Origin of the sequence: Streptomyces sp. APSN-46.1, assembly GCF_022815725.1 — a bacterium.
GTDB lineage: Bacteria > Actinomycetota > Actinomycetes > Streptomycetales > Streptomycetaceae > Streptomyces.
Genome location: NZ_JALGRF010000005.1, coordinates 125,623 through 183,293 on the forward strand (window position 1 = coordinate 125,623; position 57,671 = coordinate 183,293).

Genomic DNA, 57,671 nt, shown 5'->3' on the forward strand with positions numbered 1-57,671 from the left:
GGGGCTCGGGGCACCGGGGCTCGGGGCACCGGGGCTCGGGGCACCGGGGCTCGGGGCACCGGGGCTCGGGGCACCGGGGCTCGGGGCACCGGAACAAGGGAGCTGCCGGCCCACCGAACAAGGGGCTGCCGGGCCACGGGAACACCGGGCAGCCGGGCTACCGGTGCCCCGGGCACCGGGCAGGGGGCCACGGGGGCAGGGCAGGGGGCCACGGGGGCAGGGGGCCATCGGCCCGCTGGGATACCGGGCAGCCGGGGCGCGCGGCCGCCGGATCCCCGTCCGCCCCGCGGCGCGGCTAGCGGATCGGGAGGACGGCCGACACCTTGAAGCCACCCTCATCCGTCGGCCCCGACACGAACACCCCGCCCAGCCCCAGCACCCGCTCACGCATCCCGACCAGCCCGTTCCCCCCACTCGGCAGCCCCGGCTCGGCGGCCTTCCCGTCACACGGCCCGTTCTCCACCTGCATCGCCACCTCCCCCTCCCGATGCGCCAGCCGTACGACGACCCGCGCACCCGGCGCGTGCTTGTGGCAGTTGGTCAACGCCTCCTGCACCACCCGGTACGCCGTCTGCTCCACCTCCGCCGGACAACCCGCCCCGGCACCCCGCACATCCAGCTCGACCACCATCCCGGCGGCCCGCGACTGCCCGACCAACACCTCCAGCTCGCCCAGCGAAGGCCCGTCCTCGAAACCCCCCGCCAAAGCCACCGGCACCACCACCGCCGGGCCAGCGCCAGCGCCACCGGCGGCGGCCGGCTTCGGGGACTCCGCCCGCAGCACCCCCAACATCTCCCGCAACTCCGTCAGCGCCTGCCGCCCCATGTCCCCCACCAGCGCCGCATTCCGCACCGCCTTCACCGGATCCTTCGCGGCCACCGCCTGCAACGCCGCCGCGTGCACCACCATCAGCGACACCCGGTGCGCCACCACGTCGTGCATCTCCCGCGCGATCCGCGTCCGCTCCTCCGTACGCGCCCACTCGGCCCGCTCCTCCGCCCGGTCCGCCAGCAGCGACAACTCCCGCTCCAGCGAATCCGCGCGCTCCTGCAGACTCTCCATCAACCGCCGCCGCGCCCCGATGTACAGGCCGAACAGCACCGGTGGCACGGTCAGCGCCACCGCCACGAACACGGACAGCGATATCACCAGCGTCGGCTCGTCCACCGCGTCCCCACGGGTCCGCAGGTACATCACCACGAACGTCGCGGCCATCGACATCGACGCGAGCGTGGCGGTGATCCGCCGGGGCACCTCGGAGGAGGCCAGCGTGTACAGCGCGACCACCGACAGCAGGAACCCCATCTCGGCCGGCGTCACGGCGACCCCGACCAGCACCACCGCGATCGGCCAGCGCCGCCGCAGCACGAGCGCGGCCCCCACCGCGATCCCGAACAGCACCCCGACCACGGCCGGAATACCCGCCTCACGCGCGAACGGCAGTCCCTCCCACGCACACTCCAGGGCGGACACCGCCGCCAGCCCCACGTCCCCCACGGCATCCCGCCGCCGCCCCCACCACATCGGCGGCCCAGCGCGGCCTTGCTCTTCCCCCGTACTGGTCATGCCGACCAGCGTACGCAGCGCCCCCAGCACACCGTCGAGCGGAATTCCTGCAAACCAGCGGTAATCGCACGTACGACTGAATCGCCCACGGACCAAGACCTGAATCCCACATTCCGGACGACATTGGGGACATGACCGAAATCCGACGTCGCCCCGGCGACGGCACCGGCGGCCTCCGCAGCGGGGCCGCGACCTTCGAATCCCTCCGCGAGCAGGCCGTGGCCCTGCGCCGGGAGGACCTCAGCCTCCGCCAGATCCGCGACCGCCTCGGCGTCCACAACAACGACATCCTGGGCCGCCTGGTGAAGGGCGAGCCCCCACCCGAGTGGACGAAGCGCCCGAACGCGAAGGACGACCTCCGCGCCCGCGCCCGCGAGCTCCGCCTCCAGGGCCTGACGTACGACGCGATCCAGGTCGAGCTGGGCTGCTCCAAGAGCTCGATCTCCCTCTGGGTCCGCGACCTCCCGAAGCCGGAGCGGACTCATCGGCCGCCCGGCACGGACATGGTGCGAGCACAGCAGGGCCGCGCGGAGGCCTACGCACGCCGAAAGTCCGAGTACGAGGCGACACGGCGGGCGGCACAGGACGAGATCGGAGAACTCACCGACCGAGAACTCTTCCTCCTCGGCGTCGGTCTCTACTGGGCCGAGGGCGGGAAGACCAAGCCCCACCAGCCGCACCCTCAGATCAGTTTCGTGAACAGCGACGCAGGCATGATTCGCACCTTCCTCGCATGGCTGCGCCTCATGGGCGTGACGGATGACCGCCTCAGGTTCACCCTCCAGATCCACGAAACCGCTGACGTCGCGAAGGCCGAGCAGTACTGGATCGACACGGTGGGGCTCGACGCGTCCCACTTCGGGAAGACCACCCTCAAGCGACACAACCCCCGTACGAACCGGAGGAACGTGGGCGACACGTATCGAGGTTGCCTTGCGGTGCGTGTCCTGAAGGGCTCCGATTTGTACCGTCGCATTGAAGGCGCCTGGTGCGGCATAGTAGGTGCCATCGACTAGATCACCGGACAGAGATGTCCGGTTTAGTCGGATATCATCCCCCGTAGTGTAATTGGCAGCACAATAGCTTTTGGTGCTATTAGGTCCGGGTTCGAGTCCTGGCGGGGGAGCTTTCGCGAGTTCGGGTCCTGACCCCACGGGTCGGGACCCGGGCTCGTTTCCGGGGGCTGGGCCCCCGGTATCCTTCACGGGTCCACCACCCAAAGCCGAAGGGCACACCCGTGAGCGCCAACCGCCCGGCAGCCGTCGTCGTACTCGCAGCGGGTGAAGGCACCCGCATGAAGTCGGCCACCCCCAAGGTCCTGCACGAGATCTGCGGGCGGTCGCTCGTCGGACATGTCGTCGCCGCCTCGCGCGAGCTGGACCCCGCGCACCTCGTGGTCGTCGTCGGCCACGCCCGCGAGCAGGTCACCGCGCACCTCGCCGCCATCGACGCGGGCGTCCGCACCGCCGTCCAGTACGAGCAGAACGGCACCGGCCACGCCGTCCGCATGGCCCTCGAAGAGCTCGGCGGCCGGCCGACCGGCACCGTGGTCGTCGTCTGCGGCGACACCCCGCTGCTGACCGGCGAGACCCTCGCGCAGCTCACGCGGACGCACGAGGCCGACGGCAACGCCGTCACCGTGCTGACCGCCGAGGTGCCGGACTCCACCGGCTACGGCCGCATCGTCCGCGACGAGCAGACCGGCGCCGTCACCGCCATCGTCGAGCACAAGGACGCCACCGACGCCCAGCGCGCGATCCGCGAGATCAACTCCGGTGTCTTCGCCTTCGACGGCGCCCTGCTCGCCGACGCCCTCGGCAAGGTCCGTACGGACAACAGCCAGGGCGAGGAGTACCTCACGGACGTGCTCGGCATCCTGCGCGAGGCGGGTCACCGCGTCGGCGCGGCCGTCGGCGCGGACCACCGGCAGATCCTCGGAATCAACAACCGCGTGCAGCTCGCGGAGGCCCGTGCGCTGCTGAACGCGCGTCTGCTGGAGCGGGCCATGCTCGCGGGCGTGACGGTGGTGGACCCGGCCGGCACGTTCGTGGACGTGACGGTGACGTTCGGGCAGGACGCGATCGTCCACCCGGGTACGCAGCTGCTGGGCGCGACGCACATCGCCGAGGGGGCCGAGGTCGGCCCGAACACCCGGCTCAAGGACACCCGGGTCGGCGCGCGGGCGCGGGTGGACAACACGGTGGCGGACGGTGCCGTGATCGGCGAGTCGGCGAGCGTGGGTCCGTTCGCGTACCTGCGTCCGGGCACGGACCTCGGCAAGAAGTCGAAGGCCGGGGCGTACGTCGAGATGAAGAACGCGGTGGTGGGCGAGGGTACGAAGGTCCCGCACCTGTCGTACGTCGGTGACGCGACGATCGGTGAGTACACCAACATCGGCGCGGCGAGCGTGTTCGTGAACTACGACGGCGAGACCAAGCACCACACCACGGTGGGCTCTCACTGCCGGACGGGTTCGGACAACATGTTTGTGGCGCCTGTCACGATCGGGGACGGCGCCTACACGGCCGCCGGGTCCGTGATCACGAAGGATGTGCCGCCCGGTGCGCTGGCCGTGGCCCGTGGCCAGCAGCGCAATATCGAGGGTTGGGTGGCTCGTAAGCGTCCGGGAAGCGCGGCGGCGACGGCGGCTCAGTCGGCGGTCGAGGAGGACTCCGGCTCCCGTTCCGGTGGCGCCGAGGTGAACTGACCGGAAACAGGTGCGTCGGGGACGGCGTACCGTGATAGTGCACGCAATTCGGCTGGCTCACCGTGTGCGGGACGGACGCACATGGGGGCGAGCAGCTTTTCACACGTCTGAGGAGACAGTGCTGTGACCGGGATCAAGACGACCGGCGAGAAGAAGCTGATGCTCTTCTCCGGCCGCGCCCACCCCGAGCTGGCCGAGGAGGTCGCACACCAGTTGGGAGTCGGCCTCGTGCCGACCAAGGCTTTCGACTTCGCGAACGGTGAGATCTACGTCCGTTTCCAGGAGTCGGCTCGTGGCGCGGACTGCTTCCTGATCCAGAGCCACACGGCTCCGATCAATAAGTGGATCATGGAGCAGCTGATCATGATCGACGCGCTGAAGCGCGCGTCGGCACGCTCCATCACCGTGATCATCCCGTCCTACGGCTATGCCCGTCAGGACAAGAAGCACAAGGGTCGCGAGCCGATCTCGGCCCGTCTGGTGGCGGATCTGCTGAAGACGGCGGGTGCGGACCGCATTCTGACGGTGGACCTGCACACGGACCAGATCCAGGGCTTCTTCGACGGCCCGGTGGACCACCTTTCGGCTCTGCCGGTCCTCGCGGACTACGTGGGCGCGAAGGTGGACCGCAGCAAGCTGACGATCGTGTCTCCGGACGCCGGTCGTGTGCGCGTCGCGGACCGCTGGTGCGACCGTCTGGACGCGCCGCTGGCGATCGTGCACAAGCGCCGTGACAAGGACGTCGCCAACCAGGTGACCGTCCACGAGGTCGTCGGTGAGGTCAAGGGCCGCGTCTGCGTCCTGGTCGACGACATGATCGACACGGGTGGCACGATCTGCGCCGCGGCCGACGCGCTGTTCGCGCACGGCGCGGAGGACGTCATCGTGACGGCCACGCACGGCATCCTGTCCGGCCCGGCGGCCGACCGTCTGAAGAACTCCAAGGTCAGCGAGTTCATCTTCACGAACACGCTGCCGGACCCGTCGGACCTGGAGCTCGACAAGATCACGGTGCTGTCGATCGCGCCGATGGTGGCGCGTGCGGTGCGTGAGGTCTTCGAGGACGGTTCGGTCACGAGCCTGTTCGAAGAGCAGCAGTAACGAGGTCCAGCAGTAACGAGGACCACAGAAGATCCTTTTGAAGTGCGGCCTCCCCGCCGGGTAGACTTTCGAAGTTGCTCGGCGAGGGAGGCCGCACTTTCATGTGCGGACGCTCCGTTATCGACGCGCTCTTCGTAGCAGGCCGTTCCGGCCGGGTGACTTTCGTCCATTTCCGTCACCCCACGAGGAGTGAGCATGTCCGAGGTCAAGCTTTCCGCCCAGCTCCGCAACACCTTCGGTAAGGGCTCCGCCCGCCAGGCCCGTCGCGACGCCCTGGTTCCCGGTGTCATCTACGGTCACGGCCAGGACCCGAAGCACGTCAACGTCGAGGGCCACGGCCTGCAGCTGGCGCTCCGTACCCCCAACGTCCTGATCTCCCTGGACATCGCGGGCGACGGCACCGAGCTGGTCATCCCGAAGGCCGTGCAGAAGCACCCCCTGAAGCGTTCGATCTCCCACGTCGACTACCTGATCGTCAAGAAGGGCGAGAAGGTCACCGTCGACGTCGCCATCGTCACCGAGGGCGAGCTGGCCCCGGGCGGCAACATGCTGGAGACCCTCCAGAACACCATCTCCGTCGAGGCCGAGGCCACCCACATCCCGACCGAGGTCACCGTCTCCATCGCGGGCCTGGAGGCCGGCGCCACCATCCACGCCAAGGACCTGGTCCTCCCGGCGGGCACCACCCTGGCCGTCGACGGCGACATCGCCGTCCTCCAGGTCGTCGCCCCGCAGGCCGAGGAGCCGGCCGGCGAGGCCGAGGCCGAGGGCACCGAGGCCTGAGCCTCGCCCTTTCCCCTCAGCAGTTGCTGATCGACCGCCGTCCGGCTCCACTGGAGCGGGACGGCGGTCGTCCTCGTTAAGGAGCTTTTGATGTCGGACGACGCGGCGCCGTGGCTGATCGTCGGTCTCGGGAACCCGGGTGCGGAGTACGCAGGCAACCGCCACAACATCGGGTTCATGGTGGTCGATCTGCTGGCGGACCGGATGCGCGGGAAGTTCAAGGCGCACAAGGCGCGGGCGCAGGTGGTCGAGGGCCGGATGGGTCCGCCGGGTCCGGAGAACCGTCGGGTAGTGCTGGCCAAGCCGATGTCGTTCATGAATCTGTCGGGTGGTCCGGTGACGGCGTTGCGCGACTTCTACAAGGTGCCGCTGGAGCGGATCGTCGCGATCCATGACGAGCTGGACATCGATTACCCGACGCTGCGGCTGAAGTTGGGCGGCGGGGACAACGGGCACAACGGTCTGAAGTCGATGACGAAGTCGATGGGTGCGGACTATCACCGGGTGCGGTGCGGTATCGGTCGCCCGCCGGGCCGTATGCAGGTCGCGGATTTCGTGTTGAAGGACTTCTCGTCGACGGAGCGCAAGGAGCTGGACTGGTTCGTGGACCGGGCCGCCGATGCGGTGGAGTGCCTGGTCGCGGAGGGTCTGGAGCGGGCGCAGTCGGCTTACAACGGGTAGGGCCGGCGGGGGTGCACGCAATCGTTACTTCGGACATTCCGTCTGACAGGCAGTCAAGCCCGTACGAATACTGACGAGTACCTCTTGACCCGTGTGGGTGGCGTCAGCAAGCTGAGCGGCGCCACCCCCACGGCTCACTTCCCCCTCACCTGTGCCAGAGGTACTTATGCACCATTCCCGTAAGCGCTGGGCGGCGGCCGCCGTTCCGGCCGTGGCATCGCTCCTTCTCGCGGCGGGTGCTGCCCCGGCGTTCGCCGCCGACTCGTACACCGTTCCGCTGCACCAGCAGGTGCCGATCACCGCTGATTCGTTCGGCGAGCCGGGCACCTGCACGGGCATCCCGTCCACTCAGGACGGATGGCACTTCATCGCGCCGGGCGACAAGAAGGAAATCGCCTTCGTAAAGCTGACGGTGACGTTCGAGCCCGGCGGCACGAAGGAGATCACCACCTTCGGCCAGCCGAACGGCAATCACGCGTACGTGGGCTCCGCGCCCGGCGCCAAGCTGACGTCGGCCGTGGCCGAGGTCAGCGGCGGCACGCTGGAGTGGTTCAACCTGTCGCACACCTGCCCCGCGTCGGTGAAGCCGAGCGTGTCTGCGCCGGTCACGCCCTCGAAGACGCCTTCGGGTACGCCGTCGGGCAGCTCGTCCGGCAAGCCGTCCTCGACGCCGTCGCAGTCGGTCTCCCCGTCCTCCTCGGTGAAGCCGAGCGTGAGCGCCAGTGGTACGCCGTCGGTGGCGCCGAGTTCCTCGGCGACCTCCCCGGCTCCGGTGTCGGGCGGCACCGGGGGCGGTGACCTGGCGAAGACCGGGTCCGACCTGCCCGTCGGCCTGGTCTCGGCGCTGGCCGCGGCCCTGGTCGGTGCGGGTGCGCTGCTGATGGTGCGCCGCCGCCGGACCCAGTAGGGACGACAAGGCCCGTACGTGAAGAGCCCCCGCACCGGATGACCGGATGCCGTTGGTTAATTCGGGGGTCTACTTCGCCCCGTCGAGCTTCGGCTCGGCGGGGCGAAGTGCTGCGAAGTGGCTGGTGCGGGTTCGGGCCCTGCGTGTGTCGGTGAGGTGGGCGTCGAGGCGGGCGAGATTGATCGCGGCTCCGGTCAGCTGGTGCTGGAGGCTCGTCTTCGCGAGACCGCGGTAGCGGGATCTGCGCAGGCCGCAGCGCTGGGCGGCCTGGGAGATGGTGCCCTCGACTCCGGCGCGGGTCTTGTATCGCTCCTTCCAGGTGTCGGTGTCCTGGTCGGCGCGGGCCTGGCGGAGGGCTTCGTGTTCCTCGCGGGGCCGCAGGGTCAGGCGCCGGCCGACGCTGGAGGTGGTGCACTGCTCGCGGACCGGGCAGGGCCGGCAGTCCCCGCTGTTGAACCGGACCCGGATGACCGGGGTGCCGGCCTGGGAGCGGTCGGGGTTCCAGCGGGTGGTGGCCTTGCCGCCGGGGCAGGTGACCCGTTCGCCCGCCCAGTCGATGGTGAAGTCGTCGCCGGTGAAGGCGCCACCCGAGGCTGCCTGGTGGCTGATGACGGCGGCGGCCGGGCCGGTGAGCGTGATGCCGTACTGGCGGCGGGTACTGACCAGCAGATGCGCGTCGACATATCCGGCGTCGACCAGATGCTCACCGGGCAGACGGCCCGCTTCGGCGAGCTGGGCGTGCACCCTCTCGGTCATCGACATGTCGGAAACCGTCGCCACGGTGGTGGCCACGTTCGTGATCAGGTTCGGGGTGTCCGGCTCACACGTTTCGGTGAGGTGGACCTTGTATCCGTCCCACATGGTGTCCCTTTTGACGCCGACGCGTGCTTCGGTGTCATAGGGCGTGACCAGGCGTGATGCGCCTGGCGGGCGGTCTTTTGGGTCCCGGCGCCTCACCTCGCCCTCCACCAGGTGGAAGTGCTGAACCCACACCTGGCGCAGGATTTCCACCTGCTCAAGCGTCCACAGCCCTTCTGGTGCCGCAGGTGACCGGACGGCCTCAAGTAGCCGCATCCCGTCAGCCCCGATCCGCAGACCGACCTCGTCCCGCTTGGTGCGGGACTTGGGAAACCGGGAGTCCTCGGCCCTGGTCGCGTAGTGCTTGAACCAGTCCGGCTCCGCAGCCTCGCCCAGCCAGTCGGGAGCCGCCTGCGCGAGCGCGTTCAACGCTGAGCGCAGGGTCTCCGCGACCAGCTCCAGCCAGCCCAGCTCACGTGCCGCGGACTGCACGTGCGTGGAGTCGGTCCTTGCCCTGCCCGCCGTCTTGAGCAGCCCGTTCTCCTGGGCCCTGGCCAGGATGCCGTCCATCACCCGCCGCCCGGCATCCGCCTCGACCAGACGGTCCCGGAACTCCGAGAGCACCGAGAAGTCGAACCCCGGATCGCCCAGCTCCAGCGCGAGTGCGTACTTGAAGTCGATCCTGGCCCGGACCGCCTCGGCGGCCTGCCGGTCGGTGAGTCCCTCCACGAACTGCAACACCAGCACGAGCGCCAGCCGGCCCGGCGACCAGGCGGGCTTCCCCCGCGCTGGGAACAGATCCGCGAACTGACCGTCACTGAACAGGCCCCCCAGCTCGTCCCGGATCCGGATCGCCAGACTGCCCTTCGGAAAGGCTGCCCGCGCCACCCGCACTGTCTCTACCGGGACCTCACCAAGATCCCCCGGACGCATCGACACCTGCACCCTCCCCATACGACAACGTCGGTTCCCAAGACCACAACCAGGTCTTGGGAACCGACGTCACGCCAGGCCCCGAATTAACCAACGGCATCCGGATGACCGGTGCGGGGGCTCTTCGCGTACGGGCCTTGTCGTACGGGCCGGGGTCAGCCGGTGTTGCGCAGGCCCGCGGCGACGCCGTTGACGGTGAGGAGCAGGGCGCGGGCGAGGAGCGGGTCGGGGGCCTCGCCGCGGGCGGCGGCGGCGCGCTGGCGGGCGAGGAGGGAGACCTGGAGGTAGGAGATGGGGTCGAGGTAGGCGTCGCGGACGGCGAAGGTCTGCTGGAGGACGGGGTTGGAGTCGAGGAGCTTGTCGCCGCCGGTGATGCGCAGGACTTCGCGGACGGTGAGTTCGTGTTCGGCCTGGATGCGGTCGAAGACGTGCTTGAGCGCGTCGGGGACGAGGGTGTCCACGTAGTGGCGGGCGATGCGCAGGTCGGTCTTGGCGAGGGTCATCTCGACGTTGGAGAGGAAGTTGCGGAAGAAGTGCCACCGCTCTCCCATCTCGGTGAGGGCGCTTTCGCCGCCGGCTTCGCGCAGGGCCTTGAGGCCTGAGCCGACTCCGTACCAGCCGGGGACGATCTGGCGGGACTGGGTCCAGCCGAAGACCCAGGGGATGGCGCGGAGGCCGTCGAGGCCGGCGCCGGAGTCGGGGCGGCGGGAGGGCCGGGAGCCGAGGTGGAGGTCGGCGAGCTGGTCGACGGGGGTGGCGGCGAAGAAGTAGGCGGGCAGGTCGGGGTCTTCGACGAGTTCGCGGTAGGCGGAGTGGGCCGCCTCGGAGACGGTGTCCATGGCCGCGTCCCAGCGGGCGAGGTCGTCGTCGGACTGGCGGGGCGCGGTGTGCAGGGCGGAGGCCTGAAGGGTGGCCGCGACGGTCAGTTCGAGGTTTTCGCGGGCGAGGGAGGGGATGAGGTACTTGTCGGAGATGACCTCGCCCTGTTCGGTGACCTTGATCTCGCCTTCGAGGGTGCCCCAGGGCTGGGCGAGGATCGCGTCGTGGGAGGGGCCGCCGCCGCGGCCGACGGTGCCGCCGCGGCCGTGGAAGAGGCGCAGGCGGACGCCGTAGCGGTGGGCGACGTCGCGCAGGCGGCGCTGGGCGCGGTGGATTTCCCACTGGCTGGTGGTGATGCCGCCGAACTTGGAGGAGTCGGAGTAGCCGAGCATGACCTCCTGGACGTCGCCGCGCAGGGAGACGAGGCGCCGGTAGGAGGGGTCGGCGAGCATCTCGTCGAGGATGACGTCGGCGGCGCGGAGTTCGTCGGTGGTTTCCAGGAGCGGGACGATGCCGATCTTGGCCCAGCCGGTGTGGAGGTCGATGAGTCCGGCTTCGCGGGCGAGGACGGCGGCGGCGAACACGTCGTCTGCGCCCTGGCACATCGAGATGATGTACGACTCGATGACCTCGGGGCCGAACTTCTCGAAGGCGTCCTTGATCGCGGAGAAGACGCCGAGGGTCTTCTGTCCGGCGGCGTCGAGGGGTGCCGGGGTGGGGGCGAGCGGGCGGCGTGAGCGGAGTTCCTTGGCGAGGAGCTTCTGCCGGTAGTCGCGGGGCATGTCGGTGTAGCGCCAGGATTCCTCGCCGAGCCGGTCGAAGAGCTGGCCGAGGGCGTGGTGGTGGGCGTCGGCGTGTTCGCGGATGTCCATGGTGGCGAGCTGGAGGCCGAAGGCGGCGAGGGTGCGGATGGTGCGGTCCATGTGGCCGTCGGCGACGAGGCCGCAGCGGTGTGCGCGCAGGGAGGTCTGGATGAGGGTGAGGTCGGTGAGGAGCTCGGCGGTGCCGAGGTAGTCGCGGCCTTCCTCGTGGGGGGTGCCCTTGGCGAGGCGTTCGCGGGTGTTGAGCAGCTTCTGCCGGATGCAGGTGGCCTTGAGGCGGTAGGGCTCTTCGGCGTTGAGGCGCTTGTAGCGGGGGCTGATCTCGGGGAGGCCTTCGAGGTCGGCCTGGAGGGAGGCGAGGAGTTCTTCGGTGGCTCCGGTGTAGCGGATGGAGTTGGAGAGGAGTCCGCGCAGGAAGTCGACGAGTTCGAGGGCGTCGGTGATGCCGTGTTCGTGCTGGAGGATCAGTACGTCGCGGGTGACGTCGGGGGTGACGTTGGGGTTGCCGTCGCGGTCGCCGCCGATCCAGGTGCCGAAGGTGAGCGGGCGGGTGCCGGGCGGCAGTTCGATGCCGACGCGCTGGAGTTCGGCGGCGAGGTCTTCGAGTACGTCGCCGACGGCGCCGGCGTGGAGCTCGTCGAGGTAGTAGATGGCGTTGCGGGCTTCGTCGGCGGGCTCGGGGCGGACGACGCGGAGTTCGTCGGTCTGCCACACGAGGTCGATGTTCTCGGCGAGGCGCAGGTCGTGGCGGCGGCGTTCGCCGGCGCCGGCGACGGGCTCTTCGAGAAGGGCGGCGATGCGGCGCAGCTTGTTGAGGACGCTGCGGCGGGCGGCCTCGGTGGGGTGTGCGGTGAAGACGGGGCGGACGTTGAGGTTCCGGACCGTCTCGCGCAGGTGTTCGGGGTCGGCGTCCTTGAGCATGTCGGCGGTGCGGGCGAGGAGCCCGCCCTCGGCGGCGCGGTGGGCGCGCAGTTCCTTGCCGCGGTGGACCTGTTCGGTCACGTTGGCGAGGTGGAAGTAGGTGGAGAAGGCGCGCACGAGCTTGGCGGCGGTCTGCAGGTCGGTGTCGCCGAGCAGCTCGGCGGCGGCTTCGCCGTCGGTGCGGGTGAGGGCGCGGACCTGTTCGACGAGGTCGAGGAGTTCCCGGCCCTCCTGGCGTACGAGGGTTTCGCCGAGGAGGTCGCCGAGGCGGCGGATGTCGGCGCGCAGCTCCGCGTTGGGGGCGGCTGCGACGGGGGTGGTGGGGGCCTGGTCAGCACTGCTCACAGGTGCGGCTCCTTGCAGTGTTCGAGCGCTACTGGGAGGTGGGTTCCCGGGTGCGCGCGGGGGTGCCCCGGGGGTGCCCCCGCCTGACGCGCAGCTCGGGCTGCCCGTGCGGACCGCGCTGTCCGACGACAACAGGATAGGTGGCCCGTACCGGTGCCTCGGCAAACCTGGGGCCGTATCGGTCTGTCGTCTCAAGGGGTGGTTGCCGGCGGCCGCGCCGCTCCCCTTGCCGTGGGCTGGAGCTTTGCCATACTTACGATGCCGTAGGTTACGGGTCCGTAGGTCCGTGATCAGCGCCTCCCCCGGTTCTCGCGGGGAGGCACCCCCCTCAGCCGACTCCTCACCCCCCAGGGGAAGCCCCATGACGATCACCCCATCTTTGATCGAGGACGCTTCGGCGCCCTCCGACGCGTCCGAGCCGCCGTCGGCGACGCTCGGCGGCGAGAGGAAGCGGTCGATCGAGCAGATCGCCCTCCTGTTGTTCATCACGGTCCCCTTCGTGGCGCTGCTTGCGGCGGTCCCGCTGGCCTGGGGGTGGGGGGTGAGCTGGCTGGACGTGGGCCTGATGGTGTTCATGTACTTCCTGGCGTGCCACGGGATCACCATCGGCTTCCACCGTTACTTCACGCACGGGTCTTTCAAGGCGAAGCGGCCGCTGCGGATCGCGCTCGCGGTGATGGGGTCGATGGCGGTGGAGGGGCCGCTGGTGCGCTGGGTGGCGGATCACCGCAAGCACCACAAGTTCTCCGACCACGAGGGTGACCCGCATTCGCCGTGGCGGTTCGGCGAGACGGTGCCGGCGCTGATGAAGGGCCTGTGGTGGGCGCACATCGGCTGGCTGTTCGACGAGGAGCAGACCGATCAGCAGAAGTACGCGCCCGATCTGATCAAGGATCCGGCGCTGCGGCGGATCTCGCGTGACTTCGTCTTCTGGACGATCCTCTCGCTGGCGATCCCGCCGCTGGTGGGCGGCCTGGTGACGATGTCGTGGTGGGGGGCTTTCACGGCGTTCTTCTGGGGTTCCCTGGTGCGGGTGGCGCTGCTGCACCACGTGACGTGGTCGATCAACTCGATCTGTCACGCGGTGGGCAAGAGGCCGTTCAAGTCGCGTGACCGCAGTGGCAACGTGTGGTGGCTGGCGGTGCTGTCGTGCGGGGAGTCCTGGCACAACCTGCACCACGCGGATCCGACGTCGGCGCGGCACGGTGTGCTGCGCGGGCAGGTGGACTCCAGCGCGCGGCTGATCCGCTGGTTCGAACAGCTGGGGTGGGCGTCGGACGTGCGGTGGCCGTCGGAGGCCCGCATCGACGCCCGCCGCAAGGAAGAGACACCGAACGCGGCATGATGGGGGACGTGGCGATCGACGGCAGCAGTGGTTCCAGCAGCGACAAGCCCAGGCGTGGGCGCCGGGTGCGGATGACGGGCGCCGAGCGGCGTCAGCAGCTGCTGGACATCGGCCGCGCGTTGTTCGCCGAGAAGGGGTTCGAGGGCACGTCGGTGGAGGAGATCGCGGCGAAGGCCGGGGTGTCCAAGCCGGTGGTGTACGAGCACTTCGGCGGCAAGGAGGGCCTGTACGCGGTCGTCGTGGACCGGGAGATGCGCCAGCTGCTGGACGGGGTGACGGGCGCGTTGACGGCCGGGCATCCGAGGGAGCTGCTGGAGCAGGCGGCGTTCGCGCTGCTGGACTACATCGAGAGCTACACGGACGGTTTCCGGATTCTGGTGCGGGATTCCCCCGTGGCGCAGTCGACGGGTACGTTCGCCTCGCTGATCAGCGATATCGCCACGCAGGTCGAGGACATCCTGGGGATGGAGTTCAAGAACCGGGGCTTCGATCCGAAGCTGGCTCCGCTGTACGCGCAGGCGCTGGTGGGGATGGTGGCGCTGACCGGGCAGTGGTGGCTGGAAACCCGCCGTCCGAAGAAGGCGGAGGTGGCCGCGCACCTGGTGAATCTGGCCTGGCACGGGCTGGACGGCCTGGAGGCGAAACCGCAGCTGGTGGGCCGCCGCAAGAGCTGAGAGCGTGGCTGAAACGATACGGGTGCCCGGGCCGGAAGGCCCGGGCACGGTCGTGTCCGGGGAGGTCTTCTGAACGCGATCAAAATCCAGGGGTAAACCCCTACTGCCCCACCCTCCCCAGCTGTACTCTTCAGTTACTTCCCGGGGGGGTACTGGCAACCTCTGTGCAATGAGCCGCGCCTTCGCGCGCCCTGCACGAGCGCCGTCAACCCGGTTTCGCCTGCTTTTTTCAACAGGGAGACCCCTTGTCTTTCATGCGCCTCAAGCGCTCCGGCCGCATCGCGGCCTGCACCGCCACCGCCCTCGCGGCCGGCATGCTCCTGGCCGGTCCGGCGTCCGCCGACGGCGCGCCGAAGCCGACCACCGAGCTTCAGCTGCCCAAGGTCAACATGCGTGGAACGGGCGCGCTGCCGAAGGCCGCGCCCACGACCGGCACGCAGCAGAAGCAGAACCTGCAGCGCAGCGCCGATGCCCCGGCCACGGCCACGGTCGGTGCCTCCGTGAAGCCCCGCTTCGACGTGGACGGCGACGGTTCGGACGACCTGCTCTACCGCGACCTCGGCGGCGACCACTACCTGAAGAAGTCGAGCAACCCGACCGCGGCGGACGAAACGATCAACGTCCAGAAGGCCGATTACGACGAGGACTTCAAGGACCTCATCCCGGCCGGCGACCTCAACCACAACGGGTACCCGGAGCTGCTGCAGCTGTCGATCACCGGCCAGCTGTCCATGGTCGAGGTCGCAAGCACGTACCTCACGAACGGGGTGACGTGGTCCAGCCGCGGCTGGAACGCGTACAACAAGCTCATCGCCGCAGGCGACATGACCGGCGACGGCAACCCCGATCTGCTCGCCCGTACCCACGGTGGGGCGCTCTACCTGTACCCGGGCACCGGCCGGGCCGGGACCGACACCCCGTACGGCGACCGGATCCAGGTCGGCTCCGGCTGGGGCAAGTTCGACCAGATCATCGGCGGCGCCGACTACAACGCCGACGGTATCGCGGATGTGCTGGCCACCGCGCCGACCGGCGAGATGTTCTTCTACGCGGGCACGGGGAACATCAACTCCCCCTTCGCCGACGGTGTGCAGAACGGCATGGGCTGGACGATCTACAACCAGATCAGCCCGCTCGTCGACGGCGACGGCAAGACCTGGGTGCTGGCCCGCGAGCTGTCCGGCACCTCCTACCTCTACCCGAGCCTGGGCAACGGCCAGCTGGGCGACCGCCTCAAGTTCGGTACCAACTGGGAGTACACCAGCCTCCTGGCCGGCCAGGGCGCCATCGCCGCCCACGGCAAGGGCGAGGTCCTCGGCCGCAGCGGCAGCTCCCTGTACGGCTACGTCGGCAAGCAGAACGGCAACTTCGCCGACCGCTTCCTGATCGGCGAGGGCGGCGACTTCCCGTCGGAGTTCGGCCTGACCCTGACGTCCTCGATGAACAAGGAGAACGCGGGCGACCTGCTGATCACCTACAACGGCGTGCTGTACGGCCCGCAGGGTGAGATCGGCGGCGGCTGGGACATCTACAAGTCCCTGCTCGGCGTGGGCGACCTCGACAACGACGGCTACGGCGACCTGCTGGCCCTCGACAAGTCGGACGTCCTGTGGATGTACCCGAGCCAGGGCAACAGCCACAACTTCGCCAGCCGCATCCGCGTCGGCGGCGGCTGGGGCATCTACAACAAGCTCCTCGGCGCCGGTGACATCACCGGTGACGGCCGCGCGGACCTGGTGGTCCGCGGTACGGACGGCGCGCTGTGGGTCTACCCGGGCACCGGCTCCGGCACCGCTCCGCTCACCGACCGCGTGAAGATCGGCTCGGGCGGCTGGAACGGCTTCAACAAGCTCGCCGCCGTCGGTGACATCACCGGTGACGGCCGCGGCGACCTGATGGGCGTGGACTCCTCGGGCACCGCGTACCGCTACTCCCCGACCGGTCTCCAGGGCCTGAACACCTTCTCGGGCCGCGGCACCATCGGCACCGGCTGGAACACGTACGGCCAGCTCTTCTAAGGGCTCCCGCTCCACCGCTCCACCGCTCCACCGCACCACGCGACGGCGCCCCGTCACCGGACTTCCGGTGGCGGGGCGCCGTCGTATGGTGCCGCCCGGTCAGCCGGTCACGGGCTCAAGGAACTCCAGCCGGTTGCCGACCGGGTCCTCGGAGTAGAACCGCCGGTGTCCCGGCAGGTTGTCGTCCCAGACGACCTTGGCTCCGCGCTCCTCCAGCGTGCGCGCGTACTCCTCGATGCCGGTCACCCGCAGTCCGGGATGGGCCTTGCGCGCGGGCCGGAACCCCTCCTCCACGCCCAGGTGCAGCCGTACCGGCCCGGCCTCGAACCAGCAGCCGCCGCGGGCGGCCAGTACGGGAGGTTTGGAGACCTCCGTCATCCCCAGGACGTCTCTGTAGTACGCGCGCAGCAGTTCCTCCGATCCGGGCGGCGCGGTGAGCTGTACGTGGTCCACGGCGGCGAGCATGCTCAGGACTCCCTTCGGGCGACGGCGAAGATCCGGCGGAACGGGAAGACCGTGCCGCGGGGCCCCTGCGGGTAGGCCGCGCGCAGCAGTTCGCGGTATTCGCCGAGGAAGGCGTCCGCGGCGGCCCGGTCGTCCCCGAGGGCGGTGAGTACCGGGCGCAGGGCGGTGCCCTTGACCCATTCGAGTACCGGGTCGGGTCCGGCGAGGAGCTGGTGGTACGTGGTCTCCCAGATGTCGGAGGCGCAGCCGAGTTCGGTGAACCGGGCGAGGTACTCGGCGGGTTCGAGCAGGTGGATGTAGCGGGCGCCGTGGCCGGCGAGCCGGCCGCGCCAGCGCGGGGTGTCGCAGAGTTCGGCGAGCAGGGCGTGGCTGGGTGCGCCGAAGTTGCCGGGGATCTGGAAGGCGAAGGTCCCGCCGGGGCGCAGGGCGTTGATCCAGGCGGCGAAGGAGCCGGGGTGGCTGGGGACCCATTGGAGGGCGGCGTTGGAGATGATCAGGTCGTAGGGCTCCTCGGGGAGCCAGCTGCCGATGTCCGCGGGGCGGAAGTCGAGGCTGCCGCCGCCGGGGGTGGGGCCGGCGTACTCCTCGGTGGCCCGGTGGAGCATCTCCGGGGAGAGGTCGTAGCCGGTGATGCGGGCCTGGGGCCAGCGGTCGGCGAGGAGGGCCGTGACATTGCCGGGGCCGCAGCCGAGGTCGGCGATCCGCGGGGCCCGGGTGGGGAGTTCCGGTATGCGGGTGAGCAGGTCGAGGAAGGGGCGTGTGCGGTGTCCGGCGTGCCGGAGGTACTGCTGCGGGTCCCAGGTGGGTGCGGCGGGCGCGGTGGACGTGGGGATCCTGGCCGAGGCGATATCGGAATGCATGTTCGAGCCTCCCTACTGGCGGGGCGGTGGAAGCGGAAGCCGTTCCGGCCCCTCCATGCCCCATGCTCGCTCAAATTATCTCTTGACGTCAAGATTCTCGTGATCGAGAAGATCGATATGAAGAGACTTCATATCGACAGACCCCTTACACTGATCGGCATGGAGGACGAGGTCGACCGACTGGTCGCGGCATGGCGGCGGGAGCGCCCTGACCTCGACGTGGAACCGCTGGAGGTGCTCAGCCGCGTCAGCAGGCTCGCGCGCCACCTCGACCGCGCCCGCAGACTGGCCTTCGCCGAGCACGGCCTGGAGCCCTGGGAGTTCGACGTCCTGACCTCCCTGCGGCGGGCCGGCGCGCCCTACCAGCTCTCCCCCGGCCAGTTGCTCACCCAGACCCTCGTCACCTCCGGCACCATGACCAACCGCATCGACCGGCTCGCCAAGAAGGGCCTCGTCGAACGGCTGCCCGATCCCAACGACCGGCGCGGGGTCCTGGTCCGCCTCACCCCCGAGGGGCGCGACCGTGCCGACCAGTCCCTCGCCGGACTGCTGGCCCAGGAGCGGGCGATCCTCGGCCGGCTCTCCCAGGGCCAGCGCGGTGACCTCGCCGGGCTGCTACGCCGGCTGACCGCTCCGTTCGACAACGTCCCCGGCTAGTTCGGCGGGCCGTACGCCGGCCCGCCGGGCCAGCGCCACGGCGGCGAGCGTCGAGTGCACGCCGAGCTTGCCCAGCACGTTCTGCATGTGGGTGCGCACGGTGTGCGGGGACAGGAACAGCCGGGCCGCCACGTCCTTGCGGCCCAGTCCCGCCACCATGCAGCGCAGCACCTCGTGTTCGCGCGGGGTGAGCGACTCCACCAGCCGTTCGCTGTCGGTGCGGTGCTTGCGCGCCGCCGTGAGCTCGCGCAGCACCCCGGTCAGCAGGGCGGGCGGCAGGTGCGTCTCCTCCCGCAGGACGCCCCGGATCACCGTGAGCAGCCGTGACAGCGAGGAGTCCTTGGCGACCCAGCCCGAGGCCCCCGCCTGTAGTGCGACGGCAGCCCGGCGCGGGTCGTCGCGCTCGGCCAGGACGACGGTGCGGACCCCGGGGTGGGTCACCCGTACCCCGGCGACCAGGGCGATCCCGTCCGAGCCGGGCGGTGGCCCGGAGCCCGGTACGCGCTGGGCGGGCACGCCCCCGGCGGCGGCGCCGAGATCGGCGTCCACGAGCAGGACGTCGAAGCGGCGGCCCTCGGCCCCCGCGCGTTCGAGGCAGCGCAGGGCGGCGGGGCCGCTGCCGGCCGCGGACACGTCCACGTCCGGCTCGGCCGCGAGCGCGGCTGCGAGCGATTCGGCGAAGATGCGGTGATCGTCGACCACGAGAACCCGGATACGAACCACAAAACCCCCAAGGGTCGGGGAACGGACGACGTCGGGTACGGCGCCCGGACCAGGTGATCCGCAGGCGCCGCGGCCGCCGCCGAGACATCTCTGCACTACCCGGACCGGACGCCGTACCCGACGTGTCTCGACCCCTGAATCAACACCGGCCCCCACCGGTGTCACGCATCAGCGTAGGGCCGGGCGCGTGTCACGGTTGGCCGAATAGCAGAAGTTTTCCTCGCGATTTTCGGGAACGGGCGCCCGAAATCTGCTTTGCGCTGGCTTGAATTCGCCGGTCACGCGGGTCTGGACGGCGGTTCGCGGCCCGGCGTGTGCCGCGGGCAGTTGCGCGGAGGGGAATTCACCCGGCGCGTACACGCCGGGCGCCCGCGCACAGCGCCCGCAGAGGGCGTACGCCAAAAATCGCGCGCCCCCCGCAGGATGCGAGGGGCGCGTGCCGGGGGAGTCAGGAAGGCTGCCTGCGCGCGAAGTTCCAGGCGTCGGTGACGATGGTGGTGAGGTCCGAGCGGGTCGGGGTCCAGCCGAGCTTCTCGTGGGCCGTGCGGGCGGAGGCCACCAGCACCGCCGGGTCTCCGGCGCGGCGCGGGGCGACGATCTCCGGGACCTCCCGGCCGGTGACCTTGCGGACGGTCTCGATGACCTCGCGGACCGAGAAGCCGCTGCCATTGCCGAGGTTGCACACCAGGTGCTCGCCGGGCGCCGCGACCCGCAGGGCGGCCAGGTGGGCCTCCGCCAGGTCGGCGACGTGGATGTAGTCGCGCACGCAGGTGCCGTCCGGGGTCGGGTAGTCCTCGCCGAACACCGAGATGGACTCCCGCTGCCCCAGGGCGACCTGGAGGACCAGCGGGATCAGGTGGGTCTCCGGGTCGTGCCGCTCCCCGAACTCCCCGTACGCGCCCGCCACGTTGAAGTAGCGCAGCGAGACCGCCGCGAGGCCGTGGGCCGCGCACTCCCCCGCGATCATGTGGTCCACGGCCAGCTTCGAGGCCCCGTACGGATTGCTCGGCGCGGTCACCGAGGTCTCGGTCAGCGGGCCGTCCGACGGCTCCCCGTACGTGGCGGCGGTGGAGGAGAACACCAGCGTGCGCACGCCGGCCTCGCGCATCGCGGTCAGCAGGGCCAGCGTGCCGCCGACGTTGTTGTCCCAGTACTTGCCGGGGTTGGCCACGGACTCGCCGACCTGTGAGGAGGCCGCGAAGTGCAGCACCGCGTCGTAGGAGGCGTCCAGGTACTCGGCGGCGTCCTGGACCCGGCCCTGGATGAAGGCCGCGCCCCGCGGGAGACCGGCGCGGAAGCCGGTGGCGAGGTCGTCCACGATCACGACCTCGTGGCCCGCCTCCAGGAGGTGGGCCGCGACGACGCTGCCCACGTATCCGGCGCCGCCGGTCACCAAGTACTTATAAGTCCGCGCTTTTAGAGTGCGGGTATTGCTCACTCGCCTACTGCCTCTCGCGGGGGAACGCACACGGCAATCGCGTGTGCAGGGACTGGCATACCGGATTCCGCCCCGCCGGGGAAACCGTCAGGGCGCCGGTGTGGCCGAACCCGCCCGGTCCAGCAGGCCCGTCCGGGCGGCCAGCGCGGCCGCCTCCAGCCTCGATCCCACGCCCAGCTTCATCAGCACCCGCTGGACGTGCGTACGGGCGGTGCTCGGCGCGATGGCCATGCCGGCGGCGATGAGCCGGGTGTCCTCGCCCTCGGCGACCCGGACCAATACCTCCACCTCGCGCGGGGTGAGCATGCGCAGCAGTCGGCTGCCCTCGTCGTCGGGCTGCGCGGCGGGGTTGAGGAGCTCCGCGAAGGCCCCCTGCAACAGCTGCGGGGCGATGGCTACTTCGCCCGCCCGCGCCTTGGCCAGCGCCCGTTCCACGCCCTCGATGCGCTCGTCGTGGCGGACGTACCCCGAGGCTCCGGCGGCGAAGGCGGCCGCGATCCCGCGCGGGCTGGGCACCGGGCCCAGGACCACGACGGCGATCTGCGGGCGCTCCCGCTTGATCCTGACGACGGGTTCGAAGACCCCGGGCTCGGCCGGGGTCGCGGTGCCGAAGAGGCAGACCTCCGGGGCGCGGCTGATGACCAGTTCGGCGGCGCCCGCCGCCGGGGCCGCCGCCGCGAGCACGCGGTGCCCGCGCAGCTTCAGGGCCGAGGCGAGCGCCTCGGCCAGCAGCCGGTGCTCGTCGACCACCATGACCCGTACGCCCATTGAGGCACCCACCCCCGACCCTTCTGACCCGGCAAGCTACACGCTTGTTCGACGTCGCGCGGGGGATACCGCGCAGAAGCCCCCGGAAGGGAGGACCTTCCGGGGGCTCGTGTGCCGTCTTCTGCTGGTGCCGTCTCTCCTGTACGGGGGTCAGCTCGCGGTGAAGGAGACGAAGTGGTAGTCCGGGTCGCTGGCGGCCGAGGTCGGCTTGCGGGCGTACCTCTGGGCCAGGAACAGCTTGCCGTTGTGGTAGCGGAACTCGGCGTGGTCGATCAGGAAGCTGGTCTCGGCGCGCTGGCTGGCCTTGTCCGCCGGGTTCTCCATGAGGACCGTTTCCTTCATCGTCTTGCCGTCGATGCTGACGACCTGGCCGCCCTTGTCGTATGGGGGCACCTTGTAGGCGATGACGTTCGACCCGTCCATGCGCAGCGGGTAGATGGTGTACCGCTCGCCGGCGTCCGCGCGGTCGGTGGTCTGCTTGCCGGTCTCCAGGTCGAAGGAGAGCAGCTCGTTGGTCCGGCCGTAGGAGGCCGATCCCTGGTGCTCGTACGAGGGCAGGTAGACCTTGCCGTTGCCGACCACCATGCTGGTGCACTTCTCGACGTCGTTGGCGGGGCAGTCGGGCGCGAAGTTGCCCGAGGAGAGCCCGATGCGCGCCTTGAGCTGGCCCGCGTCGTCGAGGACGAAGAGGTCGCTGACGTTGGTGGCGTTCTTGGCGGTGTTGCCGACGTTGGCCGCGATGACCACCGGCTTCGTGGAGATGATGCCGGCGTAGGGGATGCCCGGGGACAGCTTGTACGAGTACTTCGGCGCGCCCGTGGTCGCGTCGAGGAGCTGCGCGTACAGGGTCGGTTCGGAGGCGCGGCCGCAGGAGCGCATCACGGCGAGGGCGTCGCCGCCCGCGTAGCCGACGTCTTTGCAGCCCTCGTTGTCGACCTTGGGGGTCCACAGGGGCTTGCCGTCGGTGAGGGTCCAGGCGGCGCCGCCGTCGAGGCCGCCGGCGGCGACGGTCTGGCCGCTGATGGTCACCTCGTCGAACTTGACGGGCTTGTCGCCGCCGGTGGAGGACTTGGCGGTCGCGGACCAGAGGAGCTTGCCGCTCTCCAGGTCGATGACGCCGACCTGGGTGCACGCCGGGTACTTCTTCGCCGCCGAGGGCAGGGCCTCGTCGAAGAGGATGGCCGACTTGTTGTCGCTGATGTGCTTGGTCGCACCGCAGACGTGGGCGGGGAGGGCGGTCTCCCACTTCTTGCCGCCGTCCACCAGGTTGTAGCCGACGACCTTCGCCACGTCGGACTTGACGTAGGTGGAGTCCGTGAGCCAGGAGCCCTCGACGGTGACCTGCTCCTCCGGCGTCGGGGAGGGGAGGTTGAGGAGCGTCTTCGACTTGGGGTTGGAGGGCACCTTCTCGGTGCCGCCGGGGGCGGCCGGCTCCTTGTCCTTGCCGTCGGGCTTGCCGCTCGGGCCGTCGGTCGCGGTGGTGTTCGTGCCGCCGCCGTTGTCAGAGGTGTACCAGAAGCCGCCGCCGACGATGAGGACGATGGCGAGCAGCGCCGCCCCGACGATCATCAGCTGGGTGCGCTTGTCGCCGCCGCCCGCGGCCGGGGCCTGGGGTGCGGGCACGGGCATGCCGGGCGAGCTGGGCGCGCTGAACGGCGCCGGGGTGCCGGGCTGCTGCGGGTAGCCGTACCCGGGGTCGCCGGTCTGCGGGTAGCCGTAGGCGGGCTGGGCGGACGGCGGCGCGGCCGGCGGCGTCGGCGGGGCGGCGGGCGGGGCCGGCGGGGCCGGGGGCTGATGCGGGGGCGCTGGCGGTACGGGCGGCATCGGGGCTCCGAAGCCGCCGGGAGGGACGTCCTGCGGGGCTCCGAAGCCGCCGGCGGGCGGCTGGCCGGGGGGCGGCGGGGTGTTGGGGGTACTCATTGCGGGGTCTACTGCCTCTCGGTGGGCGACTCGGTGGACTCGTTCACTTGCCGAAGGCCATGAGGAACTTCTCGTCCTTGCCAAGGGCGGTCAGGCGGGACGCGGAGATGAAGAACCGGCCGTCCACGTAGTCGGCCTTGGGCGAGAAGAAGGAGCTCTCGATCGGGGCCGCGGGGCCGGACGGGTGGCGCAGCAGCGCGGTGGGCTCGCCGCCCGCCGCGGGGATCGAGAGGATCTCGCCGCCCTGTTCGGACTCGGCCTGGCGGTAGGCGATCAGCTTGCCGCCCGCGGCCTCCAGCGGGAGGAGGGTGCGCCCGTCGCCCGCCGGGGTGCGCCACTTGACCTTGCCGGTGCCCAGGTCGAAGGCGACGATCTCGTTGGCCTTGCCGGCACCGGCGGAGGTGGCCAGGTAGAGGGTGTTGGAGTCGACGGCGGAGGTGCCGCAGCCCTGGAGCATGTGCTCGCGCACACCGCAGTTGGGGGCGAAGCTGCCTTCGCCGGCGACGGTGGTGCGCGGCTTCCCGTCGGGTCCGAGGACCACGATGGAGCGCTCCTTGTTGGTCTCGTTGCCGATGTCGAGGACGATCGGGTCCACGGAGTAGACGCTGGTGACCCGGAAGCCCTTGGGGAGCCGGTAGGACCAGGTCTTCTTGCCGGTGACGGGGTCGGCGTCCTGGACCTCGACGGTGCTGTCGGCGTCCCGGCAGGTCGCGATGCCGATCATCTTGTTGTTGCCGGCGGCGTAACTGGCGGGCTGGCAGCCCTCGGGGCCGTTGCCGGCGAAGAGCTTGTCGCCGGTGCTGATCTTGTAGGCGCTGCTCTTGATGAGCCGGTTGACGGCGACGGTGTCCCCGGTGAGGGTCAGGTTGATGTCGGTGAGGAGGTCGAAGGCGCCCTCCTTGGCCACCTCCTTCGTCCAGCCCTCCTTGCCCGTCTTGAGGTCGACCAGCTTCATCTGGTTGCAGGAGGCGGAGTCCGAATCGTTTTCCTCGACGACGATGACGGTCTTCCCGTCGGCGGTGGTCTGGTCGGTCTGGGCGCAGATCTTGGTGGGGAAGTCGAGCTTCCACTTCTCCTTGCCGTCGGTCACGGAGTAGCCGACGAGGGACTTCCAGACGGTCTTGACGACGGCGTCGCCGACGACCCACTGCCCATTCGTCGCGACGCCCGAGCCGGGCCCCTCGATCTTCTGGGTCTTGTACCAGAGGACCTTGTCCTCGCCCTGCTTGCGGCCCGCGTTGAGGTCTTCCTGTCCGCCGCTGCCGTTGCCGCTGCCGTCGCCGGTGTCCACGGAGGCGGAGGCGGAGCCGGACGGCTTGGGGTCGGCGGAGGTGGAGCTCTGCGCGACGGGCTCCTTCGGCTTGTCGCCGCCGCCGTCGAAGAAGGCGAAGTACGAGCCGGCGCCGAGTACGAGCACGCCGGCGACGGACGCGGCGATCAGTACGGTCAGTTTCCGCCGGGGCGCCGCGCCGGGGGCGCCGCCCTGGGGCGGGCCGGGGGGCATGCCGGGAGGCATGGCCGGGGGCATGCCGGGGGCCTGCGGCGGGTAGGCGTAGCCGGGTTGCGGGTGCGTCGGCGGCTGCTGCGGGTACGCCGGCTGGGTCGGCGGGGCCGGCTGCTGGGCGTACGGGTTGTCGCCCGCCTGGGGCTGGCCGTACCCGGACGGCGGCGGCGGGCCGGGCAGGTGTCCGTAACCAGAAGGCGGCGGCGGCTGGTTCGGCGGCAGGGGCGGCTCGGTCATCAGCGCATACCTTCGGCGTCGGGCGGGTCGTGGAGGATGACCTTTCTATCACCCGTGGCCGACCTACGACGGGCCGGTCCTGCCCCTGTACCCAAGGGAGGACCGGCCCGTGACACCGCCGTTATCCGCTCAGTTGGCGTCCGGACGAGGCGGAAGTCACGCCTCCTCGGCCAGTTCCAGCCAGCGCATCTCCAATTCGTCCCGTCCCGCGATGAGTTCGCGCAGCTCCGCGTCGAGTGCGGCGACCTTGTCGTAGTCGGTCGAGTGCTCGGCGATCTGGGCGTGCAGGTTCGACTCGCGGTCCGACATCTTGTTGAGCTGCCGCTCGATCTTCTGCAGCTCCTTCTTCGCGGCGCGCGCGTCGCCGGAGGCGGTCGACTTGGCGGCGGCGGCCGGGGCGGGCGCCGGGGCGGCGGCCTCGATCATCCGCCGGCGGCGCTCCAGGTACTCGTCCAGGCCGCGCGGCAGCATCCGCAGGCTCGCGTCGCCGAGCAGCGCCATCACCGTGTCGGTGGTGCGCTCGATGAAGAACCGGTCGTGGGAGATCACGATCATCGAGCCGGGCCAGCCGTCGAGGAGGTCCTCCAGCTGGGTCAGCGTCTCGATGTCGAGGTCGTTGGTGGGCTCGTCGAGGAAGAGGACGTTGGGCTCGTCCATCAGCAGGCGCAGGATCTGCAGCCGGCGGCGCTCACCGCCGGAGAGGTCGCCGACCGGCGTCCACTGCTTCTCCTTGGTGAAGCCGAACTGCTCGCACAGCTGGCCCGCCGTCATCTCCCGGCCCTTGCCGAGGTCCACGCGGTCGCGGACGCGCTGGACGGCCTCCAGGACGCGCAGGGACGGGTCGAGCTCGCCGACCTCCTGGGAGAGGTACGCGAGCTTGACGGTCTTTCCGACGGTGACGGAGCCGGCCGCCGGCTGGACCTCGCCCTGGGTGCGGGCGGCCTCGGCGAGGGCGCGCAGCAGGGAGGTCTTGCCGGCGCCGTTGACGCCGACGAGGCCGACGCGGTCGCCGGGGCCGAGGTGCCAGGTCAGGTCCTTGAGCAGGGTCTTGGGCCCGGCCTGGACGGTGACGTTCTCCAGGTCGAACACGGTCTTGCCGAGGCGGGCGTTGGCGAACTTCATCAGCTCGGACTTGTCGCGCGGCGGCGGCACGTCGGCGATCAGCTCGTTGGCGGCCTCGATGCGGTAGCGCGGCTTGGAGGTCCGGGCCGGGGCGCCGCGGCGCAGCCAGGCGAGCTCCTTGCGCATCAGGTTCTGCCGCTTGGACTCCTCGGTCGCGGCGATCCGGTCGCGCTCGGCGCGGGCGAAGACGTAGTCGCTGTAGCCGCCCTCGTACTCGTGGACGGCGCCGCGCTGCACGTCCCACATGCGGGTGCAGACCTGGTCGAGGAACCAGCGGTCGTGCGTGACGCAGACGAGCGCGGAGCGGCGCTCCTGGAGGTGCTTGGCCAGCCAGGAGATGCCCTCGACGTCGAGGTGGTTGGTCGGCTCGTCGAGGACGAGGAGGTCCTGGTCGGCGATCAGCAGCTTGGCGAGCGCGATACGGCGGCGCTCGCCGCCGGAGAGCGGGCCGATGACGGTGTCGAGGCCCTGGCCGAAGCCGGGCAGGTCGAGGCCGCCGAAGAGTCCGGTCAGCACGTCGCGGATCTTGGCGTTGCCGGCCCACTCGTGGTCGGCCATGTCGCGGATGATCTCGTGCCGGATGGTGGCGGAGGGGTCCAGGGAGTCGTGCTGGGTGAGGATGCCCATGCGCAGTCCGCCGGACTGGGTGACCCGGCCGGAGTCGGGCTCCTCCAGTTTGGCGAGCATGCGGATCAGGGTGGTCTTGCCGTCGCCGTTGCGGCCCACGACACCGATCCGGTCCCCCTCGGATACGCCGAGGGAGATGCCGTCGAGCAGGGTACGGGTTCCGTACACCTTGCTGACTGCCTCGACATTGACCAGGTTGACGGCCATCAGGAGCGCTCCAGGGAAAGGGTGGGATCAGCCCCTCAGCCTAACCCTCCGGGGGGAGGCGGACCGCTCCACCGGCTCAGGGTGCGGGCACGAGCGTCGCGCCGGGGGCGGGGCTGGTGGCGACGCGGGTGGCGCGGCACAGGCCCGAGGCTTCCAGCGCGGCGGCGACCTTGGCGGCGGCCTCCTCGTCGCGGACGAGGAACGCCGTGGTCGGGCCGGAGCCGGAGACCAGCGCGGCCGCCGCCCCGGCGTCGGTGCCCGCGGCCAGTGTCCGCGCCAGCTGCGGGCGCAGGGAGAGCGCCGCCGGCTGGAGGTCGTTGGCCAGGGTCGCCGCGAGCGCGTCCGGGTCGCCCGACGCCAGGGCCGCGAGCAGCGCCGGCGAGGCCTGCGGGGCCGGGACGGCGGTACCGGCGGTGAGGCGGTCGAACTCGCGGAACACCGCCGGGGTGGACAGGCCCCCGTCCGCGACCGCGAAGACCCAGTGGAAGGCACCGGCCTCGACCGGGGTCAGGATCTCCCCGCGGCCGGTGCCCAGCGCCGCCCCGCCGAGGAGGCTGAACGGTACGTCGCTGCCCAGTTCGGCGCAGATGTCCAGCAGGTCCTGGACGGGGGTGTCCAGTCCCCACAGCGCGTCGCAGGCCAGCAGCGCGCCCGCCCCGTCGGCGCTGCCGCCCGCCATGCCCCCGGCCACCGGGATGTTCTTGGCGATGTGGAGGTGGACGGCGGGGTCGAGCCCCGCGCGGGCCGCGAGGATCTCGGCGGCCCGCGCCGCCAGGTTGGTGCGGTCCAGCGGGACCTGGCCGGCGTCGGGGCCGGAGCAGGTCACCGTCAGCTCGTCGGCCGGGGTGACGGTGACCTCGTCGTACAGGGACACGGCGAGGAAGACGTTGGCCAGGTCGTGGAATCCGTCGGGGCGGGCCGCGCCCACCGCCAGCTGGACGTTGACCTTCGCGGGGACCCGTACGGTCACGGAGCGGGGCACGGAACGGGTCACGGAGCCGGTCACGGCGCGGCTCACAGCGCGGGCCTCTGCGCGGCCGGCTTGTGCTCGGCGATCGCCGCGAACTCCTCCACCGTCAGCGACTCGCCGCGCGCCTGCGGGGAGACGCCGGCCGCGACGAGCGCCGCCTCGGCGCCCGCCGCCGAGCCCGCCCAGCCGGCCAGCGCGGCCCGCAGCGTCTTGCGGCGCTGCGCGAAGGCCGCGTCCACGACGGCGAAGACCTCCGACTTGGAGGCGCTGGTCTTGATCGGCTCGGCCCGGCGCACCAGCGAGACGAGACCCGAGTCGACATTGGGCGCGGGCCAGAAGACCTTGCGGCCGATGGATCCGGCCCGCTTGACGTGGGCGTACCAGTTGGCCTTGACCGACGGGACTCCGTAGACCTTGTTGCCCGGTTCGGCGGCGAGCCGGTCGGCGACCTCCGCCTGCACCATGACCAGCGTCCGCTCGATGGTCGGGAACCGGTCGAGCATGGTCAGCAGCACCGGCACGGCCACGTTGTACGGGAGGTTCGCGACGAGTGCGGTCGGCGCCGGACCCGGCAGTTCCGTCACCAGCATCGCGTCGGAGTGCACCAGCGCGAAGCGGTCCTTCTTGTGCGGCATCCGCGCCTCGATGGTGGCGGGCAGCGCGGCGGCCAGGATGTCGTCGATCTCGACGGCGACGACCCGGTCCGCCGCCTCCAGCAGCGCGAGCGTCAGCGACCCCAGCCCCGGGCCGACCTCGACGACCACGTCGTCGGGGCGCACCTCGGCGGTGCGCACGATGCGGCGCACCGTGTTGGCGTCGATGACGAAGTTCTGGCCCTTCTGCTTCGTCGGCCGGACGCCGAGTACGGCGGCCAGCTCCCGGATGTCGGCTGGGCCGAGAAGGGCGTCAGAAGGGGTGTCGTGGGGCTGCTGCTCTGCGGTGCTCACCGGCTAAGACTACGGCCGCAGTGCGGCCACGGGCTCGCGCCCCGTTGCACGTAGAGCTTCTTCGCCCGGTACGTCTGCTCGGCGCCCGAGGCGTCCTGGGGGCGGCCGCTGCCGCCGAGGGCGTGCCAGGTGCGGACGTCGAACTGGTAGAGCCCGCCGTACGTGCCCGAGGGGTCGGTGGCCGACGGGCGGCCGCCGGACTCGCACTGGGCGAGGGCGCCCCAGTTGAGGCCGTCGGCACCGGAGACGGAGGTCGGCAGCGGCTTCGTGCCGACCTTGACGAGCTGGGCGACCGGCTCGCGGACGATCTCGTCGGCGATCCGGCGCGGTTTCTGCCGGACCCCGTTGACGGTGCGCAGGCTGTACGTGACCCGGCGGGCGCCGGGCCGGCCGGCCCGCTCGACGACCTCGGTACCGGCGAACAGGGTCGCGTCCTTGACCTTCTCGGTCTCGTACGGGATGCGTTCCTCGCGGACCTCGCGGCTGCCGGTGATGCGGAGCACGGTGACGGTCTGGCCGTCGCGCGGGAAGGACTGCGGCGGCACGGAGGTGGTGTCCTGGTCGTGGAGGGTGATGCCGGCCTGGTCGAGGGCCTCTTTGACGGTGGCGGCGTTGGTGCGGATGACGCGTTCGCGGCCGTCGGCCATGAAGGTGACGCTGCGCTCGGTGCGGACGCTGAGGGTGAGGCCGGAGCGGGGGACGGGGGCGGTGCGGGGGGCGGAGAGGTAGGCGCCCTCGGCGCGGACGCCGAGCTGGCGCAACGCTCCTTCGACGGTGCGGGCGGTGGTCCACACCTGGCGCCGGCTGCCGTCGAGGGTGAGCTGGAGGGGACGCCCGTAGCGGACGACGATCTCGTCGCCGTCGTCGAGGGCCGCTCCCCGGCCGGGGGCGACGAGGTCGTGGGGGCCGACGCCGAGTCCTTCGGCGGCGAGCAGTTCGTCGACGTCGTCGGCGAAGGTGTGGAGGGTCTGCGGGACTCCGTCCACGGTGAGCCGGACCGCCTTGTCGGCGGCCACGAAGGCGGTGGTGCCGCCGGCGAGGAAGGCCACGACCAGGGCCTGCGGAACGATCCGCCGCCAGTTGTCGCGTCCGGCCGCCGGCGGCGGCTCGGCGGCGGCCACCCGTCGCCGGCGGCCGGTGCCCGGGGCGGCGGGGGCGGGCGGTGGAGCGGCGGCCGGGCTGTCCACGGCCGCGGCCCCGCGTCGCCGGCCGGGGCCCGGCAACTCCTGCGCCGTGTCCGGCGGGGCGTCCGGCGGGGCGGGGCGGCCACGGCGGCCCGGGCCGGTGGCGGTGGCGGCGGTCTTGCGGCGGCGCGCGCCCCGCCGCTCTCCCGCCGCCCGGGGCGCGGGGACTCCGGCCGATGCCGCCGGGCCGGGGTCCCGTACGTCGTCCCACGCGGGCGGGGTGTCCGGCGCCGGCGCGTCCCACGGGTCCGGGGCGGCGGTGGCGAGGACGTACTGCGGCTCCGGCCAGAGCGGGAGCGGCGGGAGCCCGGGGTCCGGGGCCGGGTCCGGTTCGGGGGCCGGGTCCGGTTCGGGGGCCCAGGCATCGGCCGGCCAGGCCCCCGGCAAAGGACTATCGCTCACGATGCTCGCTCCAGTGGTCCGGCCCCGCTGCTTCGGGCACGGCACCCTAGCGCCAGCGACCGTCACTCACCAAAGCCGCACGGCTACCCAGCGTGTCGGGGTGACGAGCGGGAGCGGGCCGGCCGGGTCGGGGCGGGGCGGGTCAGTACGCGAAGGCCCGGGACGTGTTGGCAGCCAGGGCCGTCGCCATGGTGTCCTCGTCGATGCCGCGGACCGCCGCCATCGCCCGTACCGTCAGCGGAATGAGGTACGGCGCGTTGGGCCGGCCGCGGTACGGCGCCGGGGTCAGGTACGGGGCGTCCGTCTCCACCAGGACCAGTTCCAGCGGGGCCACGGCGAGCGCGTCGCGCAGCGGCTGGGCGTTCTTGAAGGTGACGGTCCCGGCGAAGGACATGTAGTACCCGGCGGCGGCGCACGCGCGGGCCATGTCCGCGTCGCCGGAGTAGCAGTGGAACACCGTCCGCTCGGGCGCGCCCTCCTCGCGCAGGACGCGCAGTACGTCGGCGTGGGCCTCGCGGTCGTGGATGACCAGGGCCTTGCCCTGCCGCTTGGCGATCTCGATGTGGGCGCGGAAGGAGCGCTCCTGGGCGGCCATGCCCTCGGGTCCGGTGCGGAAGTAGTCCAGTCCGGTCTCGCCGACGGCCTTGACATGGCCGAGGGCGGCCAGCGCCTCGATCTCGGCGAGCGCGTCGTCCAGCGCGGCCTCGCCGCCGCCGGCCCGGGCGCCCTGCCGCGACCAGCCGTCGGGATCGCCCAGCACGATGCGGGGGGCTTCGTTCGGGTGAAGGGCCACGGCCGCGTGGACGTTGTCGTACTGGGCGGCGGTCTCGGCCGCCCAGCGGGAGCCCTTCACGTCGCAGCCCACCTGGACCACGGTGGTCACCCCGACGGAGGCGGCCTTGGCCAGGCCCTCCTCGACGGTGCCGGACTGCAGGTCCAGGTGGGTGTGCGAGTCGGCCACCGCCACCCGGAGCGGTTCGGGCAGCGGCGGCGGCGTGTCGTTCGAGGTACGGCTCATACGGCCGATCTTATGACCGGGCCTGAGCGGTCCCCGAGACCGCTCAGGAGCCGGGCCCGCGGAAAATCTCCCGCAGCCGGGCCAGCAGTCCGCGCCGTTCGTCGCGCCCCTCGGGGTCGATGGGCACCGGCCCGGGGGCCTCGTGCCGGGGCGTCACGCGCGGCTTCGGCGTGCGGGGCACGTCCACGCCCGCCGGCACCGGTCCGGCGATCCCGGGTGCGACGCGGTGGTGGTAGATGTTGTCGAGGGTGCCGATGACCGCGGAGACCTGCCCCTCGCGCATGATCCGCACCACGTGTCCGCCGCAGTTCATGCAGGTCGGGTTGGACAGCGGGGACGGGACCCGCTCGCCGCCCGCCTTGTAGACGATGAACGGCTGGCCCTTGCCGTCGACGTGGTGTTCGATCTCGTACCCCTGCTCCCAGCTGTACCCGCACTTCATGCACGCGAAGGAGTACGCCTCGTGCACCGTCTGCACAGGGGGGGTGTAAACGGCGGCGGGCTCCGCGGCGGCCGCGGGTACCCGGGTGCCCGGGCTGTCAGCGATCTCACTCATGCCAGCTCCTCTTGTTCCACTGGTGCATTGCCAGTGGACGCCTCTTCGGGCGGGAGCGCATCAGGCCCTGTCTACTGTTGGACGGTCTTTGGGCGACTCATTCCCAAAGCGCCCGGTGCGCGGTCTGAGCTTTGCTTTTCAGGTTAGCCCTTTACCGACTCACGGCATCTTTTGTGCCGTGTTCTTTGCCGCCACGACCGCGTCGAACACCTCGCGCTTGGGTACCCCGGCCTCGGCCGCGACCGCCGCGATGGCCTCCTTGCGCCGCTCGCCCGCCTCCTCGCGCACCCGCACCCTGCGCACCAGCTCCTCGGCGTCCACGTCGCCGGGCCCGGCGGCCGGCGCGCCCTCGACCACCACGGTGATCTCCCCGCGCACGCCTTCGGCGGCCCAGGCGGCCAGCTCGCCGAGCCCGCCGCGCTTGACCTCCTCGTACGTCTTGGTCAGCTCACGGCATACGGCGGCCCGCCGATCGGCGCCGAAGACCTCGGCCATCGCGGCCAGGGTGTCGTCGAGCCGGTGCGGGGCCTCGAAGTAGACGAGCGTGCGCCGCTCGCCCGCGACCTCGCGGAGCCGGCCGAGGCGCTCGCCCGCCTTGCGCGGCAGGAACCCCTCGAAGCAGAACCGATCGACGGGCAGCCCGGACAGGGCGAGCGCGGTGAGGACGGCGGACGGCCCGGGCACGGCCGTGACCTTGATGTCCTTCTCCACGGCGGCGGCGACCAGCCGGTAGCCGGGGTCGGAGACGGAGGGCATGCCGGCGTCGGTGACGAGCAGCACCCGCTTGCCGTCCCGCAGGGCCTCGACCAGCTCCGGGGTGCGCGCGGACTCGTTGCCCTCGAAGTACGACAGGACGCGCCCGGTGGTGTGCACGCCGAGCCCCTGGGTGAGCCGGCGCAGCCGCCGGGTGTCCTCGGCGGCGACCACGTCGGCGCGCTCCAGCTCGGCGGCGAGCCGCGGTGGGGCGTCGGCGAGGTCGCCGATCGGGGTGCCGGCGAGCACGAGCACGCCGGGGGAGGCGGAGGAAGCGGAGGAAGCGGAGGAAGCGGAGGAATCAGGGCCGAGGGGCTGGTCAGTGGTCACCCGCCCATCCTCTCAGCCGTCCCGGTCGTCCCACCTCAGTCGTCCCGGTCGTCCCGGTCGTCCCACCCCGAACGCCCCGGCACTGGGGTTCCCACAGGAGCGTTCCCTACGATGATCCGGTGACCAGTACCGCGACGCCGCCGCCCAGCCCCGCGGGGGCCCCGCCCGCCCTCCCGGCGGGGCGCGACTCCGACGTAGAGCCGTCCCCCTGGCTGCGCCGCCTGCGCGGCTTCGGCTACGTACCGCGGGCCGGTGCCGGGGCGCGTGACGCGGACGTCCGCGTCCGTCTGGTGCCCCCGTACACCCGGCCGTCGGCGCAGCTGTGGACGGCGCTCGGCGTCCCGCCCTCGGCGGTGGACGCCTGGCAGCGCGTCCTGGCGTGGGTGGGGCCGCTGCTGGTGGCGCTGGTGGCGGGCGTGCTGCGCTTCGTGCACCTGGGCAGCCCGAAGGCGGTGATATTCGACGAGACGTACTACGCGAAGGACGCCTGGGCCACGGTCCGGCAGGGGTACGAGGCGAGCTGGCCGAAGGACATCGACAAGTCGATCCTCGCCAACCCGGACGGGGTCTCGCTGCCGCTGGACCCGGGGTACGTGGTGCACCCGCCGGTCGGCAAATGGGTGATCGGCCTCGGCGAATGGATGTTCGGATTCACCCCGTTCGGCTGGCGGTTCATGACGGCGCTGCTCGGCACCCTGTCGGTGCTGATGCTGTGCCGGATCGGGCGCCGCCTGTTCCGCTCGACGTTCCTCGGGTGTCTGGCGGGCGCGCTGCTGGCGGTGGACGGCCTGCACCTGGTGATGAGCCGGACCGCGCTGCTCGACCTGGTCCTGATGTTCTTCGTGCTGGCCGCCTTCGGGTGCCTGCTCATCGACCGCGACAAGGCCCGGGCCAGGCTCGCGGCGGCGCTGCCGGTGGACGCGGAAGGGCGGGGGCGCCCGGATCTGGAGATCGCCGAGTCCCTCCGGCTGGGCTGGCGGCCGTACCGGGTACTGGCCGGTGTCTGCCTGGGCCTGGCCTTCGGCACGAAGTGGAACGGGCTGGTCGTGCTGGCCTTCTTCGGCATCCTCACGGTGCTGTGGGACGCCGCCGCGCGCCGCACCGCGGGCGCGGGTGCCCCGTACGCGGCGATGCTGCGCCGGGACGCGCTGCCGGCGTTCCTCTCGACGGTGCCAGTGGCCATCGCGGTGTACCTGGCCTCGTGGACGGGCTGGATCCTGAGTGCGGACGACGGCAAGGGCGGCTACTTCCGCGACTGGGCCGCGAAGCACGACCGGGGCAGCTCGCTGTCGTTCCTGCCGGAGTGGCTGCGCAGCCTGTGGCACTACGAGACCGAGGTCTACAAGTTCCACGTCAACCTGCACGACGGGCACACGTACGAGTCGAACCCGTGGAGCTGGCTGGTCCTGGGCCGGCCCGTCTCCTATTTCTACGAGTCCCCCTCGCCCGGCACCGACGGCTGCCCGGCGACGGAGGCGGGCAAGTGCGCCCGCGAGGTGCTGGCGCTCGGCACGCCGATGCTGTGGTGGGCGGGCTGCTTCGCGCTGCTGTACGTGCTGTGGCGGTGGTTCTTCCGCCGCGACTGGCGGGCCGGCGCGATCGCCTGCGCGCTCGGTGCGGGCCTGCTGCCCTGGTTCAACTACCAGGAGCGGACCATCTTCTTCTTCTACGCGGTGGTCTTCGTCCCGTACCTGTGTCTGGCGGTGGCGATGATGATCGGCGCTCTGCTGGGGCCGGCGGGCTCCTCGGAGCGGCGGCGCGCACTCGGCGCGATCGGGGCGGGTGTCCTGGCGCTGCTGATCGTCTGGAATTTCATCTATTTCTGGCCAATCTTTACCGGCCAGACGCTGCCCATGGACTCCTGGAGGAACCGGATGTGGCTGGACACATGGGTCTGAGGGGCCCGAGGAGCGCCTGAACCGCCGCCCGACGGGCGGCGGTTGGCGCCCCGGCGAGATATTCCGGTCCGGTAACAAGTACACAGCGCCGCCCTCGCTCCGCGTAAGGTCCACCCCAGGGGTTCTTGAACATGTTCAGAGAACCGAGGTTCCGGGGGAGGGGACGCAAGTGAACGGGGCGGCCAAGGGTGCCATCGTCGGCGGGGTGTTCCTCGCGATGGTCGGCGGAGCCGGGTACGGGGTGTACGCGCTGGTCGGAGACGCCGGCGGGCAGGACGGAACGGGCGGGGGCCAGGGCGGCGAGACCTCCGTCCAGGCGGCGAAGGGCAGCGGCCCCATCACCGAGAAGGAGGCCGCGCAGGCCGCCAAGGCCTTCCTGGCCGCATGGGCGGCGGGGGACGGCGGGGCGGCCGGCGAACTGACCGACAACGCGCAGGCCGCGCGGTCGGCGGTGGCCGACTTCAAGAAGGCGTACGTGTCCAAGGTGGTGATCACCCCGGGTGCGCAGGACGGGGCCACCGTGGCCTACAAGGTGGCCGCGGAGATCACCTACGAGAGCGTCACCAAGCCGCTCGCCTACGAGTCCAAGCTGACCGTCGTACGCGGGCTGACCAGCGGGAAGCCGCTCGTCGACTGGCAGGCCTCGATCATCCACCCGGAGCTCCAGAAGGACGAGAGGCTGCGCGCGGGCGCGCCGGCGAACCCGCCGGTCACGGCCGTGGACCGGAACGGCGAGGAGCTGACCGCCGAGAAGTACCCCTCGCTGCGGCCGGTCCTCGACAAGCTGCGCGAGACGTACGGGGCCAAGGCGGGCGGCAAGGCCGGAGCCGAGGTCTGGATCGAGGGGGCCACCCCCGACACGCCGAAGCGGACCCTGCTGACCCTGGTGGAGGGCGAGCCGAGCACGATCAAGACGTACCTGGACGCGAAGGTGCAGGCGGCGGCCGAGCGGGCGGTCGCCAGGTTCCCCGAGGCCTCGGTGGTCGCCGTCCAGCCGAGCAGCGGGCACATCCTGGCCGTCGCCAACCACCGCGGGGACGGCTACAACGCGGCGATGACGGGCAACCGGGCACCCGGCTCCACCATGAAGATCGTGACGGCGGCGATGCTGCTGGACCGCGGCCTGGTCGCGGCCGACAAGCCGGCCGAGTGCACGAAGGACGTGGTCTGGGGCGGCCGCACCTTCCACAACCTGAAGAACTTCGAGGCGCCGGGCGCGACCTTCGCGACCAGCTTCGCCAGGTCCTGCAACACCGCCTTCATCAAGCCGATCGACCGCGTGAAGGACGACGCCGCGCTGTCGAAGGAGGCCAAGGAGGTCTTCGGCATCGACCTGGACTGGAAGACGGGAATCGACTCCACCGACGGCAAGGTCCCGGTGGCGACGGGTGCGGAGGAGGCCGCCGGGTACATCGGGCAGGGCCGGATCACCATGAACCCGCTGAACATCGCGTCCATCACGGCCACCGCGCGCAGCGGCGTGTTCCGCCAGCCGCTGCTGGTCTCCCCGGACCTCGACGGCCGGACGATCGCGAAGGCGCAGCGCCGGATGAAGCCGTCGGTGCACCAGCAGCTGGTCTCGATGATGCGGCTGACGGCGACCAGCGGCACGGGCGCGAACGCGATGGCGTCGGTCGGCGGCGACAAGGGCGCCAAGACCGGCTCGGCGGAGGTGGACGGCGCGGGCAGCCCGGACAGCTGGTTCACCGGTTTCAGCGATGACGTGGCGGCGGCCGCGATGGTCGAGGGCGGCGGCCACGGCGGCGACACGGCGGGCCCGATCGTGGCATCGGTCCTCAACGCGGGCTGACGGCTCAGCCCCGCCGGGGGCAATTCAGCCCCCGCGGGGGCAATTCAGCCGCCGGGGGGCGGTTCAGCCCCGCGGGGGCAATTCAGCCGCCGGGGGGCGGTTCAGCCCCGCGGGGGCAATTCAGCCCCGCCGGCGTTTGAGGCGCGGGGCCCGGGGCAGAGCCCCGCAACGGCGCCGCACCGACCGCTTAGGCCGTCGCGGAGCGCAGGGCCCGGACCAACGCCTGGGCGCGCGGGTCGGCGGTGACCGACTTGGCGTGGGCGTTGGTGACGTAGCCGAAGCCGATGCCCGCCTCCGGGTCCGCGAACGCCAGGGAGCCACCGCGCCCCGGGTGGCCGAAGGAGGCCGGGGACATCAGCGGGGAGGCCGGGCCGTGCAGCATGTAGCCGGGGCCGAAGCGGGTGTTGACCACCAGGACCCGGTCGGGGCCGGAGGAGAACTCGGTGGCCGCGAGGGCGGTCGTCTCGGGGGTGAAGATCCGCGCACCGTCCTCCACCACGCCGATCGTGGCGGCGTAGAAGCGGGCCAGGGCGCGTGCCGTGCCGATGCCGGCCGAGCCCGGAAGCTCGGCGGCCTGGTAGCCGGGGTCGTTCTCGTCCGGCAGGGGATCGATGGCCGCGAAGGCGCGGCGGGTGAGGGAGTCCGGGTCGGCGTAGGCCTCGGAAACGTTCCGCCTCGGCCGGATCCTCAGCATGCCCGCGCTCTCCGGCGGGTCGACGGGGGCCACCCGGCCCACCCGGTGCGCCTCGGTTTCCGGCAGGCCGATCCAGAAGTCGAGCCCCAGCGGCTCGGCTATCTCCTCTGCCAGGAGGGAGCCGATGGTGCGGCCGGTCGCCCGCAGTACCAGCGCGGACAGCAGCCAGCTGAAGGTCTGCGCGTGGTAGCCGTGTGCGGTGCCGGGCTCCCAGAAGGCCCGCTGCGCGGCCACCGCACGCGGTCCGGACACCCCGTCCGCGGCCTCGGCCATGGTCAGGCCCCGGTCCAGCGCCGGCACCCCGGCCCGGTGCGCGAGCAGGTCACGCACCAGGGTCTTCTCCTTGCCGCCCGCCTTGAACTCGGGCCAGTACGAGCCCACCGGAGCGTCCAGGTCCAGCAGCCCGCGCTGGTGCAGCAGCAGGGGTACGGCGGCGGCCACGCCCTTGGTGGCGGAGCGGACGATCTGCGCGGTGTCCTCGGCCCACGGCTCGGAGCCGTGGGCGTCCTTGGTACCGCCCCACAGGTCCACGACCGGGCGCCCGTCGCGGTACACGGCCACGGCCGCGCCCCGGTCCCCGAGCACCTCGAAGTTGCGTACGAACGCGTCTCTGACGGGCTCGAAGCCCTCCGCCACCGTCCCGTGGACATCCACGTCTGACTCCCAGCACCCTGCGACGACGCCCCGACGGCGCCTACGACAGGATGCAACGCCCACCGGACGGACCTGCTTCCCGGGTCCCCCGGAGCAGCCCACCGCGCCCGGCCCCCGACCGGCGGACGGAGCCCGACGCAGCGGCCCACCGTGACATGAGCCGCTCCGCGGCGTGGCCGGGAGGCGCGCCGGCGCCGATCAGTGCGAGGGGCGCGTCAACAGGGGCGTGCGCGGGTCGAAGCCGAACGGCAGTTCCAGGCGGTGCGCCCGCATCAGCTCGGCGTCGCAGAGCAGCTCCCGCGTGGGGCCGTCGGCGGCGATGACCCCCTCGCTGAGGACCACCGACCGCGGGCACAGCTCCAGCGCGTACGGCAGATCGTGGGTGACCATGAGCACCGTGACGTCGAGCCCGCGCAGGATGTCCGCCAGCTCCCGCCGCGAGGCCGGGTCCAGGTTGGAGGAGGGCTCGTCGAGGACCAGGATCTCCGGCCGCATGGCCAGTACGGTCGCCACCGCGACCCGGCGGCGCTGCCCGAAGGACAGGTGGTGCGGCGGCCGGTCGGCGAAGGCCGCCATCCCGACCTGCTCCAGGGCGCCCCGGACCCGGGCCTCCAGCTCCGCGCCCCGCAGTCCGGCCGCCGCCGGGCCGAAGGCCACGTCCTCCCGCACGGTCGGCATGAACAGCTGGTCGTCGGGGTCCTGGAAGACGATGCCGACCCGGCGCCGGACCTCGGCGAGGTTCCGCTTCTCCACCGGCAGCCCGGCCACGGTCACCGTGCCGACCCCGCCGCCGAGGATGCCGTTGAGGTGCAGGACCAGGGTGGTCTTGCCGGCGCCGTTGGGGCCGAGCAGGGCGACGCGCTCGCCGCGCCCGACGGTCAGGTCCACCCCGAACAGGGCCTGGTGCCCGTCCGGGTAGGCGTAGGCGAGACCGGATACCGCGAGGGAGGGGGAAGGGTTCACAGGGTCCAGCCCATCAGACAGACGGCGAGGGCCGTCACCGGGAGTGCGGCCGCGTACGCCCACTGGGCGCGCGTGGCCGAGACTTCGTCGATCACCGGCATCGAGCCGGCGTAGCCGCGGCTGACCATCGCGAGGTAGACCCGCTCGCCGCGCTCGTAGGAGCGGATGAAGAGCGCGCCGGCCGTCTTGGCCAGCACCCCCCAGTGCCGGATGCCGCGCGCCTCGAATCCGCGGGAGCGGCGGGCGATCGACATCCGCCGCAGCTCGTCGGTGACCACGTCGCCGTACCGGATCATGAAGGACGCGATCTGCACCAGCAGCGGCGGCAGCTTCAGCTGCTGGAGGCCGAGGAGCAGCGCGCGCAGCTCGGTCGTCGAGGCGAGCAGGACGGAGGCGGCGACTCCGAGGGTGCCCTTGGCCAGGACGTTCCAGGCGCCCCACAGGCCCGAGACGCTCAGCGACATGCCGAGGACCTCCACCCGCTCGCCCTCGGCCACGAACGGCATGAGCACGGCGAACAGGACGAACGGGACCTCGATCAGCAGTCGGCGCAGCAGGAACACGGCGGGGATCCGGGCCACGGCCGCGGCCGCCGCGACGAGGAGGGCGTACAGGCCGAAGGCCCACACCGCCTCGCGCGGTGTGGACACGACGACCAGGACGAAGGCGAAGGTCGCGGCGAGTTTGCAGTGCGCCGGCAGCGCGTGGATCGGCGAGTGCCCGTGCCGGAAGAGCTTGTGGGCGTGGCCCGCGCCCATCTCAGGCCGCCGGGGACGCGGTGGACGCGGCGGTCAGATCCCGCACGCGGCGGCGACGGACGGTCCAGAAGATCCCGGTGCCGAGGACGACGGTGGCGCCGACGCCGATGACCCCGGCGAGGCCGCCGGAGAGTCGGGCGTCGGTGATGTCCTTGACGCTGTAGTCGGCGAGCGGGGAATCGGCGGCCGCGTGCTCCGTGACCTTCTGGTCGATGCCCTTGTCGGCGGCGACCTTCTCCAGGCCGTCGGGGCTGGCGGAGGCGTAGTAGGAGCCGAAGCCGGCCAGTACGAGGGCGGTGACCAGGCCGGATGCCCAGACCTTCTTGGTGGAGCGGGCGGCCGCGGGGACGGCCGCCGGGGCCGGGGCGTCCACCAGCTGATCACCGACGCGCAGCTTGAGCGGCGCGGTCAGCCCGCGCGCGCCGTGCACCAGGTCGGGTCGTACGGCGAGCACGGCGCCCACCGTCGCGGCGGTGATGGCGGCCTCGCCGACGCCGATGAGCACGTGCACGCCGACCATGGCGGTGAAGACCTTGGCCACCGGGACGTCGGTGGTCCCGCCGACGGCGTAGAGGGCGGTGAAGGCGGCGGCCGCGGCGGGCACGGAGAGCAGCGCTCCGGTGAAGGCGGCGGCGGTGACCGAGGCGCGGGTGCGGGGCAGCACCTTGAGCAGTCCGCGGAAGATCGCGTACGCGACGACGACGGTGACCACGCCCATGACGCTGATGTTCACGCCGAGGGCGGTCAGGCCGCCGTCGGCGAACAGGATGCCCTGCATGAGGAGCACCACGGAGACGCAGAGCACACCTGTACAGGGGCCGACGAGGATCGCGGCGAGCGCCCCGCCCAGCAGGTGGCCGCTGGTGCCGGCGGCCACCGGGAAGTTCAGCATCTGCACGGCGAAGATGAAGGCGGCGACGAGTCCGGCGAGCGGCGCCGCCCGCTCGTCGAGCTCCCGGCGGGCGCCGCGGAGGCTGATGGCCACAGCCCCCGCGGCCGCGACGCCCGCGGCTATGGAGACGGGGGCGTCGATGAAGCCGTCGGGCACATGCATGGGCTGCTCCGCTTCCTGCGCTGAACTCACGCTGTGTAGAACGGGGCGAACCGACAGCGTCTTGAACCGTTCAAGAATAGTGCCCAGTTGCAAATGGTTGGCAAGAGCGGTCACGCCACAAGTGGCGCGGTGCGGATTCGTGGGAATGTGCGAGGCTAGGGGGAATACGGACTCATATGTTCCGATATGTTCCGATTCGAGGAGTGTTGTCGATGTCAGCCACCGCCGAGAACGCTCCCGCCACAGCCACCGCCGCCGTCGTCGAAGAGCGGGTCCGCGGCCGCGTGATCACCGATGACCCGCTCTACCGGGCCATTCCGGTCGCCCTGCGCTTCACCCCCGCCGAGCCGCTGGCCGTACGGGTCGTCTTCCCCGCCGACCTCTCCCCCGAGGGCACCGAGAACGAGTGGGTCTTCCCCCGCGCCCTGCTGGAGGCCGGCCTCCAGGCCCCGAGCGGCACCGGGGACGTACGCGTCTGGCCCTGCGGCCGCGTCCAGGCGGTCGTCGAGTTCCACTCCCCCGAGGGCGTCGCCGTGCTCCAGTTCGACATCAAGTCGCTGCGCCGTTTCCTGCGCCTCACCTACGCCGCCGGCACCCGGTAGGAGCAACCGCCCGGGAAATGTGACCGAGCCCCGCCCCGCCGGATGGCGGGACGGGGCTCGGGTGTCAACGGATCAGGCGCTGACCGGCCGGGTCAAGCGTTGACCAGCTCGCGGTCCTTGTCCGGATCCTCCTTGGAGGTCCCGGCGAGGTGCTTGCGCAGGCTCTCGCCCTCCACGTCCACGTTCGGCAGGATCCTGTCCAGCCAGCGCGGCAGCCACCAGGCCTTGTGCCCGAGCAGCGCGAGCACCGCCGGGACGATGGCCATGCGGACCACGAAGGCGTCGAAGAAGACCGCGATCGCGAGACCGAAGCCGATCATCTTCACCATCTGCTCGCTGGACCCGATGAAGCCCGAGAACACCGCGATCATGATCACGGCGGCGGCCACGACCACCCGCGCGCTGTACTGGAAGCCGGTCACGATGGCCTGGCCCGGCCGCTCGCCGTGGACGTACGCCTCACGCATGCGGGTGACCAGGAAGACCTCGTAGTCCATGGCCAGACCGAAGACCACGCCCACCATGAAGATCGGCATCATCGACATGATCGGACCGGTCTGCTCCACACCGAAGAGCGAGCCGAGCCAGCCCCACTGGAAGACCGCGACGACCGCGCCGAGGGCCGCGACGACCGACAGCAGGAAGCCGAGGGCCGCCTTGAGCGGGACCAGGATCGAGCGGAAGACCAGCATCAGCAGCAGGAAGGCGAGGCCGACCACCAGCGTCAGGTAGGGCAGCAGCGCGTCGTTCATCTTCTGCGAGAAGTCGATGTTCATCGCGGTCTGGCCGCTGACGAGCACGTCCTTCCCGTTGCCCTCGCGGATCTCGTGGACGAGGTCCTCGGTCTCCACGGAGGACGGGCGGTCCTTCGGGATGACGTTGATGATCGAGGCGTTCTTGGCCTCGTTCGGCATCGGCGGGGTGACCGCGGCCACGCCGCCCAGGCCCTTGATCCGCTCTACGGTGGCGTCCGCGAGCGCCTGGTCGCCGTCCACGACGACCATCAGCGGGCCGTTGAAGCCCGGGCCGAAGCCGTCGGAGAGCAGGTCGTACGCCTTGCGCTGGGTGGTGGACACCGGCTGGGCGCCGTCGTCCGGCAGGCCCATCTCCAGCTTGCTCGCCGGGATGGCGATCGCGCCGAGGCCGATCACACCGGCCAGCAGGACCATCACCGGGCGGCGCAGGACGAAGCGGGCCCAGCGTGTGCCGCCGTTGGGCTTGGGCTCGACGCCTTCCGGCAGGACCTTGCCCTTGCCGAACAGCCTGCTCTTCTTGCCGGCGGGCAGGACCGTGCGGCCCGCGAAGCCCAGCATGGCCGGGACCAGGGTGAGCGCGACGAGCACCGCGATGACCACCGTGCCGGCGGCCGCGAAGCCCATCTTGGAGAGCATCGGGATGTTGACGACGGCCAGGCCCACCAGGGCGATGACCACGGTCAGACCGGCGAACACGACGGCGGAGCCGGCGGTTCCGACGGCCCGGCCGGCCGCCTCGTCGCGCTCGTGGCCCTCGGCGAGCTCCGCGCGGTAGCGGGAGACGATGAACAGCCCGTAGTCGATGCCGACCGCGAGGCCGATCATCATCGCCAGGGTGGAGGTGGTGGTGCCCAGGTCCAGCGCGTTGGCGAGCGCGGCGATCGAGGAGATCCCGATGCCCACGCCGATCAGCGCGGTCAGCAGCGGCAGCCCGGCCGCGATCAGCGAGCCGAAGGTGATGACCAGCACGATCGCCGCGACGAGGATGCCGACGATCTCACCGGCGCCTGACTCGGGCGCCGCCATCAGGGCGTCGCCGCCGATCTCGACGGTGAGCCCGGCGGCCTGGGCGTCCTTGCCGGACTCCTTGAGCGCGTCGCGGGTCTTGTCGGTCAGCTCCATGCCGCTGACCTTGTACTTGGTGGTGATGTAGGCGGTCGTGGCGTCCTGGCTGATCGCCTGTGACTGGTACGGGTCGTCGACCGAGGCGATCTGGTCGGCGCCCGCGCCGCCCTTCAGGCCGGAGATGATCTTCTCGACCTCGGTCTTGGTGCCGGGGTCGGTGATCTTGGCGCCGGCCGGGGCCTTGATGACGATACGGGCGGTGGCGCCATCGGCGGCCATGCCCGGGAAGCGCTCTTCCAGCAGGTCGAAGGCCTTCTGGGCCTCCGTGCCGGGTATCGAGAACGAGCCGGAGCTGGGTGCCGGCGCGGTCGCCGCGCCGAAGATGGCGGCGAACAGCAGCGCCACCCAGGCGAGAGCGACGAGGCGGCGGCGCCGGAAGGCGCCCCTGCCGAGCCGGTAGAGGAAGGTGGCCACGTCGGTGGTTCTCCCGTTCAGGTCGTGGGATGGATCCGGATGGATCAGGGCATGGGGAGCCGGCCCGACGACGAGAGCGGCGTGTCAGGAGCAGCGGGGAGGTGGTGCGCTGGAACTCAGACGCCGAGGGCGGGGAAGACCACGGCGTCGATGAACTGGCCGAGGAAGGCCCGGTCGACGGACCGGTCCTCGATCAGCGGGAGCGCGATGAACGCCCCGATGAGCATGTGCGGTACGAAGGAGAGGGCCGGACAGTCCGGGGCGATCTCGCCCCGGTCGACGGCCCGCCGCAGCATCACCTGAAGTCCGGTGATCTCCGGGTCGACCAGCAGGTCCCGCAGCGCCTTGTGGAGCTCCGGGCTCTCGTGGACCGCATGGGCCAGACCTCTGAGCAGCGCGGTGTCCTTGGCCATCTGCGCGTCGTCGGAGTGCTGGACCATGAGCTCGAAGTCCCCGCGCAGGCTGCCCGTGTCGATCTCCCGGAGGGAGACCGGCTGGGTACAGCGCAGGGCCTTGGCGACCAGCTCCGGCTTGCTCCCCCACTGGCGGTAGAGGGTGGCCTTGCTGGACTTCGTACGGGCGGCGACCGCGTCCATGGTCAGCGCCTCGTAGCCGACCTCGCGCAGGAGGTCGAGGACCGCCCCGTGGAGTTCGGCTTCCCGCTCGGGGGTGATGCGGCTGCGCCGCGACGAGACCTCTTCCGAGATCTCCGGCGTCTCCGCCATCTCCATCATCTCTGGCATCTCCGGCACCTCCCGTCCGAGCGAAACTGTTTCGTACACCGCCGACGATACCCCTCGCACAAGCGAAACGAAACCGTTCCGTTTCGCTTCGGGGAGTGGCATGGATCACCTGTACGAGTTGCCAGCCCCTCCCCGCGCGGAAAGCATTGGGGGGTGAGTCACGACGTCGCGTACCTCCGCTTCCCGCATCTGCACGACGACCTGCTGTGTTTCGCCGCCGAGGACGATCTGTGGGTCGCCCCCCTCGTCGCCGAGGGCGAACCCCCCGGCCGGGCCTGGCGGATCACCGTCGACCGCACCCGGGTCGGCCACCCCCGGTTCTCCCCGGACGGCCGCCACATCGCCTTCACCACCTGGCGCAGCCTCGACCCCGAGATCCACCTCGCCCCGGTGGCCGGCGGTCCGGCCCACCGGCTCAGCTACTGGGGCGCCACCGACACCCGGGTCTGCGGCTGGACCCCGCCCGACAAGGACGGCCGCAGCGACATCCTGGCCGTGTCCTCGCACGGCCAGCCCTTCTCGTACTTCGCCTGGGCCTACATCCTGCCCACCGACGGCTCCCCCGGCGGCAAACTGCCCTGGGGGCCCGTCTCCGACATCGCCGTCCACGACGAGCACACCCAGGGCGGGGAGGGCCCGGAGCGGCGCACCCTGCTGCTCACCGGCAAGCCCCCGCACGAGCCCGCCGCGTGGAAGCGCTACCGGGGCGGCGCCACCGGCCGGCTGTGGCTGCACGGCGAGCGGCTGCTGGAGGACATCGAGGGCCACCTCGACTGCCCGATGTTCGTGGACGGCCGGATCGCGTTCCTCTCCGACCACGAGGGCATCGGCAACGTCTACTCCTGCCTGCCCGACGGGACCGACCTGCGCCGCCACACCGACCACGAGGAGTTCTACGCCCGGCACGCCTCCAGCGACGGCTCCCGGATCATCTACCAGTGCGCCGGGGACCTCTGGCTCGTGGACTCGCTGGCTCCCGGCGCCGCCCCGCGCAAACTCGAGATCCGTCTCGGCGGGCCGCGCGCGGGTCGCCGTGCCTACCAGGTGCCGGCCGCCGGCCACCTGGACTCGCTCTCCGTGGACACCACCGGCCGGGCCAGCGCGGTCGTCGTACGCGGCAGCCTGTACTGGCTCACCCACCGCGACGGACCCGCCCGGACCCTCGCCGACACCCCGGGCGTGCGGGTGCGGCTGCCCGAGATGCTGGGCAGCGGCGGGCAGATCGCCTACGTGACGGACGCGGAGGGCGAGGACGCGATCGAGATCGCCTACCTGCCCAGGGCCTCCGGCGACCGGGAGCCGCGCCGGCTGGCCTCCGGCCTGCTGGGCCGCGTACTGGAACTGCTGTCCGACCCGGACGGAGAGCGGCTCGCCATCGCGTCCAACGACGGGCGCCTGCTGCTGATCGACGCGTCCGAGGAGTCCACCGGCGAGGTCACGGAGCTGATCCGGTCCGCCAACGGGCCCGTCACCGATCTGGCGTTCTCGCCCGACGGTGCCTGGCTGACCTGGTCGCACCCGGGCATCGGGCGCTCGCTGCGGCAGATCAAGATGGCCCGGATCTCCGGCCCCGGCGCCCGCGTCATCGTGGACGTCACCAACGGCCGCTTCGTCGACGAGAACCCCGTCTTCACCCGCGACGGCCGCTACCTCGCCTTCATGTCCTGGCGCGGTTTCGACCCGGTCTACGACGTGCACACCGGCGACATGTCCTTCCCGCTGGGCTGCCGCCCGTACCTGGTGCCGCTGTCCTCGGCCACTCCCTCCCCCTTCGCGTTCACCCCCGACGGCCGCCCGGCGGCGGGCGGACTCGACCCGGGTGAGGGCGAGGCCGCCCAGGGCTTGGCCGGCGAGGGCGAAGGCGCGGTGACCGTGGAGGTGGAGGGGCTGGAGAGCCGGGTCACGCCGTTCCCGGTGACGGCGTCGAAGTACTCGGCCCTGTACCCGGTGAGCGGCGGCGGCCTGGTGTGGCTGCGCTGGCCGATCTCGGGCGCGCTCGGCGAGACCTTCGCCAACCCGAACGACACCACCGGCAAACCGACGCTGGAGCACTTCGACATCACCAAGGCGCGCAAGACCGAACTGGCCTCCGGACTGGACTGGTTCGCGGTCAGCGGCGACGGCACCCGGCTCGTCATCAACGACGACGGGGACCTGCGCGCGGTCCCGGCGACCGAGTCGGGCGACAGCGACTCCACCGTCTACCTCGACCTGCGGCGCATCCTGCACGAGGTGGACCCGGCGGCCGAGTGGCGCCAGGCCTTCGAGGAGGCCGGGCGGCTGATCCGCGCGTACTTCTGGGAGCCGAAGATGTGCGGCATCGACTGGGACGGGGTGCTGCGCCAGTACCGTCCCCTGGTCGAACGGGTCGCCTCGCCCGACGAGTTCGCGGACCTGCTGCGCGAGGTGCTCGGCGAACTCGGGACCTCGCACGCGTACGTCTCCCCCGCCCGCCGCAACGAGGGCCCGCCGCACTACCAGCGGGCCATCGGGCTGCTCGGCGCCAACCTCGTGCCCCGGGAGGAGGGATGGGTCGTCCAGCGGATCCTGCCCGGCGAGTCCTCCGACTCCAAGGCCCGCTCCCCGCTGGCCGGCACCGGGATCCGGGAGGGCGCGGTGCTCACCCATGTGGACGGGCGGCCGGTGAACCCGGTGACCGGGCCCTACCCACTGCTCTCCGCGGCGGGCGGCACCACCGTCGAGCTGACCTTCACGCCCGCCGAGGGCGAGGGCCGGGCCCGGCGGGTGGCGGTGGTCCCGCTGATCGACGAACGGCCGCTGCGCTACCACGACTGGGTCTCCAAGCGCCGCGCCGTGGTCCGCGAGGTCAGCGGCGGCATGTGCGGCTACCTGCACATCCCCGACATGGGCGGTTCGGGCTGGGCGCAGTTCAACCGGGACCTGCGGATGGAGATGTCCCGGCCCGCGCTGATCGTGGACGTGCGCGGCAACGCGGGCGGGCACATCAGCGAGCTGGTGGTGGAGAAGCTGACCCGTTCGATCCTCGGCTGGGACCTGACGCGGGGCGCGCAGCCGGTCTCGTACGCCTCGAACGCACCCCGTGGTCCGATCGTGGCCCTGGCCGACGAGGCGACCTCCTCCGACGGAGACATGATCACCGCGGCGTTCAAACTCCTGGGCCTGGGCCCGGTGGTCGGCCAGCGCACCTGGGGCGGAGTGGTCGGCATGACCGGCCGGCACACCCTGGGCGACGGCACGGTGATCACGGTGCCGATGAACGCCGCGTGGTTCCCGGAGTACGGCTGGTCGGTGGAGAACACCGGCGTGGAGCCGGACCTGCCGATCCTGCGCACCCCGCTCGACTGGGCGGAGGGGCGGCACGCCGGGCTGGACGACGCCGTGCACCTGGCGCTGGAGCTGCTGGAACAGGACCCGGCCGCGGTGCCGCCCGGCTACGCGGACGTGCCGGACCTGCGGCGCCCGAAGCTGCCGCCGAGGCCGTAGCGGCGGGGCATGCGGAAGCGGCGGGGCCTGGAAGCGGCGGGGCATGCCCGAGGGGCGCGATCCGTACGGATCGCGCCCCTCGGGGCAGCTCAGGGCCGCTGGACGTCGTCGTCAGAAGTTGTCGTCGACGTCGTCCCACGACTGCTCGCGCGCCGGTTCCGGCGTCTGCGGGCTCTGGGGCTTCTTGCCCTTCGCCTGCTTGGCGCGCTCGGCCGCTGCGCTCTTCGCGCCCTTCGCGCCCTGCGCGGCCTTCTGCGCCTGTTCCTTGAGTTCGCTCGCCTTGTCCTGGAACTGGTCCTTGATACCCATGCTGTTCACTCCATAAGGGGTGTTGGTGGTTGGGCCTCGACCAGACTTGCACGGGCTGACAAAGCTCGCATTTCGATCAGTTACTCTGCGTGCGCTCCCGCTCGTCCGCGGCCCCGCCGGCCCCCACGAGCCCCTTGGAGACACTGCCCAGCCGGGGCGCGAAGTGCTTCATCTCCCGCTGTCCGGCGGTCGCGATGATCCCGGGCAGATAGCCGCGCACACCCTGCATCCCCCGCAGCCACCACTGCGCGTACACGTGCGGCGAACGCCGCTCGACGCCGGCCACGATCCGGTCCACGGCCGGGCCGAGCGGGTAGGTGCGGTTCGAGGGCCACGGCAGCCGGCGGCGCAGCTCCCGCATCACCTCGTCCTGGTCGGCGCCGCGCACCATGTCGGTGTCGGTCCAGGAGAGGTAGCCGACGCCCACCTTGACGCCCTGGTGGCCGACTTCGGCGCGCAGGCAGTGGGCGAAGGCCTCCACGCCCGACTTGGAGGCGCAGTACGCCGTCATCATCGGCGCGGGGGTGATCGCGGCGAGCGAGGCGATCTGGAGGAAGTAGCCGCGGCTCTCCGTCAGTACGGGCAGGAAGGCGCGGGCGGTGACGGCCCCGCCGATCAGGTTGACCTCGATCACCCGGCGCCAGGCCTCGGGGTCGGAGTCCGCGAACGGTCCGCCGGCGGCCACGCCCGCGTTGGCGACGACGATGTCCACCGTGCCGAAGCGCTGCTTGACCTCCTGGGCGACGCGGGCCATCGCCTCGTGGTCGGTGACGTCGGCGTGCCAGTGGTCGCTGTCGGTGCGCAGCCGCCCGGAGACCTCTTTGAGGGCCTCCGGTTCCAGGCCTATGAGCGCCACCTTCGCGCCGCGCGCGGACAGTTTGCGGGCGAGCAGCTCGCCGACCCCGCGGGCGGCGCCGGTGACGACGGCGACCTGGCCTTCCAGACTCCTGCGAGCGCTCACGGCCTCTTCTCCTTTTCTTCTGTGTGGAGGTACAGCGCCGCCAGGTCCCGCACGGCGTTCGTGACGGCCTCGGGGGCCTCGACGGGGGTCATGTGGCCCATGCCGGTGAGCTCGGTGAGCCCCACGCAGTGCGGCAGCGCGGCGGCGAGAGCGCGGGCGTGCACGACCGGGGTCAGCCGGTCGCTCGTACCGCCGATGACGGCGGTGGGCACGGTGAGCGCGGCGAGGTTCGCGTCCAGGTCCAGGCCGGCCAGCACCCCGGACCACGCGCGGCGGACCCCGGTGGGGCAGGCGTGCACGATACGGGCGCAGGCCTCGACCCGGTCGGGCGCCGAACCGGGGCCCATGGTGGCGTACTTGAGGACCTTCCGCGCGATCGGCGTGACGGGTCCGAGCGGGGCGCGCGAACCGAGGACCGCGCCGGTGATACGGGTCCTCGCGCGCCCGGCGGGCAGCGGCACGACCAGCGCCTCCGCGACCAGTCGCGAGCTGCCGGTGCTGCACAGCAGGGCGGCCGCGGCGTGCTCGGCGAACTCGGGCCGCCCGGCGGCGGCCATGATCGTCATCCCGCCCATGGAGTGCCCGGCGAGGACCGCCCGCTCACCGGGGGCGAGGGTGGCCTTCAGCACCGCGACCAGGTCGTCGGCGAGGGCCGTCGTGGTGTGCGTACGGGAGGCGGGGCTGCGGCCGTGCCCGCGCTGGTCGTAGGCGATGACCCGGTGGGCGGTGGCCAGCGCCCGTATCTGCGCGGCCCAGAAGGCGGTGGAACAGGTCCAGCCGTGCGCGAGCACCACGGCCGGCGCGGCCTCGTCCCCGTGCACCTCCACGTGCAGCCGGGCCCCGTCGGCGGAGACGGCCACCAGCTCCCGACGGGCGGCCGGGGGCGCGTACGGGCCGCTGGTGACGTGCGTCAGCCGGCTCACGCGGCGCCCGCCCCTTCAGCCTCGCCGGCGTTTGAGGCGCCGCCGGAGGCCAATCCAGCCCCGCCGGAGGCCAATCCAGCCCCGCCGGCGTTTGAGGCGCGGGGGTCCGGGGGCAGAGCCCCCGGCAGCGGCGCCGCAGCGGACCCGGCCGAGCCCGCCCGGGGGCGGCCCGACTTCACCGCAGCGGCGGCAGCCGGGATCCGCTCGCGGACCCGTACGACCTCGTACTCCGCCAGATCGACGCTCCGCGTCTCGCGGCGGAACTCGCCGGTCGTGCCGGGCCAGACGGTCGTGTTGCGCCCCTGCGCGTCCAGGTACCAGCTGGTGCAGCCGCCGGTGTTCCACACGGTCCGCTCCATCCGGGCCTGCACGCGCCGGTTCCAGGCGTTGACCGCCGACGGCCTGGCCGCCAGCGCGGTGCGGCCGCCCAGCGTGTTCAGCTGCCGCAGGTAGTCCGCCATGTAGTTCAGCTGCGACTCGATCATGAGGATCATCGAGCTGTTGCCGAGCCCGGTGTTCGGTCCGATGATCGTCATCCAGTTGGGGAAGCCCGCCGCGGTCGCCCCACGCAGGGACTGCATCCCGTTCTTCCAGTGGTCGGCGAGGGTCTTGCCCTCCGCGCCCACCACCCGGTCGGCGATCGGCATGTCCGTGACGTGGAAACCGGTGCCGAAGATGATCGCGTCGACCTCGGTCTCCGTCCCGTCGGCCGCGACGAGGGTGTTGCCCCGGATCTCCTTGAGCCCGGAGGCGACCAGGTCCACGTTCGGCCGGGCCAGCGCCGGGTAGTACTCGCTGGAGAGCAGGATCCGCTTGCAGCCGATCCGGTAGGACGGCGTCAGCTTGGCCCTCAGCTCCGGGTCCTTGATCGAGCGCGCCATGTTCGCCTTGGCCAGCGCTTCGATCAGCCCGAGCTGGTTCGGCCGCTTGGTGAAGGCGCTGACCTGGAGCTCCCGGATTCCCCACAGCAGCCCGCGCCGCGCGGCCCGGGTGAACGGCAGCTGGCGGTGCAGCCAGCGCTCGACGGCGGAGACGGCCCGGTCGGTGCGCGGCATCACCCACGGCGGGGTGCGCTGGAACAGCGTGAGGCGGGCCGCGTCGGGCGCGATCGCGGGCACGATCTGGATGGCGGAGGCCCCGGTCCCGATCATGGCGACGCGCTTGCCGCGCAGGTCGTAGTCGTGGTCCCAGCGCGCGGAGTGGAAGACCTTGCCGGTGAACTCGGCGAGCCCGGGGACCTCCGGCATCTTCGGGTCGGACAGCGGCCCGGTGGCGGAGACGACGACATCGGCGGTCAGCGATCCGCCGGAGGTCTCGATCTCCCAGCGGAGCGCGTCCGCGTCCCAGCGCATCATCCGGACCTCGGAGTTCAGCCGGATGTGCGGGCGCAGCCCGAAGGTGTCGGCGACGTGGTCCAGGTACGCCCGGATGTGCGGCTGCCCGGAGAAGGTCCGGGGCCAGTCGGGGTTGGGCGCGAAGGAGAACGAGTACAGGTGGGAGGGAACGTCGCAGGCGCACCCGGGGTAGCTGTTGTCCCGCCAGGTCCCGCCGACGGAGTCGGCCCGTTCCAGTACGACGAAGTCCGTGATCCCCTCGCGCCGCAGCCGGACGGCCGCGCCCAGCCCGCCGAATCCGGACCCGATCACCGCCACCCGCACGTGCTCGCGCGCGCCACCGCTGCCCATGCCGCCCATGCCGTCACCTTCCGCCGCATCCGCAACACTGCCAGCAATCACTGGCACAATCGGGAGAGTAGAGCAGCCCCGTACTCATGGGTAGGGGTCGCACCCGGAAAGTTACTGCGGGTACGGCCTAGGCTGCGTTCGTGGCTGAAGAAGATACGGAAGCGGGGACGGCAGTGCGCGAATACCGCACCGAGGAACTGGCCGAGGCGGCCGGCATCCCGGTCCGCACCCTGCGCTTCTACCGCGAGCGCAAGCTCCTGCCGCCGCCGCGCCGCGAGGGCCGGATCGCCTGGTACGACGACCACCACCTCGCCCGGCTGCGCACCATCGCCGCCCTGCTGGAGCGCGGCCACACCCTCGGCGGCATCGCCGAGCTCACCGCCGCGTTCGAGAGCGGCCGCGACGTCGGCCAGCTCGGCGAGCTGCTCGGAATCGGCTGGTCCGAGGAGACACCCGTACGGCTGTCGCCGGAGGCCCTGGCCGACTACTTCGAGGGCGAGGTCACCCCGGAGAACCTGGCGGCCTCCCTGGACCTCGGCTATCTCGCCACCGACGGCGACGCGATCGTGCACGTCAGCCGGCGGCTGCTGGACGTCTCCTCGGCCCTGGTCCGCGAGGGCGTCCCGCTGGCGGCCGTCCTGGAGACGGGCCGCCGCGTCCGCGAGCACGCGGACGCGATGGCCGCCCTGTTCACCGAGCTGATCACCAACCACATCGGGGAGGACGCCGTCGCGCGCCTGCGCCCCCTGGCGAAGAGCGTGGTCGAGGCGGAACTCACGATGGCGATGGACCGCCTGCGGGCCCCGTCGCGGGATCAGCAGGATCAGCGGGATCAGACGCCGAGCTCGTAGACCACCGTCACCGGCGCGTGGTCGGACCACCGCTCGGGGTGCGTCTCGGCCCGCTCGACGAAGGCCTTCACGGCCTTGGCGGCCAGCCCCGGGGTCGCGACCTGGAGGTCGATCCGCCAGCCGGCGTCGTTGTCGAAGGCCCGCCCGCGGTAGGACCACCAGGAGTACGGCCCCTCGGTGTCCGGGTGCAGGCCGCGCACCACGTCCACGTACCCGGCGGTGTCGTACACCTTCCCGAGCCACTCCCGCTCCTCGGGGAGGAAGCCGGCGCTCTTGCGGTTGGTCTTCCAGTTCTTGAGGTCGGCTTCCTGGTGGCAGATGTTCCAGTCCCCGCACACCACGACCTCACGCCCCTCGGCGGCGGCCCGCGTCCGCAGCCCCTCCAGGTAGGTGAGGAACTCCCCCATGAACCGGTACTTCTCGTCCTGCTTCTCGGTGCCGGCCTCGCCGGAGGGCAGGTACAGGCTGGCCACGGTCACCCCGGGGAGATCCACTTCGAGGTAGCGGCCCGCCGTGTCGAATTCCTCACTCCCGAACCCGACCCGCACCGCGTCGGGCCGGCGCCGCGTGTAGACGGCGACGCCCGCGCGTCCCTTCGCGGCGGCCGGCGCGAACACGGTGTGCCAGCCCTCGGGAACCCGTGCCTCGTCCGGAATCTGCCCCTCCTCGGCCCGCACCTCCTGGAGGCAGACCACATCGGCATCCGACCCGGCCAGCCACGGCACGAACCCCTTCTTGGCGGCGGCGCGGATCCCATTCACATTCACGGAGGTCACGGTGAGCATCCGAGCACCATAGCGGGAGGGTTCCGTACGATGTTCGGATGTCTCACGGGATCCAGCTCCGCGCCGTGCTGTACGACCACCCCGACGCGGTCAAGCTCAACGATCAGGTCCAGCTCGAGTACCAGGCGAGGTACGACGACGGTGAGGGCGACGCCACCTTCCTCGACCCCGCCATGTTCGTCCCGCCGCAGGGCCTCTACCTGCTGGCGTACGACGCCCAGGACGCCCCGGTGGCCAGCGGCGGCTGGCGCAGCCAGGAGCGCAACGACGAGGGCTACTCGAACGGCGACGCCGAACTGAAGCGCATGTACGTCATACCGGAGGCCCGCGGCCTCGGCCTGGCCCGCCGGATCCTGTCGGCACTCGAAACTGACGCCCGGGCGGCGGGCCGCGTCCGCATGGTCCTCGAAACGGGCGACCAGCAGCCGGAGGCGATCGCCCTCTACCTCTCCTCGGGCTACACCCTCTCCGCGAAGTTCGGCCACTACCGCTTCCACAACTCCAGCCGCTGCATGACAAAACCGCTCATGGACAGCCCCGCCGGCGTTTGAGGCGCCATTCCAGCCCCGCCGGCGTTTGAGGCGCTGGGGGCACCTCCCAGCGGTAGCTGGGGGAGGGTCCGGGGGCTGGCCCCCGGCAACGGCGCCGCACCGCCAGCCCCACCCAGCCCCGCCGGCGTTTGAGGCGCGGGGTCTGGGGCGGAGCCCCAGCAGCGGGCCCGCAGGGGGCCTACCGGGGAAGCCAGGCGGCCCGGGCCGCGCCCCAGCGGGACGGACCCCGAACCCAGTCCCCGTACGGCAGCGGCGACGCCGCGTACCGCAGCACCCCGTACCCGGAGGAGACCTCCCGCAGCCAGGGCTGCGCCGAGTACCCGGGGACCGGGGCGCCGACGGGCGGGACCTCCCGGACCAGCCACGACGCCGTCCCGGCCAGGGAATACCGCAGCCCCCGTCCACCCCCCTCGGCGAGCGCCCGCAGCACCCCGGCCGCCGCCAGATACCCCGTCCCGTGATCCAGCGCCTGCGCCGGCAGCACCCCAGGCACCCCGCCCACCCCCGGAACCCCCGGCCCGGCCCCCGAGCCACACGCGGCAGCGACCCCGTACCCCGCCTGTACCAGCGAGTCGAACCCCCGCCGGCCGGCCCACGGCCCCCGCCACCCCCACGCGCACAGCTCCGCCACCACCAGCCCCGGCCGGGCGGCCATCAGCTCCTCCACCCCGAGCCCGTACCGCTCCAGCGCCCCCGGCCGGTACCCGCTCACCACCACGTCCGCCTCGGCGAGCAGCCCCTCGAACACCGCCCGGTCCCCCGCCACCGCCAGGTCCAGCAGCGCCGACCGCTTCCCGAACCCGGTGTCCGCGTACGCGTCATCCGCCTCCGGCAGCCCCGGCGGGTCGATCCGCAGCACATCCGCGCCCAGCAGCCCCAGCGTCCGCGTCGCGACGGGCCCGGCGATGACCCGGGTCAGGTCCAGCACCCGCACCCCGGCGGCGGGCAACGCCCGCAACGCCCCCGGAACACCGCCCGGGAGCCGCCGCGACCGCCCCTCGAACTCCCGTACCTCCACCAGCGGCTGCGGCTCCCCGTACGCGCCCGCCACCGCGACGGCCAGCCCGCCGGCCCCGTACACCCGCTCCTGCACCTCGACCGCGGCCCGCCCCGCCACCGCCTCCCGCAGCGCCTCCGGGCTCGACTCCGTCAGGCCGAGCGCCCGTACCAGCGCCCGCGCGTGATGCGGATAGTTCGCGTGCGTCCGCACCCATCCGTCGGCCGTCCGCCAGAACCCCGACAGCGGCGCGAAGGTCACCGGGGCGCGGCCCTCCACCCGCAGGTGCCGCTCGCTGACGAACGCCGTCGCCACCGCGCCCTCGTCCACCACCGGCGGAGCCGCGTCGTCCGCCCCGCCACCCGCCCGTACGGCGGCCAGCTCCGCGGCGGCGAGCGCGCACACCCCGACCGTGGCCCGCGCCAGCTCCCGTACCGGCAGCGGCCCTTCCGCGAGCCCGCTCGCCCCCCCGTACCGCACCCGCCCCGCGAGCTCGGCCGCCCCGCCGAGCGCGCTCCACGCCTGCGCCGTCGCGGCGTCGACGGCCGCCATCAGAGCGCCGCCATCAGAGCGCCACCACGGCGTTGTCCGAGCTGTTGGTGCCCATGATGCTGACGATCCCGGCGGTGCCGTCGCCGAAGAACCGAGAGAACACCCCCGCCGGGCGGCCGCCGAACAGCAGCGGCCCGAACACCGGCGCGACGTCCGCGTCGTGCGGCTCGTCCGCGCCGTCGGCGACCATCGCCAGCCGGCACGTACGCGGCTCCACGAACTCCTGCACCACGCTCGTGCCCCTCTCGGCGGCCGCGCACACCAGCGCCTCCCACTCCGCGCGGCCCGTCTGCCGGCCGATGACGACCTGCTTGCCGCTCATCCCGATGCTCTCCTTGAGCACCAGCCGCTCCCGGTGGTCCACGACGAACGGCACCAGGTCCACCTTCCGTTCCCCCCGGACCCCCCGGTGCGTCCAGCGGTGGGAGAGGACCCGCGTCCACGGCAGGTACGTGTCGACCAGCGCCCGCTCGGCCGCGCTCATCCACGGCCGCCCTTCCGACAGCATGCCCATGGTCAGCTTGCTGGACAGGAACGTGGAGGTCTGGGTCCCCACCAGCAGACAGCCATTGTCGAGCGCGGCCTGCGCCGGGGCCGTGTCGATGCCGAGTTCGAGCCAGTCCGGGATGGTGAAGTCCCGCAGCCCCAGCGGGTAGCGCAGGTGCGGCGGGCAGTCCCATGCCTCGTGCAGGTCCTCGGGCTCGAAGAAGCGCGCCGTCAGCCCGTGGTTGTTGAAGTAGTCGGCTTGCAGGTCGAAGTAGCGGGTGAAACCGCCCTGGTCGCGCGCGCTGCCCGCCAGGGCCACCCGGGGCGCCACCCCCAGCTCCGCCGCCAGAGCGCGGAACATCTCGGCGCGGACGGCCAGCGGGTCCGGGGAGGTGAACGGCACCCGGCCCTGGTCGTCGGCGTAGAGCTTGCGCCACACTTCCAGGCGGCAGTGCGTCTCCGCCGCCCCGCCGAGGGCCCCGCTGACGTTGAACTCCAGGAACCGCGGCCCGTTCGGCCCGATCACGATGTCCGGCCGGGCCACGCAGTCCGCGTACCGCTCCTCGGTGAACTGGTCGGCCACGAACAGCTGGTGCTCGCTCTCCGGCATGCCGAATGCCGCCAGCCTGCCCTCCGTGGTGGGCGCGGCCTCCAGAGCGGTGCGGCGCACCAGGTCGAGCAGCGCCGCACTCGCGCGGAACAGCTCGGCGTAGGACGCGCGCGGCAGCGCGATCGGCGCGGCGGGCAGCAGCGGCTGGTGCGGATAGCCGATGTCCCGGATGCCGGTGCGCAGCATCTCCCGGATCGTATGCGCGGGCGCCACCGGCGCCAGCCGCCGCGTGCCGAACCACGGGTGACCCGACGCCGCCTGTATGCCGATGTCCTCGAGTGCGCTCATCCGCCTTCTCCCCAGCCTGTGTTGTCCCCTCGGGGACGGTCTATGAAATCTACGTGTCACCGGCCTGCCGACGGCCGGGGTGGTGCTGTGAGCGCCGGTTAGCCTGTGGGCCGGGGGGCGACCCCCTCCTCAATTCACCGCACAGGGGAGGACGACGCATGACGCTGCGCCGCGTCCGGGACAACGAGTACGTCGAAGAGCACGGCGGGGACTACGAGGACTTCGAGCCCGGCATGACCATCAAGCACTGGCCGGGCCGGACCCTCACCGAGACCGACAACACCTGGCTGACGCTGCTGACCATGAACCAGCACCCGCTGCACTTCGACCGCCACTACGGGGAGGGCGCCGAGTACGGGCGGGTGCTGGTCAACAGCGGGATAACCCTGTGCCTGGTCGGGGGCATGACCGTCCAGGCGCTGTCGGCGCGTGCGGTGGCCAACCTCGGCTGGGACAAGGTCCGCCTGAAGGAACCCGTGTTCGTCGGCGACACGCTCTACGCGACGAGCCGGATCCTCGACAAGCGGCTGTCCAAGTCCCGGCCGGGGCAGGGGATCATCACGGTGGAGACCACCGGTACGAAGTCGACCGGGGAGCCCGTCATCGTGTTCGAGCGGTCCTTCATGGTCC

The 57,671-nt window shown here is 71.8% G+C and carries 47 protein-coding genes and 1 tRNA gene (1 of these 48 running past the window's edge); 18 read left to right on the forward strand and 30 right to left on the reverse strand.

The window, feature by feature from the left end; genetic code table 11:
• Positions 1–295: 295 nt before the first annotated feature.
• Positions 296–1,567, reverse strand: coding sequence for a sensor histidine kinase (locus MTF65_RS16835; protein WP_243629524.1), 1,272 nt, complete (start codon positions 1,565–1,567; stop codon positions 296–298).
• 131 nt (positions 1,568–1,698) lie between these two features.
• Between MTF65_RS16835 and MTF65_RS16840 the strand changes: the two genes are divergently transcribed.
• From MTF65_RS16840 to MTF65_RS16870, 7 genes are all read left to right on the forward strand, one after another.
• Entirely contained in the window at positions 1,699–2,583 is an 885-nt protein-coding gene (locus MTF65_RS16840; protein ID WP_243629525.1) for a hypothetical protein, read from the forward strand.
• 37 nt (positions 2,584–2,620) lie between these two features.
• Positions 2,621–2,693 (forward strand) — tRNA-Gln (locus tag MTF65_RS16845).
• A gap of 111 nt (positions 2,694–2,804) precedes the next feature.
• Positions 2,805–4,274: a bifunctional UDP-N-acetylglucosamine diphosphorylase/glucosamine-1-phosphate N-acetyltransferase GlmU gene (glmU, locus tag MTF65_RS16850; RefSeq protein ID WP_243629526.1), complete on the forward strand. Its 1,470-nt coding sequence runs from the start codon at positions 2,805–2,807 to the stop codon at positions 4,272–4,274.
• 123 nt (positions 4,275–4,397) lie between these two features.
• Entirely contained in the window at positions 4,398–5,375 is a 978-nt protein-coding gene (locus MTF65_RS16855; RefSeq protein WP_214933252.1) for a ribose-phosphate diphosphokinase, read from the forward strand.
• A gap of 195 nt (positions 5,376–5,570) precedes the next feature.
• Complete coding sequence (locus MTF65_RS16860; RefSeq protein WP_243629527.1) at positions 5,571–6,158, forward strand: 50S ribosomal protein L25/general stress protein Ctc; 588 nt, start codon at positions 5,571–5,573, stop codon at positions 6,156–6,158.
• 90 nt (positions 6,159–6,248) lie between these two features.
• Entirely contained in the window at positions 6,249–6,839 is a 591-nt protein-coding gene (gene pth, locus MTF65_RS16865; protein ID WP_243629528.1) for an aminoacyl-tRNA hydrolase, read from the forward strand.
• Positions 6,840–7,005: 166 nt separating this feature from the next.
• Positions 7,006–7,746 (forward strand): LPXTG cell wall anchor domain-containing protein, encoded by a 741-nt coding sequence (locus MTF65_RS16870; RefSeq protein ID WP_243629529.1) that lies wholly within the window; start codon positions 7,006–7,008, stop codon positions 7,744–7,746.
• 69 nt (positions 7,747–7,815) lie between these two features.
• Here MTF65_RS16870 and MTF65_RS16875 read toward each other — a convergent pair whose 3' ends face one another.
• Positions 7,816–9,483 (reverse strand): IS1182 family transposase, encoded by a 1,668-nt coding sequence (locus MTF65_RS16875; protein ID WP_243629530.1) that lies wholly within the window; start codon positions 9,481–9,483, stop codon positions 7,816–7,818.
• 149 nt (positions 9,484–9,632) lie between these two features.
• Entirely contained in the window at positions 9,633–12,383 is a 2,751-nt protein-coding gene (gene ppc / locus MTF65_RS16880) for a phosphoenolpyruvate carboxylase (protein WP_243629531.1), read from the reverse strand.
• Positions 12,384–12,744: 361 nt separating this feature from the next.
• On the opposite strand from ppc, the gene MTF65_RS16885 reads away from it, so the two are divergent.
• The 3 genes from MTF65_RS16885 (at position 12,745) to MTF65_RS16895 (ending at position 16,420) form a co-directional block, all read left to right on the forward strand.
• Positions 12,745–13,728: a fatty acid desaturase gene (locus tag MTF65_RS16885; protein WP_243629532.1), complete on the forward strand. Its 984-nt coding sequence runs from the start codon at positions 12,745–12,747 to the stop codon at positions 13,726–13,728.
• On the forward strand, positions 13,725–14,402 hold the full coding sequence (locus tag MTF65_RS16890; RefSeq protein ID WP_243629533.1) for a TetR/AcrR family transcriptional regulator: 678 nt from the start codon (positions 13,725–13,727) through the stop codon (positions 14,400–14,402). The genes MTF65_RS16885 and MTF65_RS16890 overlap by 4 nt, the downstream gene beginning before the upstream one ends.
• Before the next feature lie 254 nt (positions 14,403–14,656).
• On the forward strand, positions 14,657–16,420 hold the full coding sequence (locus tag MTF65_RS16895; protein ID WP_243629729.1) for a VCBS repeat-containing protein: 1,764 nt from the start codon (positions 14,657–14,659) through the stop codon (positions 16,418–16,420).
• Positions 16,421–16,519: 99 nt separating this feature from the next.
• Here MTF65_RS16895 and MTF65_RS16900 read toward each other — a convergent pair whose 3' ends face one another.
• The gene (locus MTF65_RS16900) at positions 16,520–16,885 is read right to left on the reverse strand and encodes a VOC family protein (protein ID WP_243629534.1); all 366 of its coding nucleotides are present in this window, start codon (positions 16,883–16,885) and stop codon (positions 16,520–16,522) included.
• A 2-nt stretch (positions 16,886–16,887) separates the two neighbouring features.
• Positions 16,888–17,745, reverse strand: coding sequence for a trans-aconitate 2-methyltransferase (locus MTF65_RS16905; protein ID WP_243629535.1), 858 nt, complete (start codon positions 17,743–17,745; stop codon positions 16,888–16,890).
• 159 nt (positions 17,746–17,904) lie between these two features.
• Here MTF65_RS16905 and MTF65_RS16910 point away from each other — a divergent pair, with 159 nt between their 5' ends.
• Positions 17,905–18,402, forward strand: a complete 498-nt coding sequence (locus MTF65_RS16910) for a MarR family winged helix-turn-helix transcriptional regulator (RefSeq protein WP_243629536.1) — start codon at positions 17,905–17,907, stop codon at positions 18,400–18,402.
• Here MTF65_RS16910 and MTF65_RS16915 read toward each other — a convergent pair.
• The 12 genes from MTF65_RS16915 to rsmI all read right to left on the reverse strand — a co-directional run bounded on the left by MTF65_RS16915 (position 18,361) and on the right by rsmI (position 33,033).
• On the reverse strand, positions 18,361–19,125 hold the full coding sequence (locus tag MTF65_RS16915) for a response regulator transcription factor (RefSeq protein ID WP_243629537.1): 765 nt from the start codon (positions 19,123–19,125) through the stop codon (positions 18,361–18,363). The two genes, MTF65_RS16910 and MTF65_RS16915, sit on opposite strands and share 42 nt — an antisense overlap.
• Before the next feature lie 448 nt (positions 19,126–19,573).
• Entirely contained in the window at positions 19,574–20,563 is a 990-nt protein-coding gene (galE, locus tag MTF65_RS16920; RefSeq protein ID WP_243629538.1) for a UDP-glucose 4-epimerase GalE, read from the reverse strand.
• A gap of 87 nt (positions 20,564–20,650) precedes the next feature.
• Positions 20,651–21,331 (reverse strand): LuxR C-terminal-related transcriptional regulator, encoded by a 681-nt coding sequence (locus MTF65_RS16925; RefSeq protein WP_243629730.1) that lies wholly within the window; start codon positions 21,329–21,331, stop codon positions 20,651–20,653.
• A 150-nt stretch (positions 21,332–21,481) separates the two neighbouring features.
• Positions 21,482–23,251 carry a PQQ-binding-like beta-propeller repeat protein gene (locus MTF65_RS16930; RefSeq protein WP_243629539.1) on the reverse strand — a complete coding sequence of 590 codons (1,770 nt, stop codon included), beginning with the start codon at positions 23,249–23,251 and terminating at the stop codon, positions 21,482–21,484.
• A 43-nt stretch (positions 23,252–23,294) separates the two neighbouring features.
• The gene (locus MTF65_RS16935) at positions 23,295–24,992 is read right to left on the reverse strand and encodes a PQQ-binding-like beta-propeller repeat protein (RefSeq protein WP_243629540.1); all 1,698 of its coding nucleotides are present in this window, start codon (positions 24,990–24,992) and stop codon (positions 23,295–23,297) included.
• 156 nt (positions 24,993–25,148) lie between these two features.
• On the reverse strand, positions 25,149–26,948 hold the full coding sequence (locus tag MTF65_RS16940; protein ID WP_243629541.1) for an ABC-F family ATP-binding cassette domain-containing protein: 1,800 nt from the start codon (positions 26,946–26,948) through the stop codon (positions 25,149–25,151).
• A gap of 76 nt (positions 26,949–27,024) precedes the next feature.
• Entirely contained in the window at positions 27,025–27,930 is a 906-nt protein-coding gene (locus MTF65_RS16945; protein ID WP_243629731.1) for a 4-(cytidine 5'-diphospho)-2-C-methyl-D-erythritol kinase, read from the reverse strand.
• Positions 27,931–27,962: 32 nt separating this feature from the next.
• Positions 27,963–28,865, reverse strand: a complete 903-nt coding sequence (gene rsmA / locus MTF65_RS16950; RefSeq protein ID WP_243629542.1) for a 16S rRNA (adenine(1518)-N(6)/adenine(1519)-N(6))-dimethyltransferase RsmA — start codon at positions 28,863–28,865, stop codon at positions 27,963–27,965.
• Positions 28,862–30,451 carry a resuscitation-promoting factor gene (locus MTF65_RS16955; protein ID WP_243629543.1) on the reverse strand — a complete coding sequence of 530 codons (1,590 nt, stop codon included), beginning with the start codon at positions 30,449–30,451 and terminating at the stop codon, positions 28,862–28,864. Before MTF65_RS16955 ends, rsmA begins: the two co-directional genes overlap by 4 nt.
• Positions 30,452–30,593: 142 nt before the next feature.
• Positions 30,594–31,469: a TatD family hydrolase gene (locus MTF65_RS16960; protein ID WP_243629544.1), complete on the reverse strand. Its 876-nt coding sequence runs from the start codon at positions 31,467–31,469 to the stop codon at positions 30,594–30,596.
• 43 nt (positions 31,470–31,512) lie between these two features.
• Entirely contained in the window at positions 31,513–32,025 is a 513-nt protein-coding gene (locus MTF65_RS16965) for a hypothetical protein (RefSeq protein WP_374207244.1), read from the reverse strand.
• Between the two features lie 159 nt (positions 32,026–32,184).
• Positions 32,185–33,033 carry a 16S rRNA (cytidine(1402)-2'-O)-methyltransferase gene (gene rsmI / locus MTF65_RS16970; RefSeq protein WP_243629733.1) on the reverse strand — a complete coding sequence of 283 codons (849 nt, stop codon included), beginning with the start codon at positions 33,031–33,033 and terminating at the stop codon, positions 32,185–32,187.
• 194 nt (positions 33,034–33,227) lie between these two features.
• Here rsmI and MTF65_RS16975 point away from each other — a divergent pair, with 194 nt between their 5' ends.
• Both MTF65_RS16975 and MTF65_RS16980 read left to right on the forward strand, forming a co-directional pair.
• A complete protein-coding gene (locus tag MTF65_RS16975) occupies positions 33,228–35,006 on the forward strand; it encodes a dolichyl-phosphate-mannose--protein mannosyltransferase (protein WP_374207245.1) in 1,779 nt (592 codons plus the stop codon).
• Positions 35,007–35,175: 169 nt separating this feature from the next.
• Positions 35,176–36,816: a penicillin-binding transpeptidase domain-containing protein gene (locus MTF65_RS16980; protein WP_243629545.1), complete on the forward strand. Its 1,641-nt coding sequence runs from the start codon at positions 35,176–35,178 to the stop codon at positions 36,814–36,816.
• Positions 36,817–37,003: 187 nt separating this feature from the next.
• Here MTF65_RS16980 and MTF65_RS16985 read toward each other — a convergent pair whose 3' ends face one another.
• From MTF65_RS16985 to MTF65_RS17000, 4 genes are all read right to left on the reverse strand, one after another.
• Positions 37,004–38,164, reverse strand: coding sequence for a serine hydrolase domain-containing protein (locus MTF65_RS16985; protein WP_243629546.1), 1,161 nt, complete (start codon positions 38,162–38,164; stop codon positions 37,004–37,006).
• Positions 38,165–38,362: 198 nt separating this feature from the next.
• Positions 38,363–39,136 (reverse strand): ABC transporter ATP-binding protein, encoded by a 774-nt coding sequence (locus MTF65_RS16990; protein WP_279399217.1) that lies wholly within the window; start codon positions 39,134–39,136, stop codon positions 38,363–38,365.
• Positions 39,124–39,885, reverse strand: a complete 762-nt coding sequence (gene cbiQ, locus MTF65_RS16995; RefSeq protein ID WP_243629548.1) for a cobalt ECF transporter T component CbiQ — start codon at positions 39,883–39,885, stop codon at positions 39,124–39,126. Before cbiQ ends, MTF65_RS16990 begins: the two co-directional genes overlap by 13 nt.
• A gap of 1 nt (position 39,886) precedes the next feature.
• Entirely contained in the window at positions 39,887–40,939 is a 1,053-nt protein-coding gene (locus MTF65_RS17000; protein WP_243629549.1) for an energy-coupling factor ABC transporter permease, read from the reverse strand.
• A 212-nt stretch (positions 40,940–41,151) separates the two neighbouring features.
• Between MTF65_RS17000 and MTF65_RS17005 the strand changes: the two genes are divergently transcribed.
• A complete protein-coding gene (locus MTF65_RS17005; protein ID WP_243629550.1) occupies positions 41,152–41,541 on the forward strand; it encodes an SsgA family sporulation/cell division regulator in 390 nt (129 codons plus the stop codon).
• Between the two features lie 92 nt (positions 41,542–41,633).
• Here MTF65_RS17005 and MTF65_RS17010 read toward each other — a convergent pair whose 3' ends face one another.
• Both MTF65_RS17010 and MTF65_RS17015 read right to left on the reverse strand, forming a co-directional pair.
• A complete protein-coding gene (locus MTF65_RS17010; RefSeq protein WP_243629551.1) occupies positions 41,634–43,835 on the reverse strand; it encodes an MMPL family transporter in 2,202 nt (733 codons plus the stop codon).
• Positions 43,836–43,951: 116 nt separating this feature from the next.
• On the reverse strand, positions 43,952–44,569 hold the full coding sequence (locus tag MTF65_RS17015; protein WP_243629735.1) for a TetR/AcrR family transcriptional regulator: 618 nt from the start codon (positions 44,567–44,569) through the stop codon (positions 43,952–43,954).
• A 162-nt stretch (positions 44,570–44,731) separates the two neighbouring features.
• Between MTF65_RS17015 and MTF65_RS17020 the strand changes: the two genes are divergently transcribed.
• Positions 44,732–48,043, forward strand: coding sequence for a S41 family peptidase (locus MTF65_RS17020; protein WP_243629552.1), 3,312 nt, complete (start codon positions 44,732–44,734; stop codon positions 48,041–48,043).
• Positions 48,044–48,154: 111 nt separating this feature from the next.
• Here the strand turns inward: MTF65_RS17020 and MTF65_RS17025 are convergent, their stop codons facing one another.
• The 4 genes from MTF65_RS17025 to MTF65_RS17040 all read right to left on the reverse strand — a co-directional run bounded on the left by MTF65_RS17025 (position 48,155) and on the right by MTF65_RS17040 (position 51,921).
• On the reverse strand, positions 48,155–48,352 hold the full coding sequence (locus MTF65_RS17025; RefSeq protein ID WP_243629553.1) for a hypothetical protein: 198 nt from the start codon (positions 48,350–48,352) through the stop codon (positions 48,155–48,157).
• Positions 48,353–48,428: 76 nt separating this feature from the next.
• On the reverse strand, positions 48,429–49,313 hold the full coding sequence (locus MTF65_RS17030; protein WP_243629554.1) for an SDR family oxidoreductase: 885 nt from the start codon (positions 49,311–49,313) through the stop codon (positions 48,429–48,431).
• Complete coding sequence (locus tag MTF65_RS17035) at positions 49,310–50,236, reverse strand: alpha/beta fold hydrolase (protein ID WP_243629555.1); 927 nt, start codon at positions 50,234–50,236, stop codon at positions 49,310–49,312. Before MTF65_RS17035 ends, MTF65_RS17030 begins: the two co-directional genes overlap by 4 nt.
• Positions 50,233–51,921, reverse strand: a complete 1,689-nt coding sequence (locus MTF65_RS17040; protein ID WP_374207250.1) for a flavin-containing monooxygenase — start codon at positions 51,919–51,921, stop codon at positions 50,233–50,235. The genes MTF65_RS17035 and MTF65_RS17040 overlap by 4 nt, the downstream gene beginning before the upstream one ends.
• Positions 51,922–52,061: 140 nt before the next feature.
• On the opposite strand from MTF65_RS17040, the gene MTF65_RS17045 reads away from it, so the two are divergent.
• A complete protein-coding gene (locus MTF65_RS17045) occupies positions 52,062–52,772 on the forward strand; it encodes a MerR family transcriptional regulator (protein ID WP_243629556.1) in 711 nt (236 codons plus the stop codon).
• Here the strand turns inward: MTF65_RS17045 and MTF65_RS17050 are convergent.
• The gene (locus MTF65_RS17050; protein ID WP_243629557.1) at positions 52,754–53,557 is read right to left on the reverse strand and encodes an exodeoxyribonuclease III; all 804 of its coding nucleotides are present in this window, start codon (positions 53,555–53,557) and stop codon (positions 52,754–52,756) included. The genes MTF65_RS17045 and MTF65_RS17050 overlap by 19 nt on opposite strands.
• Before the next feature lie 38 nt (positions 53,558–53,595).
• Here MTF65_RS17050 and MTF65_RS17055 point away from each other — a divergent pair, with 38 nt between their 5' ends.
• Positions 53,596–54,108 (forward strand): GNAT family N-acetyltransferase, encoded by a 513-nt coding sequence (locus MTF65_RS17055; protein ID WP_243629558.1) that lies wholly within the window; start codon positions 53,596–53,598, stop codon positions 54,106–54,108.
• 178 nt (positions 54,109–54,286) lie between these two features.
• On the opposite strand, the gene MTF65_RS17060 is transcribed toward MTF65_RS17055, so the two are convergent.
• On the reverse strand, positions 54,287–55,657 hold the full coding sequence (locus MTF65_RS17060; protein WP_243629559.1) for a CoA transferase: 1,371 nt from the start codon (positions 55,655–55,657) through the stop codon (positions 54,287–54,289).
• A gap of 13 nt (positions 55,658–55,670) precedes the next feature.
• Positions 55,671–57,041: a hypothetical protein gene (locus MTF65_RS17065; RefSeq protein ID WP_243629560.1), complete on the reverse strand. Its 1,371-nt coding sequence runs from the start codon at positions 57,039–57,041 to the stop codon at positions 55,671–55,673.
• Positions 57,042–57,199: 158 nt separating this feature from the next.
• On the opposite strand from MTF65_RS17065, the gene MTF65_RS17070 reads away from it, so the two are divergent.
• A protein-coding gene (locus MTF65_RS17070; protein ID WP_243629561.1) for a MaoC family dehydratase crosses the window boundary here: on the forward strand, positions 57,200–57,671 show its 5' portion. Its footprint extends 20 nt past the window's final position; 472 of the gene's 492 nt are visible here — the first part of the coding sequence; it begins with the start codon at positions 57,200–57,202; the stop codon falls past the right edge of the window.

Coding starts and splice junctions, on each gene's coding strand:
- MTF65_RS16960 (WP_243629544.1), bottom strand. CDS start 31,469: ATGAGCCGTACCTCGAACGACACGCCGCCGCCGCTGCCCGAACCGCTC.
- MTF65_RS17040 (WP_374207250.1), bottom strand. CDS start 51,921: ATGGGCAGCGGTGGCGCGCGCGAGCACGTGCGGGTGGCGGTGATCGGG.
- MTF65_RS17000 (WP_243629549.1), bottom strand. CDS start 40,939: ATGCATGTGCCCGACGGCTTCATCGACGCCCCCGTCTCCATAGCCGCG.
- MTF65_RS16925 (WP_243629730.1), bottom strand. CDS start 21,331: ATGGGCGTACGGGTCATGGTGGTCGACGAGCACCGGCTGCTGGCCGAG.
- MTF65_RS16870 (WP_243629529.1), top strand. CDS start 7,006: ATGCACCATTCCCGTAAGCGCTGGGCGGCGGCCGCCGTTCCGGCCGTG.
- MTF65_RS17015 (WP_243629735.1), bottom strand. CDS start 44,569: ATGATGGAGATGGCGGAGACGCCGGAGATCTCGGAAGAGGTCTCGTCG.
- MTF65_RS16900 (WP_243629534.1), bottom strand. CDS start 16,885: ATGCTCGCCGCCGTGGACCACGTACAGCTCACCGCGCCGCCCGGATCG.
- MTF65_RS17005 (WP_243629550.1), top strand. CDS start 41,152: ATGTCAGCCACCGCCGAGAACGCTCCCGCCACAGCCACCGCCGCCGTC.
- MTF65_RS16935 (WP_243629540.1), bottom strand. CDS start 24,992: ATGACCGAGCCGCCCCTGCCGCCGAACCAGCCGCCGCCGCCTTCTGGT.
- MTF65_RS16860 (WP_243629527.1), top strand. CDS start 5,571: ATGTCCGAGGTCAAGCTTTCCGCCCAGCTCCGCAACACCTTCGGTAAG.
- MTF65_RS16910 (WP_243629536.1), top strand. CDS start 17,905: ATGGAGGACGAGGTCGACCGACTGGTCGCGGCATGGCGGCGGGAGCGC.
- pth (WP_243629528.1), top strand. CDS start 6,249: ATGTCGGACGACGCGGCGCCGTGGCTGATCGTCGGTCTCGGGAACCCG.
- MTF65_RS17065 (WP_243629560.1), bottom strand. CDS start 57,041: ATGAGCGCACTCGAGGACATCGGCATACAGGCGGCGTCGGGTCACCCG.
- MTF65_RS16890 (WP_243629533.1), top strand. CDS start 13,725: ATGATGGGGGACGTGGCGATCGACGGCAGCAGTGGTTCCAGCAGCGAC.
- MTF65_RS16940 (WP_243629541.1), bottom strand. CDS start 26,948: ATGGCCGTCAACCTGGTCAATGTCGAGGCAGTCAGCAAGGTGTACGGA.
- MTF65_RS16895 (WP_243629729.1), top strand. CDS start 14,657: ATGCGCCTCAAGCGCTCCGGCCGCATCGCGGCCTGCACCGCCACCGCC.
- MTF65_RS17025 (WP_243629553.1), bottom strand. CDS start 48,352: ATGGGTATCAAGGACCAGTTCCAGGACAAGGCGAGCGAACTCAAGGAA.
- cbiQ (WP_243629548.1), bottom strand. CDS start 39,885: ATGGGCGCGGGCCACGCCCACAAGCTCTTCCGGCACGGGCACTCGCCG.
- MTF65_RS16885 (WP_243629532.1), top strand. CDS start 12,745: ATGACGATCACCCCATCTTTGATCGAGGACGCTTCGGCGCCCTCCGAC.
- MTF65_RS16965 (WP_374207244.1), bottom strand. CDS start 32,025: ATGAGTGAGATCGCTGACAGCCCGGGCACCCGGGTACCCGCGGCCGCC.
- MTF65_RS17060 (WP_243629559.1), bottom strand. CDS start 55,657: ATGGCGGCCGTCGACGCCGCGACGGCGCAGGCGTGGAGCGCGCTCGGC.
- MTF65_RS16930 (WP_243629539.1), bottom strand. CDS start 23,251: ATGAGTACCCCCAACACCCCGCCGCCCCCCGGCCAGCCGCCCGCCGGC.
- MTF65_RS17050 (WP_243629557.1), bottom strand. CDS start 53,557: ATGCTCACCGTGACCTCCGTGAATGTGAATGGGATCCGCGCCGCCGCC.
- MTF65_RS16905 (WP_243629535.1), bottom strand. CDS start 17,745: ATGCATTCCGATATCGCCTCGGCCAGGATCCCCACGTCCACCGCGCCC.
- MTF65_RS16835 (WP_243629524.1), bottom strand. CDS start 1,567: ATGACCAGTACGGGGGAAGAGCAAGGCCGCGCTGGGCCGCCGATGTGG.
- MTF65_RS17055 (WP_243629558.1), top strand. CDS start 53,596: ATGTCTCACGGGATCCAGCTCCGCGCCGTGCTGTACGACCACCCCGAC.
- MTF65_RS16840 (WP_243629525.1), top strand. CDS start 1,699: ATGACCGAAATCCGACGTCGCCCCGGCGACGGCACCGGCGGCCTCCGC.